General features: G+C 72.8%; 44 protein-coding genes (1 of these 44 only partly in view). 21 read left to right on the top strand and 23 right to left on the bottom strand.

Going from position 1 to position 57,671, the window contains the following annotated elements; all coding sequences use genetic code 11:
• Positions 1-131 precede the first annotated feature (131 nt).
• Positions 132-995, top strand: coding sequence for an oxidoreductase (locus ABD331_RS37230; protein ID WP_344485821.1), 864 nt, complete (start codon positions 132-134; stop codon positions 993-995).
• A 27-nt stretch (positions 996-1,022) separates the two neighbouring features.
• Here the strand turns inward: ABD331_RS37230 and ABD331_RS37235 are convergent, their stop codons facing one another.
• The 4 genes from ABD331_RS37235 to ABD331_RS37250 form a co-directional block, all read right to left on the bottom strand.
• Positions 1,023-1,853 carry a carbohydrate deacetylase gene (locus tag ABD331_RS37235; RefSeq protein WP_344485824.1) on the bottom strand — a complete coding sequence of 277 codons (831 nt, stop codon included), beginning with the start codon at positions 1,851-1,853 and terminating at the stop codon, positions 1,023-1,025.
• The gene (locus ABD331_RS37240; RefSeq protein WP_344485827.1) at positions 1,850-3,214 is read right to left on the bottom strand and encodes an MFS transporter; all 1,365 of its coding nucleotides are present in this window, start codon (positions 3,212-3,214) and stop codon (positions 1,850-1,852) included. The genes ABD331_RS37235 and ABD331_RS37240 overlap by 4 nt, the downstream gene beginning before the upstream one ends.
• 146 nt (positions 3,215-3,360) lie before the next feature.
• The gene (locus tag ABD331_RS37245; protein WP_344485830.1) at positions 3,361-4,209 is read right to left on the bottom strand and encodes a lytic polysaccharide monooxygenase auxiliary activity family 9 protein; all 849 of its coding nucleotides are present in this window, start codon (positions 4,207-4,209) and stop codon (positions 3,361-3,363) included.
• 36 nt (positions 4,210-4,245) lie between these two features.
• Positions 4,246-5,310, bottom strand: coding sequence for a glycoside hydrolase family 19 protein (locus ABD331_RS37250; RefSeq protein WP_344485833.1), 1,065 nt, complete (start codon positions 5,308-5,310; stop codon positions 4,246-4,248).
• Positions 5,311-5,529: 219 nt separating this feature from the next.
• On the opposite strand from ABD331_RS37250, the gene ABD331_RS37255 reads away from it, so the two are divergent.
• On the top strand, positions 5,530-7,035 hold the full coding sequence (locus tag ABD331_RS37255; protein ID WP_344485836.1) for a C40 family peptidase: 1,506 nt from the start codon (positions 5,530-5,532) through the stop codon (positions 7,033-7,035).
• A gap of 9 nt (positions 7,036-7,044) precedes the next feature.
• Here ABD331_RS37255 and ABD331_RS37260 read toward each other — a convergent pair whose 3' ends face one another.
• The 3 genes from ABD331_RS37260 to ABD331_RS37270 all read right to left on the bottom strand — a co-directional run bounded on the left by ABD331_RS37260 (position 7,045) and on the right by ABD331_RS37270 (position 10,205).
• Complete coding sequence (locus tag ABD331_RS37260; RefSeq protein ID WP_344485839.1) at positions 7,045-8,241, bottom strand: cytochrome P450 family protein; 1,197 nt, start codon at positions 8,239-8,241, stop codon at positions 7,045-7,047.
• Between the two features lie 82 nt (positions 8,242-8,323).
• The gene (locus ABD331_RS37265) at positions 8,324-9,445 is read right to left on the bottom strand and encodes a hypothetical protein (protein ID WP_344485841.1); all 1,122 of its coding nucleotides are present in this window, start codon (positions 9,443-9,445) and stop codon (positions 8,324-8,326) included.
• A complete protein-coding gene (locus ABD331_RS37270; protein ID WP_344485844.1) occupies positions 9,438-10,205 on the bottom strand; it encodes an RNA polymerase sigma factor in 768 nt (255 codons plus the stop codon). Before ABD331_RS37270 ends, ABD331_RS37265 begins: the two co-directional genes overlap by 8 nt.
• Before the next feature lie 191 nt (positions 10,206-10,396).
• Between ABD331_RS37270 and ABD331_RS37275 the strand changes: the two genes are divergently transcribed.
• From ABD331_RS37275 to ABD331_RS37320, 10 genes are all read left to right on the top strand, one after another.
• Positions 10,397-11,719 carry a TetR/AcrR family transcriptional regulator gene (locus ABD331_RS37275; protein ID WP_344485847.1) on the top strand — a complete coding sequence of 441 codons (1,323 nt, stop codon included), beginning with the start codon at positions 10,397-10,399 and terminating at the stop codon, positions 11,717-11,719.
• Between the two features lie 175 nt (positions 11,720-11,894).
• Positions 11,895-13,715: a flavin-containing monooxygenase gene (locus ABD331_RS37280; RefSeq protein ID WP_344485850.1), complete on the top strand. Its 1,821-nt coding sequence runs from the start codon at positions 11,895-11,897 to the stop codon at positions 13,713-13,715.
• A 236-nt stretch (positions 13,716-13,951) separates the two neighbouring features.
• A complete protein-coding gene (locus ABD331_RS37285; protein ID WP_344485853.1) occupies positions 13,952-15,436 on the top strand; it encodes a hypothetical protein in 1,485 nt (494 codons plus the stop codon).
• A gap of 158 nt (positions 15,437-15,594) precedes the next feature.
• On the top strand, positions 15,595-17,052 hold the full coding sequence (locus tag ABD331_RS37290; RefSeq protein WP_344485855.1) for an MDR family MFS transporter: 1,458 nt from the start codon (positions 15,595-15,597) through the stop codon (positions 17,050-17,052).
• 101 nt (positions 17,053-17,153) lie between these two features.
• The gene (locus ABD331_RS37295) at positions 17,154-17,876 is read left to right on the top strand and encodes a hypothetical protein (protein ID WP_344485857.1); all 723 of its coding nucleotides are present in this window, start codon (positions 17,154-17,156) and stop codon (positions 17,874-17,876) included.
• 198 nt (positions 17,877-18,074) lie between these two features.
• A complete protein-coding gene (gene trpB, locus ABD331_RS37300; protein WP_344485859.1) occupies positions 18,075-19,274 on the top strand; it encodes a tryptophan synthase subunit beta in 1,200 nt (399 codons plus the stop codon).
• Positions 19,271-20,071, top strand: a complete 801-nt coding sequence (gene trpA / locus ABD331_RS37305) for a tryptophan synthase subunit alpha (protein WP_344485862.1) — start codon at positions 19,271-19,273, stop codon at positions 20,069-20,071. The genes trpB and trpA overlap by 4 nt, the downstream gene beginning before the upstream one ends.
• A gap of 9 nt (positions 20,072-20,080) precedes the next feature.
• Positions 20,081-20,836 (top strand): GntR family transcriptional regulator, encoded by a 756-nt coding sequence (locus ABD331_RS37310; protein WP_344485865.1) that lies wholly within the window; start codon positions 20,081-20,083, stop codon positions 20,834-20,836.
• Positions 20,837-20,848: 12 nt separating this feature from the next.
• Positions 20,849-20,977 carry a hypothetical protein gene (locus tag ABD331_RS37315; protein ID WP_344485868.1) on the top strand — a complete coding sequence of 43 codons (129 nt, stop codon included), beginning with the start codon at positions 20,849-20,851 and terminating at the stop codon, positions 20,975-20,977.
• The gene (locus ABD331_RS37320; RefSeq protein WP_344485871.1) at positions 20,974-21,738 is read left to right on the top strand and encodes a DUF899 family protein; all 765 of its coding nucleotides are present in this window, start codon (positions 20,974-20,976) and stop codon (positions 21,736-21,738) included. The genes ABD331_RS37315 and ABD331_RS37320 overlap by 4 nt, the downstream gene beginning before the upstream one ends.
• 70 nt (positions 21,739-21,808) lie before the next feature.
• Here ABD331_RS37320 and ABD331_RS37325 read toward each other — a convergent pair whose 3' ends face one another.
• Positions 21,809-23,416, bottom strand: coding sequence for an amidase (locus ABD331_RS37325; protein ID WP_344485874.1), 1,608 nt, complete (start codon positions 23,414-23,416; stop codon positions 21,809-21,811).
• 204 nt (positions 23,417-23,620) lie between these two features.
• Positions 23,621-24,658, bottom strand: a complete 1,038-nt coding sequence (locus ABD331_RS37330; protein ID WP_344485877.1) for an ArsR family transcriptional regulator — start codon at positions 24,656-24,658, stop codon at positions 23,621-23,623.
• A 93-nt stretch (positions 24,659-24,751) separates the two neighbouring features.
• On the opposite strand from ABD331_RS37330, the gene ABD331_RS37335 reads away from it, so the two are divergent.
• Complete coding sequence (locus ABD331_RS37335; protein ID WP_344485880.1) at positions 24,752-26,614, top strand: ABC transporter ATP-binding protein; 1,863 nt, start codon at positions 24,752-24,754, stop codon at positions 26,612-26,614.
• Here ABD331_RS37335 and ABD331_RS37340 read toward each other — a convergent pair.
• The 5 genes from ABD331_RS37340 to speB all read right to left on the bottom strand — a co-directional run bounded on the left by ABD331_RS37340 (position 26,605) and on the right by speB (position 31,290).
• Complete coding sequence (locus tag ABD331_RS37340; protein ID WP_344485883.1) at positions 26,605-28,383, bottom strand: ABC-F family ATP-binding cassette domain-containing protein; 1,779 nt, start codon at positions 28,381-28,383, stop codon at positions 26,605-26,607. The genes ABD331_RS37335 and ABD331_RS37340 overlap by 10 nt on opposite strands.
• 154 nt (positions 28,384-28,537) lie before the next feature.
• Positions 28,538-28,795, bottom strand: a complete 258-nt coding sequence (locus ABD331_RS37345) for a hypothetical protein (protein WP_344485886.1) — start codon at positions 28,793-28,795, stop codon at positions 28,538-28,540.
• A complete protein-coding gene (locus ABD331_RS37350) occupies positions 28,777-29,400 on the bottom strand; it encodes a cytochrome b/b6 domain-containing protein (protein WP_344485889.1) in 624 nt (207 codons plus the stop codon). Before ABD331_RS37350 ends, ABD331_RS37345 begins: the two co-directional genes overlap by 19 nt.
• The gene (locus ABD331_RS37355) at positions 29,366-30,016 is read right to left on the bottom strand and encodes a molybdopterin-dependent oxidoreductase (protein ID WP_344486135.1); all 651 of its coding nucleotides are present in this window, start codon (positions 30,014-30,016) and stop codon (positions 29,366-29,368) included. The genes ABD331_RS37350 and ABD331_RS37355 overlap by 35 nt, the downstream gene beginning before the upstream one ends.
• A gap of 137 nt (positions 30,017-30,153) precedes the next feature.
• Positions 30,154-31,290 carry an agmatinase gene (gene speB, locus ABD331_RS37360; RefSeq protein ID WP_344485892.1) on the bottom strand — a complete coding sequence of 379 codons (1,137 nt, stop codon included), beginning with the start codon at positions 31,288-31,290 and terminating at the stop codon, positions 30,154-30,156.
• A 39-nt stretch (positions 31,291-31,329) separates the two neighbouring features.
• Here speB and ABD331_RS37365 point away from each other — a divergent pair, with 39 nt between their 5' ends.
• A complete protein-coding gene (locus ABD331_RS37365; protein ID WP_344485895.1) occupies positions 31,330-32,784 on the top strand; it encodes a high affinity choline transporter 1 in 1,455 nt (484 codons plus the stop codon).
• Here the strand turns inward: ABD331_RS37365 and ABD331_RS37370 are convergent.
• The 3 genes from ABD331_RS37370 to ABD331_RS37380 all read right to left on the bottom strand — a co-directional run bounded on the left by ABD331_RS37370 (position 32,771) and on the right by ABD331_RS37380 (position 36,465).
• Entirely contained in the window at positions 32,771-33,556 is a 786-nt protein-coding gene (locus ABD331_RS37370) for a class I SAM-dependent methyltransferase (protein WP_344485898.1), read from the bottom strand. The genes ABD331_RS37365 and ABD331_RS37370 overlap by 14 nt on opposite strands.
• Before the next feature lie 131 nt (positions 33,557-33,687).
• Positions 33,688-36,060 (bottom strand): caspase, EACC1-associated type, encoded by a 2,373-nt coding sequence (locus ABD331_RS37375; protein ID WP_344485901.1) that lies wholly within the window; start codon positions 36,058-36,060, stop codon positions 33,688-33,690.
• A 3-nt stretch (positions 36,061-36,063) separates the two neighbouring features.
• Positions 36,064-36,465 carry an effector-associated constant component EACC1 gene (locus tag ABD331_RS37380; protein WP_344485904.1) on the bottom strand — a complete coding sequence of 134 codons (402 nt, stop codon included), beginning with the start codon at positions 36,463-36,465 and terminating at the stop codon, positions 36,064-36,066.
• 146 nt (positions 36,466-36,611) lie between these two features.
• Here ABD331_RS37380 and ABD331_RS37385 point away from each other — a divergent pair, with 146 nt between their 5' ends.
• Positions 36,612-37,157: a hypothetical protein gene (locus ABD331_RS37385; RefSeq protein ID WP_344485907.1), complete on the top strand. Its 546-nt coding sequence runs from the start codon at positions 36,612-36,614 to the stop codon at positions 37,155-37,157.
• On the opposite strand, the gene ABD331_RS37390 is transcribed toward ABD331_RS37385, so the two are convergent.
• On the bottom strand, positions 37,084-38,421 hold the full coding sequence (locus tag ABD331_RS37390; protein WP_344485910.1) for an FAD-dependent monooxygenase: 1,338 nt from the start codon (positions 38,419-38,421) through the stop codon (positions 37,084-37,086). The genes ABD331_RS37385 and ABD331_RS37390 overlap by 74 nt on opposite strands.
• On the bottom strand, positions 38,418-39,593 hold the full coding sequence (locus tag ABD331_RS37395) for an NAD(P)/FAD-dependent oxidoreductase (RefSeq protein ID WP_344485913.1): 1,176 nt from the start codon (positions 39,591-39,593) through the stop codon (positions 38,418-38,420). Before ABD331_RS37395 ends, ABD331_RS37390 begins: the two co-directional genes overlap by 4 nt.
• Before the next feature lie 190 nt (positions 39,594-39,783).
• On the opposite strand from ABD331_RS37395, the gene ABD331_RS37400 reads away from it, so the two are divergent.
• Both ABD331_RS37400 and hpnE read left to right on the top strand, forming a co-directional pair.
• Positions 39,784-39,918, top strand: a complete 135-nt coding sequence (locus tag ABD331_RS37400) for a hypothetical protein (RefSeq protein ID WP_344485916.1) — start codon at positions 39,784-39,786, stop codon at positions 39,916-39,918.
• Complete coding sequence (gene hpnE, locus ABD331_RS37405; protein WP_344485919.1) at positions 39,915-41,231, top strand: hydroxysqualene dehydroxylase HpnE; 1,317 nt, start codon at positions 39,915-39,917, stop codon at positions 41,229-41,231. Before ABD331_RS37400 ends, hpnE begins: the two co-directional genes overlap by 4 nt.
• A 90-nt stretch (positions 41,232-41,321) precedes the next feature.
• Here hpnE and ABD331_RS37410 read toward each other — a convergent pair whose 3' ends face one another.
• From ABD331_RS37410 to ABD331_RS37420, 3 genes are all read right to left on the bottom strand, one after another.
• Entirely contained in the window at positions 41,322-43,334 is a 2,013-nt protein-coding gene (locus ABD331_RS37410; protein WP_344485922.1) for a prenyltransferase/squalene oxidase repeat-containing protein, read from the bottom strand.
• Positions 43,331-43,510: a hypothetical protein gene (locus tag ABD331_RS37415; protein WP_344485925.1), complete on the bottom strand. Its 180-nt coding sequence runs from the start codon at positions 43,508-43,510 to the stop codon at positions 43,331-43,333. The genes ABD331_RS37410 and ABD331_RS37415 overlap by 4 nt, the downstream gene beginning before the upstream one ends.
• 110 nt (positions 43,511-43,620) lie before the next feature.
• On the bottom strand, positions 43,621-44,025 hold the full coding sequence (locus tag ABD331_RS37420) for a DUF7144 family membrane protein (RefSeq protein ID WP_344485928.1): 405 nt from the start codon (positions 44,023-44,025) through the stop codon (positions 43,621-43,623).
• 152 nt (positions 44,026-44,177) lie between these two features.
• On the opposite strand from ABD331_RS37420, the gene ABD331_RS37425 reads away from it, so the two are divergent.
• The 3 genes from ABD331_RS37425 to ABD331_RS37435 all read left to right on the top strand — a co-directional run bounded on the left by ABD331_RS37425 (position 44,178) and on the right by ABD331_RS37435 (position 47,225).
• Positions 44,178-45,983 carry an alkyl/aryl-sulfatase gene (locus ABD331_RS37425; protein WP_344485931.1) on the top strand — a complete coding sequence of 602 codons (1,806 nt, stop codon included), beginning with the start codon at positions 44,178-44,180 and terminating at the stop codon, positions 45,981-45,983.
• Between the two features lie 137 nt (positions 45,984-46,120).
• Positions 46,121-46,717: a DUF6230 family protein gene (locus ABD331_RS37430; RefSeq protein ID WP_344485934.1), complete on the top strand. Its 597-nt coding sequence runs from the start codon at positions 46,121-46,123 to the stop codon at positions 46,715-46,717.
• Positions 46,695-47,225, top strand: a complete 531-nt coding sequence (locus tag ABD331_RS37435) for a DUF6114 domain-containing protein (RefSeq protein ID WP_344485937.1) — start codon at positions 46,695-46,697, stop codon at positions 47,223-47,225. Before ABD331_RS37430 ends, ABD331_RS37435 begins: the two co-directional genes overlap by 23 nt.
• Here ABD331_RS37435 and ABD331_RS37440 read toward each other — a convergent pair.
• Entirely contained in the window at positions 47,209-49,539 is a 2,331-nt protein-coding gene (locus ABD331_RS37440; protein WP_344485940.1) for a hypothetical protein, read from the bottom strand. The two genes, ABD331_RS37435 and ABD331_RS37440, sit on opposite strands and share 17 nt — an antisense overlap.
• Before the next feature lie 206 nt (positions 49,540-49,745).
• On the opposite strand from ABD331_RS37440, the gene ABD331_RS37445 reads away from it, so the two are divergent.
• Positions 49,746-57,671: the 5' portion of a hemopexin repeat-containing protein gene (locus ABD331_RS37445; RefSeq protein ID WP_344485943.1), read on the top strand. The gene runs 5,262 nt beyond the window's last position; the window shows 7,926 of its 13,188 coding nt (coding positions 1-7,926); it begins with the start codon at positions 49,746-49,748; the stop codon falls past the right edge of the window.

The raw sequence follows: 57,671 nt of genomic DNA on the forward strand, positions 1-57,671 counted from the left end.
GGTCTGTCCTCCGATCGGTGACGCCGGGGGTGCTCGTGGTCGGCCGCTTCACCGACCCGGACGGGAACTTGGTCGGCGTGGCCGCGTAAGGCGCGGTGTTTTGGCCGGAACGCCCCCGCCCTCTACCGTGGATGATCGTGACAACGCAACGATGGGCGCTGGGCGGCGACCTGAGCGTCGCGCGGATCGGCTACGGCGCCATGAAGCTCACCGGCTGGCCGAGGGGCGACCGTCCCGACAGGGAGACGGCGCTCGCCGTCCTGCGCAGGGCCGTGGAACTCGGGGTGAACCACCTCGACACCTCGAACTACTACGCCCGTGACGGCGTGGCGGCCAACGACCTGATCAGGGAGGCGCTGCACCCGTACCCGGACGACCTGGTGATCGTCACCAAGGTGGGCGCGCTGATCGAAGGCCCCGACCTCGCCCTGCCCGCGCCGCGCAAGACCGGCCTGACCCCGGACGGCCTGCGCCGCGGCGTCGAGGCGAACCTGCGCTCGCTCGGCGTGGACCGCCTGGACGTGGTGAACCTGCGGATGGGCGACCTCGACCGCGGCGGGACACCCCTGACCGAGCCGCTGGAGACGCTGCTCGCGCTGCGCGAGGAGGGCCTGATCCGCCACCTGGGCGTCTCCAACGTCACGGCCGCCGAGGTGGCGGAGGCCCGCAAGATCGCGCCGATCGCCTGCGTGCAGAACCTCTACAACCTGACGCGCCGCGAGGACGACCCGATCGTGGACGCCTGCGCGGAGGCGGGGATCGCCTACGTCCCGTTCTTCCCCGTCGGCGGCTTCCAGCCGCTCACGGCCGAGCGCCTGGACGCGGTCGCCGCCCGCAACGGCGCGACGGTGCCGCAGGTGGCGCTGGCCTGGCTGCTGGCCCGCTCGCCGAACATCCTGCTCATTCCGGGTACGGGGTCGCTGTCGCACCTGGAGGAGAACGTCGCCGCCGGCGAGCTGAGCCTGAGCGCGGAGGACCTGGCCGAGCTGGGATGACGCCGTCGTGGCAGGCGGGCACGCCTCTCAGGCCCACCAGCCCTCGACCACCTCGACGCCCTCGCTCTCCAGGGCCTTGTGCCACACGGGGTCGCGCAGCAGCCGCGCCTCCCACGTCCGCACGACGCCGTCCGGGCCGATGACGGCGTCCTCGCGGGACGGGTGCAGGAACAGCTCGCTGGTGCCCTCGGGCAGGGCGGCGAGGCGGCGCAGGTAGTCGTCCCTGAGCCGTTCGTAACCGCCGAGGTCGCGGGCCGTGCTGCGGTTGGTCGCGATCGTCTGCGGGATCCGCACGCCGAGCGCGTCGGCGTGGGCGACGGCCTGCGCGTGGGCGGCGGCGAGCGGCGCCGCTAGCGGCCCGCCGAAGTACGGCTCGGGGTCGCGGGGCAGCCGGAAGGCCAGGCCGTGGCGGGCGCACCAGGCGAGCGTCCCGGCCAGCCAGGATCGGCCGTGCAGGCCGTACAGGGTGCCGGAATGCGAGTCGGCGGCCACGGGCGGCAGGCCCCGCGCGCGCATCCAGCGGAGTTGCGCGTCCGCCTCGCGCAGGACGTCCGCCGTCTCGCCGCGCGCGCCGAGGACGAACGGGTCGTCGCTGAGCGTTCCGTCGGCGTCGGCGAGGCTCGCCGGACCGTCGAGCGGGCGCCAGCGCGGCAGGCCGCGTTCGCTGGTGAGCGTCACGTGCAGGCGGGGCACGACGCCGGCTTGCCGCATGCGTGCGGCGGCCTGCTCCGCCTCCGGTGAGACGCAGATGAGCGTCGTCGCGGAGACGTGCCCCTCGGCCAGCAGCGCGGCGATGACCTCGGTGGTTCCCGGCTCGCGGCCGAGGTCGTCGGCGGTGATCACGACGCGGCGGTTCATCGGGGCCGCCGCGCGGAGGTCTCGACCGGCTCGCCCGCCTCGGGCGGCGTCTCCACCGGCACCGAGATGAGCCACGCCGCCACCGCGCCGATCGCGGTCAGCACGAACGGGTACGCGCACAGGTACACCCGGAACGCCAGCCCGGGATCGCCCCCGGGGTCGTCGCCCGAGTTGTATCCGAAGAACACCCCGAGCGACGTCAGCGCCAGCCCGGTCACGATCCCGTTGAGCCGCGAGAAGAAGCCGAACGCCGACAGGAAGAGCCCCTCCCTATGCTCCCCGTTGCGGGTCGCGTCGGCGTCCAGGACCCGCGCCACGATGAGGTCGTTGGTGGCCAGCATCCCCGACCACCCGGCCCCGACGAGCACCCCTGCGGCGATCGCGGTGACCAGGTCGGTGGCGAAGAACAGGGCGGCGAAGCTGACCGCGAGGGCGGCGAAGGCGATCCGCCAGGCCCACATGGCGCCGCGGCGGGCCACGACGCGCGTCCACACGGCGAGTCCGGCCGCCGAGACGAGGATGACGACGCCCTGGAGGTAGAGCGCGTTCACGACCGGGAGGCCCAGCGAGTAGCGGACGTAGAGCTGGATGCCCGAGAGCACGAGCGCCATGGCGATGCCGTAGCAGGCGCCGGTGAGCCCGACCGTCCAGAACAGGGGGTTGCGCACGATGGACCACACGCTGGGCAGCAGCCGGGGCCGCTCGCGCGTCGAGTAGCGGGGCCGTTCGCGCGCGCTGAGCGCCATGAACGCGATCACGACCACGGCCACCACCCCGTAGATGACGGCGGTGGTCTGGAAGCCCTCGGTGGACTCCTCGGTGCCGAACACGCTCGTCGTGAGCAGCGGGGTGACGGCGAGCGAGATCACCAGCGCCACGAGCTGGAAGCCCTGCCGCAGGCTGTTGGCGACGGCGCGGTCGCGCTCGCGCGGGTACAGCTCGGGCAGCAGCGCGCCGTAGTTCGCGTTGAGCATCGAGTCGAAAGCCTCGCACAGGATCGCGAACACCGCGAACCACACCACCAGGCCCATGCCCTCCAGCGAGGACGGCGCAGAGAAGAACGCGATCATGCAGGCGGCCAGCATCGGCGCGCCGGCGAGCAGCCACGGCCGCCGCCGGCCGAACCGGGTGCGGGTGCGGTCGGACAGGTGGCCGAGCAGCGGGTTGTCGAGGGCGTCGATGACCGCGTAGATCACCATCACGGCGCCGTAGGCGCGGACGTCGAGGCCGAGGATGTCGACGTAGTAGAGGATCATCGATCCCTTGATCATGTTGATCGGGATCGAGGTGCCGAACATGCCGATGGCGTAGCGCCACGCGGGGGTCCGCCCCGGGTCGGAGACCGTAGCAGGCTGGGACACGCGATCACCTTCCTTGCGGGGGGCGGCGACGCCTTACGGGGGCGGGCGTCGCCGCGAGCCCTCACGGTACGGGTTTACCCCCTTTGAGGTGATCGTCCGGCGGCGCCATCTCGTTCCACTGGGCGCCGCCGTACGGGATCAGCTTGTCAGACGCGCTTCCACAGGGCGGCCACGTTCGGCGGCTCCCAGCCGGTGAGCGCCGTGTGCGCCTGGACGCACTGGTAGGTCAGCCCGCCGTACGTCACCCTGTCCCCCACGCGGTAGGCCGTGCCCGCGCTCCAGGTGCCGCCCGGCTGGGTGGCGGTCGGCGTGGGTGTGGGCGTCGGCTTCGGGGTGGTGGTGGTGGTCGGGGACGGGGTCGGGGTCGAGGGGGTGCCGCCGCCGAAGTCCACGTCGGAGCAGGTGTAGAAGGCCTCGTTGCTGCCGACCACCCGCTGCCAGATCGAGTAGAGGACGTGCCGGCCGGTGCGCTGCGGCAGGTTGATGGTCCAGTTGGTGAACGTCGTCGGGTTCTGGCCGTTGAACGTCTTGATGTGCACCAGGTCGGACCACTTGAGGGGCATGGTGGGGTTCCAGCCCGCGCGGGTGATGTAGAACTCGAAGTTGCTGTTCGCGTGCGGGGCGGTGGCGTGGTAGGTGAGCGTGAAGTCGCCGGGGCTCACCTTGGTCGCGGGCCAGTCGGCGCGCTGCAGGTCGAGGCCGCGGTACTTCTCGCGGCCCGCGCTGCAGAGCTTGCCGTCGGGGATGAGCTGGCGGTGCCGGCCGCCCGCCTCCAGCAGGGAGACCTCGTTCCAGTCGTAGTACGCCTGCGTGCCGCCGGCGGCGACGGCGGCCTTGCACGCGGCGGACTTCGGCGCCTCAGGGCCCTCGTTCTTGCAGACGTAGACCCGGCTGGGCGGGTTGGACATGGTGCCGTGGGCGTTGGCCGCGGACGCCGGCAGCAGGGCCAGCGCTCCGGACGCGGCCATCGCGGCGGCGATCGTGCTCTTGCGCATTCTCGTACTCCTGGGGGTGGGCTCGTACGGGAGGGTTCAGCAGGAGAGGTTGCCGCCGGGGCTCACGCCGAGGATCTGGGTGAACCGCTGGTAGGCGGACACCCGGCTCTGCACCTGGGCGGGGTTCCTGCCGCCGCATTCGAGGCTGCCGTTGATGCTGCGGATCGTCTCGCCGAAGCCGCGGCCGTTGACCATGGCGTCGTGCGCGGTCATGGTGCCCGGCCCGTTCTGGGTCATCCAGTACCAGAGCGCGGTCTTCCACGCGACCGCGGACTCCCGCTCCACCCGCCACGGGTCGGCCAGCAGGTTGATGCCGAGCGCGTCACCGGCCGCCTTGTAGTTGAAGTTCCAGCTCAGCTGGATCGGGCCGCGGCCGTAGTAGGCGGCCTGCCCGGCCGGGCAGCCGTAGGGCTGGCTCGCGTCGCAGTAGTGCGGGTAGTTGGCGGTGTTCTGCTCGACGATGTGGACGAGGCCGCCCGTCTCGTGGTTGACGTTGGCCAGGAAGGCGGCGGCCTCCTGCTTCCTGACGGTGTCGCTGCCGGCGCCGGCGAACGCCGGGTAGGCGGACATGGCGGCGGTCAGGCCGCTGTAGCTGTAGAACGCGTTGCGTCCAGGGAACATCTGGTTGAACTGCGCCTCGCTCACCACGAACCCGCCCTGGCCGGGCGGATCGGTCGGGGTGGTGCCGCCGCAGGTGTGCGGGTCCCAGTACCAGTGGGAGATCACCGGGTCGTAGCCGGGGTTCTCGTGGACGGCGATGTAGTGGTTGCCGTCGGTGTAGCGGACGATGCTGCCCGCCGCGTACCACTGCCCGGCCACCCAGTTCGGGTGGTCGCAGGACGGGGCGGGCGTGCCGCCGCCGCTTCCGCAGCCGCCCTGGTCGGCCCAGACGCCGGCGGTGCCGGGGGTCTCGTTCTGCGTCCACCATCTGGCCGACCAGTTATGGCCGTTGTAAGAGATCACGGTGCCGCCCTGGTAGGCGGTGGAGGCGTTCCATGCCGTCGCGCAGGCTGCCGCTGAGGCCGACGACACGGGGAGGATGACTGAGATCATGCCCGCCGCGAGCAGCGCGGCGGCCAGCGACGTCAGGCTTCGTCGCACCCGACACTCCCTTCGCTGTCCAACCCTTAGGAAACTTTCCTATGAGTAGAGGCGATGGTGGCATGATCCGGTCCGGCGCGACAAGGTTTTCTGTCAAGTCCCATGTCAGCCGGGGTGCGCCGGGTCCCGGGCCCGGTCTCGCGCACAAATTCCGCTCCTCCATGCGTCCACGTCCCGCTCCGCGACGAACAGTCCAGAGCACCGACCAAGGGGGACCGCATGATCGAGCACCACATACCGGAGGGCCGCGCGGCCCGGAGGGCCATCGCCGCAGGGGGCGGGCTGGTCTCAGGCCTGGCCCTGATCGCCGCCGTCTCGACCGGCCCCGGGTACGCCGCCGCCTCGGCGAACCCGGACCAGTCGAACAGCACCATGTGCGACTACGCGGGAGGCGACACCGCCGGGCTCGGCCTGACCACCGAGCAGACCGGCAACGCCGAGGTCATCGTCGAGGCCGCCGCCGACCTCGACCTGCCGCGCCGGGCGGCGGAGATCGCGCTGGCCACCGCGTTCCAGGAAAGCCGCCTCGACAACGGCGCCGTCTCGGCTGGCGGCAGATCCTTCGGCCTGTTCCAGCAGACGCCCGCCGCCGGCTGGGGGACGCGCGAGCAGGTCACCACTCCTGGCCGCGCCGCCCGCTCGTTCTACCAGCGGCTCGTACGCGTGCCCCGGTGGCAGAGCCTGCCGCTGACAAAGGCCGCCGCGCTCGTGCAGCGGCCCCGGGCGGATCTTCGGGGGAAGTACGCCGAGCACGAGACGCTCGCCAAGCAGCTCGTCGCCGCGTTATGGGACGAGCGTGACCTGGATGATCTCGACCTGACGGACAGGGAGAAGGCCCGGATCCAGGAGCGGCTCAAGACCGCTGCTGGTCTGGGGCTCTCCCGGGAGAAGGTCGTCTCCGCGCTGGCCGACGACCTGCGTGAAGAGGACGACGCCGACTCCGACTCCGTGGGCGAGGACTCCGACTCCGTGGGCGAGGACTCCGACTCCGTGGGCGAGGACTCCGAGACGATCCTCGACCAGGACGAGGACTCCGACACGGCGCGCGACCAGGCCGAGGACATCGTCGGCGACCTCGCCGCAGACTTGTGCGACGAACGCGCCACGCGCGACGACGACGCCCGCGACGACAGGCAGGACGACGACGCACGTGGTGACAGGCGCGACGACGACGCACGCGGCGGCGACGCGCGTGGCGACGGCGCACGCGGCGACGGCGCACGCGGCGACGGCAGGCGCGACGACGGCATGCGCAGCGGCACCATGCGCGAGGGCACCATGCGCGACGGCAACGGAACCCCGCTCACCGCCACCGGCTCCGGCTCCGGCAAGACCGCCGTCAGCGCCGCCCTGACCCAGCGCGGCATCCCCTACTCCTGGGGCGGCGGCGGCCCCACCGGCCCCACCTACGGCATCGGCCGCGGCGCCGACATCAAGGGCTTCGACTGCAGCGGCCTCACCGAGTACGCCTGGAGCAAGGCCGGCGTCCGCATCGGCGGCACCACCTACGAGCAGGTCAACAAGGGCCGCAAGGTGGCGCGTTCCGAGGTGCGTCCCGGCGACCTGGTCTTCTACGACACCGACCCCACCCGGCCGGGCCCGGACCACGTCGGGCTGGCCATCAGCAAGACGCAGATGGTGAACGCCCCCAGCACCGGCGCGGTCGTCCGGGTGGACTCCATCGACCGGCGGAGCTACCTGACCGCGGTGCGCCCGTCCCGCTGACGCGGGTCGTCAGTGGACCCGTACAGGAAGGCTGTGCACCCCCCGGATGAGGGTGCTGGCGCGCCACCGCAGGCTGGACGAACCCAGCTCGATCGTGGCGAAGCGGCCGAGCAGCTTCCCGAGGGCGATCTGCGCTTCCAGCCTGGCCAGCGGCGCGCCCACGCAGTAGTGGATGCCGTGGCCGAAGGCCAGGTGACCGCCACCCGGCCGGTTGACGTCCAGCCGGTCGGGGTCGGGGAAGCGGTCCGGGTCGCGGTTCGCGGCCAGCAGCGAGATGAAGACGAACTCGTTCGCGGGGATCTCGACGTCGCCGACCCGGATCGGCTCGGTGGTGAACCGCAGGGTCGCGATGTTGATCGGCCCGTCGAAGCGCAGGAACTCCTCCACCGCGCCCGGCAGCAGGGCGGGGTCGGCCCGCAGCGCGGCCATCTGGGCGGGGTCGCCGATCAGGGCGAGCACGCTGTTGGCGATCAGGTTGACCGTGGTCTCGTGGCCCGCCACGAGCAGCAGGAACGCCATGGACACGACCTCGTCCCGCGACAGCCGGTCGCCCTCGTCGGAGATGTGCACCAGCTCCGACAGCAGGTCCTCGCCGGGTTCGGCGCGCTTGGCGGCAACGAGGCGGGTCAGGTAGGCCAGCATCCACGTGTGGGCCTCGCGCATCTCCTCGGGCGACGCGGCCGTCACGAAGGGGGCGGTCCAGGTCCTGAACTCGTCGTGGTCGGAGGCCGGGATGCCGAGCAGCTCGCAGATGACCGCGATCGGCAGGGGGAACGCGAACGACTCCATCAGGTCGGTCTCGCCCGCCTCGGCCATGGCGTCGAGCAGGCCGTCGGTGATCTGCTCGATGCGCGGGCGCAGCCGCGACACCGTCCTGGCTGTGAACGCCTGGTTGACGAGCTTGCGCAGGCGCGTGTGGTCGGGCGGGTCGGAGTTGAGCATGTGGGCCGACAGCGAGGACGCGTACGGGCCGGCGGTGCCCGGCGGGAACAGCTCGACCGCCCTGGCGCTGTCCTTGGCCAGCCTCGGGTCGTTGAGCAGTTCCCTGGCCTCGGCGTACCTGGTGACCAGCCACACCCGCAGCCGCCGGTGCGCGAGCGCGGGCCGCACCGGCCCCGCCTCGCGCACGCGCCGGTAGGCCGGGTGCGGGTCCTGGAAGAAGGCCCGGTCGAGGTTCACCGCCGGGTACGTCTCGCCGTTCTGCAACGTGCACCTCTCCGCCTCGCGCGTCCGCTGAGGCCAGGATGGCAGAGCTGCCTGTACGGGCCGCATACCCGGCGTCGCCCGCTCACCGTGGCAGCTCGTCCGTCCAGCCGGTCGTCACCTGGATGTAGGAGTTGCTCATCGCCGACCCGCCTTCGGACGTCAACAGGATGTTGGCGCGCACCACCCGGGCGGCGTCGGGATCGACGACCATCTTGACCTGCACCTTGCCGGACAGCGGAATCCGCAGCTCCTGCCCGCCCTCGACCGGCCCGGCGTTCTCGACCCCAGGCGTGCCGGCGAGCGCCTCGAACGCGGCCGACCGCACCCGCGAGGGCGCCGGCAGCTCCGTGATCAGGGTGATCAGCGGCGAGACGAGTGCGCCTTCCCGGTCGGCGGGCATCATGGCGTGGTCGTGTCGCGGCAGCTCGGCCAGGCGCTGCTTGAGCTCCTCCGGTTCGGACGGGAGCGCTTCCAGGTCCGTGAAGCCAATCTCTGCGCCCATCAGCCTGAACGGCGCCGGGTCCTCGACGACGGCCCCTGGGGTGGCGTTCGGCTCGTTCCTGGTCCAGCGGTGGCCGTCGCGGCTGGTCCAGCTCTCCTGCTTCTGCGGTCCGTCCGGGCTCTGCCAGGTGCGGGTGATGTGCCAGTATTCGCCCGTTCCTGCGGGGATGCGTTCGGCGCTGGCGGCGGCCATCAGCAGGACGTCCCGGCCCGAGGCCGGTGCGGCGCCGGGCGTCAGCGCGCTGGCGAGGATCACGGCGACGGCCGCCACGGCGGCGACGGCCATGCCCAACGCAGGCAGAAGCCAGCCACGGCCCCGACGTGCGCCACCCGGACCGGTGTTGCCCGGCCGGGTGCGGTCCGGGCGGGCGTCGTCCCCGCGCGCGGCACCCGGACGGAAGTTGCCCAAGCGGGCGCGGCCCCGGCGGGCGGCACCTGGGCGGACGTGGTCAGGGCGCACGGCATCCGGGCGAGCCGCATCCGGGCGGACGTGGTCGGGGCGCACGACATCCGGGCGGACGGCATCCGGGCGGACGGCATCCGGGCGGGCGGCATCCGGGCGGGCGACGTTCGGGTGGGCGACGTTCGGGTGGGTGTCGGCCTGGGTGATCCGGGCCTGGAGGCGTTCGCGGCTGCGGTCGATCGCCGCAGGCGACGGGTCGGGCTTGGCCAGCAGGGTCGCGACGGCCTTCAGGTCATCCACGGGCGTGCTCCTTCTCCACGAGGGCGATGATCTTGCTGCGGGCGCGGCTGAGCCGGGAGCCCACGGTGCCGGCGGCGATGCCGAGCGCCTGAGCCACTTCGTCGTAGCTGAGCTGACCCAGCGCCACGAGCAGCAGCACGTCACGCTCACCCCCGGACAACGCGGCCAGCGCCTTGGCCAGGTGCGGCTGCATGCGCTCGGCGGCGACGGAGGTGACGACCCGGTCCTCGTGGCCCTCCACGGCAGGCTCGGGTCCCAGCTTGGCGAGCGCCCTGTAGTGGCGGATCTCCTTACGCCGGTACCGGGCGATCAGGTTGGTGGCGATGCCGAACAGCCAGGGCCGCAGGTCGCCGCGTTCCGGGTCGTACCGGTTGCGGTGGTCGAAGGCCAGCAGGAACGTCTCGGCAGCGAGGTCCTCGGCGATCTGCGCGTCCAGGCGGCCGGCGACGTAGAGGTAGATGTCGCGGTAGTAGCGGTCGTGGACGGCGGTGAACAGGGCAGGGTCGCGCCGAAACCGAGCGACCAACTCCGCATCAGCCAACTCCGCACCGGCCAACTCGGCGCCACCCAACTCGGCGCCGGCCAACTCGAGGTCAGCCAACCCGCCATCGGCCCGCTCCCCCTCGGCCCGCTCCCCCTCGGCCCGCTCGCCGTCAGCCCGCTCGGCGCCGCCCCGCTCGGCGCCGGCCCGCTCGCCCTCGGCACGCTCGGCGTTGGCCCGCTCGGGGTCGGTCGCCTGTTCTCTCACTTCGGTACTCACGTTCTGGTCTCCGGCATGGAGGTCAAGCCTTCCGGTCGGGTTCGGCGGTCAAATCACCCATCCTTCGCCGCAACCCAGAATCGTCTTCCCTCGCATGCGTGCGGGCCGCTGTTCGCTTCTGCGCCCAACCGAGCAGTCGTTTGCACTGAGTGCAGGTGCGGCCCAACCTACTGAGGCCCTACTGTCTAAGGGTGACCTCCACGTCCCCGGACCTCCGCACCACTGTCGCCGCGGACAAAACCGAGCGCTGGCACCGCCTGCGCCAAGCCGCCCTGACCCTGTTCGAGGAGCGCGGATTCGCCGCCGTGTCGATCGACGACATCGCGGCGGCGGCCGGGGTGTCGCGGCGCACGTTCTTCAACCACTTCGAGACGAAGGCGGGCGCCCTGTTCGACCCGGCTCCCGGGGAGGCGGCCCAGGTCGCGGAGCTGCTCGCCCGCGAGGTCGGCGCCGACCCGTGGGCAGCCCTGACCAGGGCGCTCAAAGCGTACCTGGCGGAGGAGCTGCGCACGGTGTCCGCGCGGCGGCGCATCCTGGCGGGTCAGCCCGAGCTGAACCGTTTCCTCCTGCTGGCCAACATGTACTTCGAGGAGTCCGTTCTGGCCTGGCTCGGCGGTCGCGGCATCACCGGGCTGCACGCCAGGGCGATGAGCAGCATGGCGCTGGCGTGCGTACGGGAGGCCTTCACCGCGTGGGACGCCGAAAGCGGCCAGGCGCGCCTGTTCGAGCTGCTGGACCAGCTGTTCGCGCTGGCCGCGGCGGGTACGGCGGCCATCAGGGCGACGGGAGCCGCCGACCGGGTTACGGACAGGACCACGGGCAGAATCACGGACGGGGCCACGAACAGGGCCACGGGCAGGACCACGGAGAGGGACAGGGACAGGGCCACGCCGAAGGCGGGTCAGACCAGGAGCCGGATCTTGCTGACCGCCGAGCGGCTGTTCGCCGAGCATGGGGTGTTCGCGGTCTCCAACCGCCAGATCAGCGAGGCCGCGGGCCAGGGCAACAACGCCGCCGTCGGCTACCACTTCGGCACCAAGTCCGACCTGCTGCGCGCGATCGTCGACGACCACACCACGCGGCTGGAGCGGATCAGGGAACGGCTGCTGCGCGACAGGGGCGACAGCACGGAGCTGCGCGACTGGGTCGCCTGCGTCGTGCTGCCGTTCACCGACCATCTGAGCAGCCTGGGAACCCCGAGCTGGTACGCCAGGCTCGCCGCCCAGATCATGACGGAACCGCGGCTGCGCGAGCTGGTGGCGGGGGGTTTGCACGACGCGCCCGGCTTCCACACGGTCGTCGCCGGCCTGCACCGCTGCCTGCCCGGCCTCCCGCCGGAGCTGCGCCGCCGGCGCGACGACATGGCCCGCACGCTGCTCGTGCACACCTGCGCCCACCGCGAGCGCACGCTGCCGATGGACGCGGACGCAGCCAGGGCGGCGTGGGAGGCCACGGCCGCCGAGCTGATGGACGCCGTCGAGGGCCTGTACCTCGCCCCGGCATCCAGTCATTGAAACAATCATTTGACTTAATTTTCCGACTCCGGTTAGCTTTTCTCAGACAGGGCGATCATCATCCGCCGCTGCACCACGTGCCTGCCGCCCCGTCCGTTCGGCTGTGCGAGCTTCCGCGCCATGTCCCCCCGGGTGCGGCTGTGACGCAGCGGCGCCACAAACCGGAAGGGCATCCATGGACCAGTCTGCGAAGCCGCCCGCGCCTCTCACCGTCGCGGAGCTGGGCTTCGACCCGGACGCGCTGCGCGCCAGGTACCGCCACGAGCGCGACCGCCGTCTGCGGCCCGACGGCAACGCCCAGTACCGGGGCACCCGCGGCGAGTTCGGCTACTACGCGGCCGACCCGTACACGCCGCGCACCGAGCGGGAGCCGGTGCGCGACCGGGTCGAGGCGCTGGTGGTGGGCGGCGGCTTCGGCGGGCTGCTCACCGGCGCCAAGCTGCGCGAGGCGGGCGTGGACGGCATCAGGATGCTGGACGAGGCCGGCGACTTCGGCGGCACCTGGTACTGGAACCGCTACCCGGGCATCCACTGCGACATCGAGTCGTCGGTCTACCTGCCGCTGCTCGAAGAGGTCGGCTACCTGCCCACCATGCGGTACGCGCCCGGCGAGGAGATCCGCCAGCACGCCGTCGCGATCGCCAAGCTCTACGACCTGTACCGCGACACGATGTTCCACACCCGCGTCACGGAGCTGCGCTGGGACGACGACGCGGCCGAATGGCAGGTCCGCACCGACCGCGGCGACGACTTCCGGGCCCGCTACGTCGTGATGTCCGCCGGCACCCTGGCCCAGCCGAAGCTGCCCGGCATCCCGGGCATCGAGACGTTCAAGGGGCACACGTTCCACACCAGCCGCTGGGACTACGGCTACACCGGCGGCTCGGCGGAGGGCGGCCTGCACAAGCTCGCCGGCAAGCGGGTCGCGGTGGTGGGCACCGGCGCCACGGGCATCCAGGTCATCCCGCACCTGGCGCGCGACTCCCAGCACCTGTACGTCTTCCAGCGCACCCCTTCGACGGTGGACGTCCGCGACAACCGTCCCACCGACCCGGCCTGGGCCGCCTCCCTCAAGCCGGGCTGGCAGCGGGAACGGATGGACAACTTCCTCACCGTCGTCACCGGCGGGCACGCCGAGCGGGACCTGATCGACGACGGCTGGACCAGCACCGCCCGCCTCCAGCGCAACCTGCTGGCGGGCACCGTCGACACGGATCTGTCGCCCGAGGAACGCGCGTACCTCGACGAGATCGCCGACTTCCAGAAGATGAACGAGATCCGCGCCCGCGTGGACGAGGTCGTCACCGACCCGGCCACCGCGGAGCTGCTCAAGCCCTGGTACCGCTACATGTGCAAGCGGCCCACCTTCAGCGACCACTACCTGCAGACGTTCAACCGGCCCAACGTGACGCTGGTGGACACCGCCGACCACGGCGGCATCACCGCGATGACCGAGTCGGCGGTCGTGGTGGGCGACCAGGAGTACGAGGTCGACTGCGTCATCTTCGCCACCGGCTTCGAGGTGGGCCTGTCCGGCATCGTCACCGGCGCCCTGCCGGTCTTCGGCCGGGGCGGCGCGGCGCTGCTCGGCACCTGGCGGCAGGGGCCGCGCACGCTGCACGGCTTCTACAGCAACGGTTTCCCGAACCTGTTCCACCTGGGGACGCTGCAGAACGCCGCCGCGGTCAACTTCGTGCACATCCTGCTGGAGCAGGCCACCCACATCGGCGCGGTCGTCGCCGAGGCCCGCCGCCGTGGCGTCGCCACGGTCGAGCCCACCAAGGACGCCGAGGAGGCGTGGATCGCCACGATCCGGGAGCTGGCGCCGGACAACAGCCGTTTCCAGGCCGAGTGCACGCCCGGCTACTACAACAACGAGGGCAAGCCCCGCCCGGTCAGCTTCGCCTTCGGGCCCGGCCCCGTCGCCTTCCACGACCTGCTGCGCCGCTGGCGGGCGGAGGGCGGCATGGACGAGGTGCTGGCGGACGCCCGATGACCGACCAGCCAAGGCGCGAGCGACCGGTGGCCGACCACCCCGGAAGCGCGCGACCGGTAAGCGACCAGCCCGGCAGCACGCAACCGGCCACCGGCCAACCAGGAGGCGCACGGCCGGTGGCCGGGCGGCCGGTGACCGGCCAGCCGGAGAGCGGGCGGCCGGGGAGCGCGCGGTCGGGGAATCGCCGTGAGGTCGAGGCTCTTGTACGGGCGCGTCCGCTGTGGGGCTCGAACGGCATGGCCTTCGGTCCGGACGGCCGCCTGTACGTGGCCCAGTTCCTGGCCGGGCAGATCAGCGCCGTGGACGTGGCGACCGGCGACGTCGAGGTGGTCGTGCCACCGGACGGGCCGCTGCAGTCCCCCGACGACCTGGCCTTCGACACCGACGGCGCGATGTACGTGACCGACCTGGTCCCCGGCCGGGTGTGGCGGCGTGACCCGGCCGGTCACTTCACGCTCGTCACCGACGAGGTGACCGCGCCGAACGGCATCGCCTGCGTCGGCACCCGCGTGTTCGTCAACGAGATGATCCCGGGCGGACGCCTGCTGGAGCTGGGCGACGATCCCATGGTGCTCGCCAAGGGCCTGGCCATGGGCAACGCCATGCAGCTCGGCCCCGACGGGCGGCTCTACTACCCGCACATGCTGACCGGCGAGGTGTTCCGCGTCCCGCTCGACGGCGGCGAGCCCGAACTGGTGGCCGCCGACGTGCCCGACCCGGTGGCCGTGCGTTTCGACCGCGAGGGCGTCCTGCTGGTCCTGTCGCGGGGCGAGTCCGGGTTCGTCACGCGGCTCGACCTGACCGGCACCGGCGACAGGTCCGCGATCGTCAGCGAGCTGAACGCGCTGGACAACGCCGCCTTCGACGCCGACAACCGGATGTTCGTCTCCAGCTACGCCCATGGCGGGGTCGCCGAGCTCGCGGGCGACGGGCGTACCCGCCAGATCGTGCCCCGCGACCTCGGCGGCCCGTTCGGGGTGACCATCGATCTGGGCGGCGGCGTCCACCTGGCCGACCACTACCGCCTGGCCCAGCCCGCCGAACAGCCCTCCGACCGTCCTGATGAGAACGTCACCACCACCGAGCTGGTGAACTTCGTGCACGGCGTCGCCGCCGACGGCGACCTGCTCCACACCACCTCCCAGTACGGGCAGGTCCGCACGCACGACCGCGCCTCCGGCACGACGCGCACCAGAGCGAACGGCCTGGAGCGCCCGCTGGGCATCGCCGTGCGCGCCGACGGCACCCTGCTGGTCGCCGAGTCGGGCGCGGGCCGCATCGTCGCCATCGGCCACGACGACCAGGTCAGCGTGGTGGCCGACGGCCTTGGCAGCCCGGCAGGGGTGGCCGTGGACGGCGGGCGCTGCTACGTCACCGACGAGCGGCTGTCGGCGGTGTACCGGATCGAGGACGGCGTGCCCGAGCTGCTCGCCGACGGGCTCGGCGCCCCGCAGGGGATCACCGTCCACGACGGCGTCGTGTACGTCGTCGAGGCCGCCCGCCGCCGCCTGCTCGCCATCGACCCGGTCACGGGCGACGTCACGGTCGAAGCCGACTCGCTCCCAGTAGCGAGCCCGGCCGGTCCCCGGCCCGGCCTGTTCGTCGTGCCGGGCCTGCCCGGGATGCCGCGCCCGTTCGCCGGGCTCGCCGCCACCCCGGACGGCGCCCTGGTGCTGTCCGCGAACGGCGACGGCAGCGTCCTCCGCCTCAAGACGCCATGAGCGCCGCCCACCGACGGCGTCCTGCGCCTCAAGACAACGGAAGCACCACCGACCGGCAGAGCCCACACGACGGAAGCACCACCGACCGGCAGAGTCCGCACGACGGAAGCACCACCCACCGGCAGAGTCCAGACGGCGGGAGGGCCGCCCACCGGCAGGTGCTCAAGGCGCTCAGCGGGCTGCTTCTCGCCCTGTTCGTCTCGACGCTGGCCAGCACCGTCGTCTCCACCGCGCTGCCACGCATGCTGGGCGACCTGCACGGCTCCCCCACCCAGTACACCTGGGTGGTGACCGCCACCCTGCTGGCCGCCACCGTCGCCACCCCGATCTTCGGCAAGCTCGCCGACCTGTTCTCCAAGCGGGCCCTGATCCAGATCGCCGTGGTGATCTTCGTGGCGGGCTCGATCGCCGCCGGGTTCTCCCAGGACGCCGGGCAGCTCATCGCCGCCCGCGCCCTGCAAGGCGTCGGCGTCGGCGCGCTGCAGACCCTGGTCAACATCGCGATCGGCGCGCTGGTCTCGCCCCGCGAACGCGGCCGGTACGCCGGTTACCTGTCGAGCGTCACCTCGATCTCCACCATCGGCGGCCCGCTGCTGGGCGGCTTCATCGTGGACACCTCGTGGCTGGGCTGGCGGTGGTGCTTCTTCGTCGGCATCCCCGTCGCGATCGCGGCGCTGATCATTCTGCAGCTCACCCTGCGGCTGCCGGTCTACCGCCGCGCCAACGCGCAGATCGACTACTGGGGCGCCACGTTCATCACCGCGGGCGTCAGCCTGCTGCTGATCTGGGTCTCGTTCGTCGACGACGCCTTCGCCTGGGCCTCCTGGCAGACGGCCGCCATGGTCGGCGGCTCGGTCCTGCTGCTCGGCGTCGCGCTCTGGGTCGAGTCGCGGGTCGCGGAGCCGATCGTGCCGCTGCGCATCATCCGGCAGCGCGCCACCGCTCTGGCGATCCTCGGCAGCCTCGCCGCGGGCACCGCCATGTACGGGGCGACGGTCTTCCTCACCCAGTACTTCCAGGTCAGCCGCGGCCACACCCCCACCGAGGCCGGGCTGCTCACCATCCCGATGATGGCGGGCATCCTGGTCTCCTCGATCGTCGGCGGGCGGCTCGTGTCCCGTAGCGGGAGGCTCAAGCCGTTCCTCATCACCGGATCCGTGTCGCTGACCGCCGGGTTCGTGGTGCTCGGCCTGATCGACCAGCACACGTCCATGGTGCTCATCGCCGTCGCGATGATGCTCGTCGGCGCGGGCGTCGGGCTGACCCTGCAGAACTTCGTGCTCGTCGTGCAGAACGCCGTCGCGCTGACCGACATCGGCGCCGCCAGCGCCACCGTCGTGTTCTTCCGCTCGCTCGGCGGCACCGTCGGCGTCGCCGTGCTCGGCGCGGTCCTGGCCCGCCAGGTCGGCGCGGGCACGGCCGCCGGGGTTCCGGCGGCCACCGCCTACGGCGAGGCCACCGGACATGTCTTTCTCATCTCGGCCGCCGTCGCCGTGGTGGGTGTCGTCGCCGCGCTGCTGCTCAAGCCGATCACCCTGCGGACGAAGGCGGAGGAGGGCAGGCCACCGGCCGATGGGCAGAAATCCCGGCGCGGCTCCGAACCAACGGCCGTGTGACGGCATCCAAGAAGATCACAGGATCTCGAAGGGACTCATGTGATCACTGGGCCGCGCACGACACAGGACGCCCCCGCCGCCGCGTGCCTGTCCTCAGCATGGTGAGCCGCAAACGCCCGTCGCGCTTCCGCAAGCAGCGCGACGCGAACCGCAAACGCGCCGCACGCGCCGGGCAGCAGCCTGACGCAGACCGCAAGCGCGCCTCGCGCTCCGGGCAGGAGGTGGACGTGAGCCGCCTGCCCGAAGACGTCGTGGCCCTCATCGACGCCCTCGAACCCGGCGACAGCCTGGTCCTCACCCGTGACGGCGCGTCGATCGCGACGATCTCCAGCACCGTGGACGTGATCCAGGGCGCCATCGTCGATCGCGACGCGCCGGAGGAGGAGGATTCCGACGAGCAGCCGCCGATCGACCTCGACGGCGTGACGGTCGTGGCCACGGCGATGGAGCTGTCGGCCGCGGCCAGGGTCGCCCTGTCCGACCAGCTCGGCCCGGACTACGTGGTGCTCGACATGCACGCGGCCCCCAAGACGGCCGACGTGCTGCTGGTGCCGCCGGCGAGCCCGCAGCTCATCGGCAGGCTGCGACTGATGTTCCCGGAGGCCCGCGTCATCGTCGCCGAGATCGAGGACCACGAGCTCGGCGTCCGGTACGAGGGCCCGGTCGGGCGGCTGCTCAACGCCGGCGTCGACGGGTACATGCCGCCGGCGGCCCTCCCCCAGGTGGCCAGGCAGCTCGACTTCACGCTGCGGCAGGGACGCGAGCTCGCCGGCGGAACGGCGGTGCCCCTGCAGATCACGCCACCGGACCCCGGCGACGCGTAAAAGACGCGCAGACGATCGCACGGCCCGCTGTAAAGGCCCCGGCCCGCTGTAAAGGCGCGGACAACTAGCCCGGCCGGCCCGCTCCAGGGCAGCGGGCCGCTTTGTCGTGCCCACCCGAGGTGGCGCGCCACGCCCTTCCCATGCCACACTCACTGTTATAGAACTCTCCCAAGAGTTATAGAACGAGGTGAGCGCAACATGACCCAGGTACGGCAAGCCCCGGTCCCCGCGTCCAAAACCATGGGCGAACCCACCGCAAGGGGCCGTTTCGGCGAGTACGGCGGCCGGTACGCACCGGAATCCCTGGTGGAGGCGTGCCGCGAGGTGGACGAGGCGTTCCGCGAGGCGTGGGCGGATCCCGGCTTCCGCGGCGAGCTGGCCGAGCTGCTCGCCCTGCACGCCGGCCGGCCGACCCCCCTCACCCCCGCCCGCAGGCTGTCGGAAGAGCTGGGCGTGCGGCTGTACCTCAAGCGCGAGGACCTCACCCACACCGGCTCCCACAAGATCAACAACGTGCTGGGCCAGGCCCTGCTCGCCACCCGGATGGGCCGCCGCCGGCTGATCGCCGAGACGGGGGCGGGCCAGCACGGGGTGGCCACCGCGACCGCCGCCGCGCTGCTCGGCCTGGAGGCCACCGTCTTCATGGGCGAGCGCGACATCGAGCGGCAGGAGCTGAACGTCTTCCGCATGCGCATGCTGGGCGCCGAGGTGGTCCCGGTGACCACGGGCAGCCGCACGCTCAAGGACGCCACCAGCCAGGCCATGCGGCACTGGGTCGGCGCGACCGGCGACTCCCACTACTGCGTCGGCTCGGTCGTCGGGCCGGACCCGTACCCGTGGATGGTCAGGGAGTTCCAGCGGGTCATCGGCGAGGAGGCCCGCGCGCAGTGCGCCGCCGCGCTGGCGGCCGGCGTCCCCGAGTACGTGGTCGCGTGCGTCGGCGGCGGCTCCAACGCGGCCGGCACGTTCGCCGGTTTCGCCGACACCACGGCGCGCTTCGTCGGCGTCGAGGCGGACGGCGGCGCGGGCGCGGCCCGCGGCAGTCTCGGCGTCCTGCACGGCTGCCGCTCGCTGTTCCTGCAGGACGGCGACGGCCAGATCGTCGAGGCGCACTCCATCGCCGCCGGGCTCGACTACCCGGGCGTCGGCCCCGAGCACGCCCACCTGCGCGACCTGGGCCGGGCCCGGTACGACACGGTGAGCGACGGCGAGGCGGTCGGCGCGGCGGTGCGGCTGGCGCGCACCGAGGGCATCGTCCCTGCGCTCGAATCGGCGCACGCCCTCGCCTGGGTGATCCGCGCGGCGGGCGACGGCGGCCTGCCCGCCGGGGCGACGGTCCTGATGACGCTGTCCGGCCGGGGCGACAAGGACATCTCTACCCTGAAGGAGCTGCTGTGACGAACCAGACCCTGGCCGCCGGCCCGGTCGAACGCCACCTGCGTGCCCGCCGTGACGCGGGGCGCGGCCTGCTCATGCCGTACGTCACCGGCGGGATCACGCCCGGCTGGACCCGGTACCTGGAGGCGTTCGCCGCAGCGGGCGGCGACGCCATCGAGGTGGGCCTGCCGTTCTCCGACCCCACGCTCGACGGCGTCACCATCCAGCAGGCGAGCGAGGCGGCGCTGGCGCGCGGCGCGAGCACCCGCCGGATCCTCGCCGACCTGGCCGAGGTCCGCGACCTGGGCGTGCCGCTGGTCGCCAGCACCTACTACAACCTGGTGCTGCACGACGGGCCCGAGGCGTTCTGCGCCGCGCTGCGCGAGGCCGGCGTCACCGGCCTGATCGTGCCCGACCTGCCGGTGCACGAGGCGGACGAGCTGACGGACGTGGCCGCCGCGGCCGGAGTGGACCTGGCCCTGCTGGCGTCACCGGCGACGCCGGAGCCGAGGCTGGCGGAGATCGCGCGCCGCAGCCGCGGGTTCGTCTACGCGGTGTCGGTGATGGGCACCACCGGCGAGCGGGCCGCCCTGGCGTCCGGAGCGACGGAGCTGACCACGCGCCTCAGGCGCGCCACCGACCGGCCGGTCTTGCTAGGATTTGGCATCTCCACGCCTGACCAGGCGCGGGAGGCCCGCCGGCACGCCGACGGCGTGGTGGTCGGCGCCGCGGTCATGCGGCGGGTGCTCGACGGGGCGGGGCCGGACGACCTGCGAGCCTTCCTCGCGACCCTGCGCCGAGCCATCGACCAGGAGTGACGCACCACGATGACCCCCGACGCCGGGCACGAGGCGAGATACCGCGCCATCGCCGCCGACCTCGCCGCGAAGATCCGGTCGGGACACTACGCCCCTGGCGAGGCCCTGCCCCCGCAACGGGAGCTGAGCACCGCCTACGGGGTGACCCTCATGACGTTGCGCCAGGCGCTGCGGGAGCTGAGCGACGAGCGGCTGATCGTGCAGCAGCCCGGCAAGGGCACGTTCGTCGCCCCGCCGCACCTGGCGTACCAGCTCGACTCGCTCCGCAGCCTGGTCGACGACCTGCGTAAGCAGGGCCACGACGTGCGCACCTCGGTGGCCGGGCGGGCGATGCGGCGCGCCCCGGCCCGGATCGCCGCGGAGCTGCGGCTGCGTCCCGGCGACACCGCACTGCGGCTGGAGCGGGTGCGCGAGTTCGCGGGGCGTCCGGCCGTGCACCAGGTGTCGTGGGTGCGGCGGCCGGTGGCCGACCAGATCCGCGACCGCGACTTCACCGCCGTCTCCCTCTACACCGCGCTCGCCGACGCGGGGGTGGCGGTCGCCAGAGCGTCCGAGGTGGTGCGGCCCGGCCTGCTCGACGCCGCCGCCGCCCGCCACCTCGACGAGCCGCAGGGCAGCCCGGTGCTGGTCAGCAGCCGGATCACCTACACGCTCGACGCCACGCCGGTGGTGTCCGACCACGCCACGATCCTCGGCAGCATGATGGAGATCCGCACCGAACGCGCCGCCACCGGGCTGTCGCTCACCTGGGGGGCCACCAGCTGAAGGGTGTGGCTCGTGGAAGCCGTACTGGTGATCGTCGATCAGGGCGACCGGGTGCTGTGTGACGTGACCGGCGCGATGAGTTTCCGCGCGGTCGCGAGTCTGTTCCTGCGACCGTCGCCGACATCACGGAGGACACCATGACGACCGCTCCACTGCCCGGCCGCCCGCCCGTCACCGACCTGGCCACCTGGCAGGCCGCCAGGGACGAGCTGCTGGCCAGGGAGAAGGCCCACACCCGCGAGGGCGACGCCATCGCCGCGGCCCGCCGCCGGCTGCCGATGGTGGAGTTCGACGGGACGGCCGAGGTGGTCGGCCCCGACGGGCCGGTCCCGTTCCTGGAGCTGTTCCAGGGCCGCGACGAGCTCGTGGTCTACAAGCACATGTGGTACGACGGCGCGCCGCACCAGGGCCAGTGCGAGGGCTGCACCACCACGGCCTGGCACCTGAAGGACGCCGTCTACCTCAACGCCCGCGGCGTCTCCTTCGCCGTCGTGACCACGGGCCGCTGGGAGGAGGTGGCCGCCTTCGTCGCGTTCATGGGCTACACCCAGCCGTGGTACTCGGTGCGGGACGCGCCCGCGCCGATCGGCGACAGCATGGGTTTCCTCACCTGCTACCTGCGCGACGGCGACCGCACGTTCCTCACCTACTCCACGACGGGGCGGGGCAACGAGCGGGTCAACGCCTCCATGGGGCTGCTCGACCTGACGCCCTACGGCCGCGGCGAGGCGTGGGAGGACAACCCGGAGGGCCGGCCGAAGGGGCGCGACGCGTGCTGGACGTGGCGCTCGGATGCTGAGGGGGTGCCCACCTGGGGCCCGACCAGCCGTCCCGTGCCGCAGTGGACCCGTCCCGGCGCCACACCCGTGGACACCCTGGGCCGGAACGGTCACTGCCACTGACCCGCGCCCGCACGTGCGGGACCGGTGCCGGTACGCCCGGCACCGGTCAGGGCGTCAGAGGGTCAGTGCGTCAGGGCAGCGTCCGCAGGTACGTCGGCGGTTTGCGGGCCTTGGTGGCCTGCTCGAACGCGTACCCCAGGGCGATCAGGGTCGGCTCGGAGAAGCGGGTGCCGAAAAAGGTGACGCCCAGCGGCAGCACGTCACCGGCGTACCCGGCGGGCACCGTGATCGCCGGGTAACCGGAGACGGCGGGAGGCGCGGAGGAGGAGACGAAGCCGCTGAAGTCGTCGCCCTTGACCAGGTCGGTGAGCCAGGCGCGGGCGTTCGTGGGCGCGAGGACCGCGTCCAGCCGGTTGGCGGACACCACGGAGTCGATCGCCTGCCGGGCCAGCGAGGTGGCCTTCTCGCGCGCGGCCCGGTAGGCGGGATCGTTCAGGTCGCCGGTGGTCGCCTGCGCCTGCTGGAACAGCTCCTGCCCGAAGTAGCGCAGCTCGGTCGAGGCGTGCCGCTCGTTGAACGCGATCAGCCCGGCCAGGTCGCCGGGATGCCTGCCGGGGGTGGCGGCCAGGTAGGCGTTCAGGTCGTGCTTGAACTCGGTGAGCAGGGCGGTGAACTCCGGCTCGCCGACCTCGTCCATGCCCTCCAGCTCCAGGTCGTCGACGACGGTCGCGCCGCGCGCCCGGAGCGTGGCGACGGCGGCGTCCAGGGTGGCGAGCACCTCCTGGTCGCCGGCGGCGGCCGAGCGCCAGACGCCGATGCGCTTGCCTGCCAGCGCGCCGGGCTCCAGCGCGCCGAGGTAGTCGCGCTCGCCTCCCGGCTCGGTGGCCGGGTCGCGCGGGTCCACGCCCTGGATGGCCTCCAGGACGGCCGCGGCGTCGGTGACGTTCCTGGTGATCGGGCCGGCGGTGTCCTGCTGCGCGGAGATCGGGATCACGCCGGCCCGGCTGACCAGGCCGATCGTGGGTTTGATGCCGACGACGCCGTTGGCGCCCGCCGGGCAGACGATCGAGCCGTCGGTCTCGGTGCCGATGGTCACCGCGGCCAGGGTCGCGGCGGCGGCGACCGCCGAGCCGCTGCTCGAACCGCAGGGGTTGCGGTCCAGGACGTAGGGGTTGTTGGTCTGGCCGCCGACGGCGCTCCATCCGCTGGAGGAGGGCGAGGAGCGGAAGTTGGCCCACTCCGAGAGGTTCGCCTTGCCGAGGATCACCGCGCCGGCCGCGCGCAGCCGTTCGACCAGGAAGGCCTCGCGGGCCGGGCGGGAGCCGAGCAGCGCCAGCGAGCCGGCGGTGGTGCGCAGCCGTCCGGTGGTGTCGATGTTGTCCTTGAGCAGGACCGGGATGCCCTCCAGTGCGCCGCGCCCGCCGTGTCGGCGCCGCCTGTCGCTGCGTTCTGCCTCCTTGAGCGCCGCCGCGGGGTCGGTCTGGACGACGGAGTGCAGCAGCGGGTCCACGGCGCGGATCCGGTCGAGGTAGAAGCGGGTGAGCGTCACCGAGTCGAAACGTCCCCGGTCCATGGCGCGCTGGAGGTCGAGGACGGTCGCGCGGTCGAGGTCTAGGCCGCGCAGGACGGTGCCGGGGTGACGGGGGTCCTCGAGGCCGGCGTGGGCGGTGGGTGCCACGGATAAGCCGGCGATGAGCGCCACCACCGCCGGCCATCGTGCGGGATGCATGGGCTTCATGGGCCACGAGCGTAGCCCTGAAGCGAGCGCCGGTCAGGGGGTGCGGGCGGCACGTCGGCGCAGGGTCCGGGTGGCGCAGGCGGTGCGGACGGCACGTAGCCCAGGAGGTCCGGGTGGCCCAGGCGGCGCAGACGGCACGTCGGCCCAGGAGGTGCGGATGCCGGCATCGGCGCGCGGCGCCCGGCTGGTGCGGGTGGGGCGGGCTCAGCCGGGAGAGGCCGGTCGGTGGGACGGTGCGGCGGCGAGGAGCCCCGTGCCCAGCTCGGTGGGGTGGTGCAGGACGAGGTTGACCTGCCGGAAGCTGGCGATGAGGTTGGCCTGGCGCAGGACGCAGGCGTGCTCGCTGGCCGTCGGCACCGAAACCCCCACCTGCCGGGCCAGCTCGCTGGTGCTGCAGCCGGGCTCGCGGGCGATGCAGCTCAGGATCTCCGCCCGCGTCCGTCCGAGCAGCGCCACCAGGGCGTCTCCGGCGGTGGCGGCCGGTGCGGTGGCGCGGCGCGGGATGGGGCAGGCCAGGACGGGCGGCAGCGCCGGGTCCACCAGCGCCACCGGGTGCCCCCGGCAGAAGTAGGACGGGATCACGGTCAGCCCCCGTCCCCTGAGGTGGATCTCCCTGCTCAGGCCGGGCGGGTAGTCGATCTCCAGCACGGGCGGGCGCCAGCACGCCGTCGGCGCGAGGTGGGCGAGCAGTTGCTCGGCGCCGCCCGCGGCCAGGTGCCGCGACAGGATGGCGCGCTCCTGGGCCAGGGCGGGCTCCGCGTGCGGCCACTGCGGTGCGAGCGCCGCGTCGCAGTAGCGCGTGACGAGCCGCCCGAGCCGCCTGACGGCGCGCGCGTCCCCGCGCGCGAGGTCGGTCAGGTCGGCGGAGAACGGCGCTGAGCTGCGGCGCAGCCGGTCCAGCTCAGCTCGCAGCCGCCTCCGCGGCGTGTCGGTGAGCGCTTGCAGGGCCTGCTCGTCGCCCGACTGCGCCTCGATCGGGGTGAGGAAGTCGGGGAAGTACGGGCCGCGCGGGACGAGCGGGAGCAGCAGCGAGCGCACGGCCGTCAGCAGGCCGTCGCCGGTCAGCCGCGCGCGGGCCTGACGCCGCCAGCAGGCCATCGCGCCCCCGCCGTCGCGGGCCTGCAGCCGGTGCAGGCTGCCCACCATCTCCCACAGCAGGTCGGTCCGGGTCGCCGGGCGCGTGAGCGCCAGGTCCTCGGAGGTGAAGACGATCCTCAGGACACCGCGAGAACGAGGGGACATGTCCGTCTCTTCCCGTTGACGGGGAGGTGCTGGGCCTTCTCGGCCACGATAGGGGATCAGCGGTTTGTCAGCCCCGGTGGGCACACTTCCCTCATGCCCGATGAGCCCCTCGAACTCGGCGAGATCGCCCCCTCCGACTACCACTTCCACCACGACACCATGGCCGGGGTCGGCTTCCTGACCATCGCCAGGCGGCTGCCCTCCCTCATCGGCCAAGCTTTACGCCTGGCCTGGCAGGCGGGGCCGCGCGACACCATGACCACCGTGTCGCTCAACCTGCTCGGCGGGATCGTCACCGCGTTCGGCCTGCTGGCCACCACCGGCGTGCTCAACGCGTTGTTCAGCGAGGGGCCGACCCCCGAGCGGGTGCTGGCGGCGCTGCCCAGCCTGGTCCTGGTCGGCGCCGCCGCCGTGCTCCGCACGCTGCTGCAGGCGGGCGCGAGCTGGGCGGAGGCGCGGCTGAGCCCGCAGATCGAGCGCGCCTCCGAGGAGCGGCTGTACTCGCTGACCAGCCGGGTCGAGCTGGTCGCTTTCGACGACCCGGAGTTTCACGACGCCCTGGAACGCGCCAGGGGCCGGGGCGCGGGCACGGCCAGTTTCGTGGTGTCGTCGGCCGTGGACGTGGTCACGTCCCTGGTCGGGCTGGCGGCGGCGGCCGGTGTGCTCGGCCTGCTGCATCCGGTGCTGCTGCCGCTGCTCCTGCTGGCCGTGCTGCCCGACGCGTGGGCCGCGGTCCGCAGCGCGCGCCAGCGCTACTCCACGATGTACGGGCTCGGCCCGGCCCGCCGCCGCAAGTGGATCCTCGCCGAGCTGCTGGCCGATCGCGAGCCCGCGGCCGAGGTGCGGGCGTTCACCATGCGGCGCTTCCTGCTGCGCGTCTACGACGCGGTGGCCAGGGCCGAGCAGGAGGAGATGCTCAAGCTGGTCAGGCGGCAGACGCTCACCCGGCTGGCCGGCAACGCGCTCAGCGGACTCGGCAGCGCCGTGGTCTACCTCGCGCTGGGCGTGCTGCTGACGATCGGCGCCATCCCGCTGGCGGTGGCGGGCACCGCCGTGCTGGCCATCCGGTCGAGCCAGGGCTCGCTGTCGGGCCTGCTGTTCACCACCAACCACCTCTACGAGCAGGGGCTGTACTTCACCGACTTCCTGCGGTTCTGCGACGACGCCGAGCGCCGCCTGATCCCGCCGCGCCCGTTGCCCGCGCCGGAGGGCTTCGACCGCATCACCGCCACCGACCTGACGTTCACCTACCCGGGGATCGAGGAGCCGGCGCTGCGCGGCGTGTCCGTCGAGATCAAGCGGGGCGAGATCGTGGCGTTCGTCGGTGAGAACGGCTCCGGCAAGACCACTCTGGCGAAAATCCTGTCCGGCCTGTACGAGCCCGACTCCGGCACCGTCCACTGGGACGACGTCGACCTGCGCCAGGTCAGCCCGGAAACCCTCCGCACCCGTACCGCCGTCATCGCCCAGGACCACACCCGCTGGCCGCTCACCGCCCGCTACAACATCACCATGGGCACCGACAAGGGCGAGCCCGCCCTGCACGCCGCCGCCGCCGTCGCCGGAGCCGACGACGTCGTCGCGGACCTCCCGAACGGCTACCGCACCCTGCTGGATCGGCGCTTCAAGGACGGCCACGAGCTGTCCGGCGGCCAATGGCAGCGCATCGCCGTCGCCCGCGGCTTCCACCGCGACGCCGACCTGCTCATCTGCGACGAACCCACCGCCGCCCTCGACGCCCGCGCCGAACACGCCCTGTTCGAACGCATCCGCCACCACGCCGACGGCCGCACCGTCCTGCTCATCACCCACCGCCTGGCCAGCGTCCGCTACGCCGACCGCATCTACGTCCTCGACCACGGGCGGGTCGTCGAGCGGGGCGATCACGACGCGCTGCTCGCCGCGGGCGGGCTGTACGCCGACCTCTACACCCTTCAGGCCAGCGCCTATCGGTGAGCCAGCCTCAGGCGGGAGCCGTGCCAGCGGTCGCGCAGCCAGCGGTCGTGGCTGGCGATCACCACGGCTCCCGGGCCTGCCGTTCCCAGGGCCTCCTCCAGCTCGTCGGCCAGGCGGGGTGAGAGGTGGTTGGTGGGCTCGTCGAGCAGGAGCAGCTCGGGCGGGTCGGCCACCAGGAGGGCCAGGGCCAGGCGGCGGCGCTGGCCCACCGACAGCTCGCCGACCCGCAGGTTCGTGTCGCGCAGGGCGATCAGGCCGAGGGAGTGGAGGGGGACGGTCTCGGCTCGTTCGGGGCCCAGTGTTCGCTCGTAGGTCTCCCTGACCGTGCGGTCCGGCTCGGTGAAGACGGTGTCCTGGGTCAGGAGGCCGGTGGCCAGGCCGGGACGCCGGCGCACCTCGCCGTCAGGGTGCAGCCGTCCGGCCAGGACGGACAGGAGGGTGGACTTGCCTGCGCCGTTCGGGCCGGTGACCAGGAGGCGGGTTCCGGGGGTGAGGTCGAGCCGGTCGATCGAGAGCCGCCCCGGGACCCGCACGTTTCGCAGAGAGAGCAGGGAGAGCAGGGGCTGGCCGTCGTCCGAGGCGGTCGCGGTCAGCGAGCGGGAACCGGCGTCGTCTCCCCCGGCGGCCGTCAGCGGGCGGAAATCGGCGTCGTCTCCCCCAGCGGCGGTCAGCGAGCGGGCATCGCCGTCGTCTCCGGTGGGCGCGGTCGGGGAGCGCGGAACGCCGTCGTCTCCCCCGGCCGTGGTCAGCGGGCGGGGGTGGAAGCGGAGTGGGGGTGGCGGGGGCGGGACCTGCTCGCGTTCCAGCTCGGCGAGCCGCCGCGCCGCGTTCCGCACCCGCCGGGAGATCTGCTGCTGCACCCGCCCGGCGCGATGCCCGTACCCCATCTTCTCGTTGTCGCGCCGCAGCCCGTCCAGCGCCACGTTGCGCGCCGTCACGGCGACGGACCGGCGCAGTTCGTCCAGCTCCTCCTGCTCCTCGGCGTGGCGCCGCTCCCACCGCTCCCGCTCGGCGCGCTTCTCGGCGAGGTAGGCGCCGTACGCTCCCCCGTACCGGACGGGGCCGTCCAGCGACGGGTCGAGGTCGATCAGGTCCGTGCAGACCGCGTCCAGGAACGCCCGGTCGTGGCTGGCCACGACGACCACCCCTGTCATGCCGCGCAGTTGCTCCTCCACGAACGCGGCGGCGGCGTCGTCCAGGTGGTTGGTGGGCTCGTCGAGCAGCAGCGCGGCGGGCCGCCTGATGAGCAGCGCCGCCAGGGCGAGCCGCCCGCGCTGCCCGCCCGACAGCGACGCGACGGTGCGCGTGTGCGGCAGGCCGCCCAGGCCGAGCCGGTCGAGGACGATGCCCGCGCGCCGGTCGGCGTCCCAGGACTCGTGCAGTTGGGCCTGGTCGAGCCGGGCTCCGTACGCTTCGAGCAGCGCGGCGTCGGAGGGGTTCGCGGCCAGCTCGCCGCTGAGCCGGTCGAGCTCGGCCAGGTCCGTACGGGCCTCGCGCAGGGCGTCGCCGAGCACGGCGGCGATGGTGGCGTCGGCGGCGTACGGCAGCTCCTGGTGCAGGAAGCCCAGGTCGGCGGGCCGGACGACGGTGCCGGAGTCGGGTTCGTCCGTGCCGGCGAGCAGCCGCAGCAGGGTGGACTTGCCGGCGCCGTTCTCGCCGATCAGGCCGATCCGGTGGCCGGGGGCGGCGGTGAGGGAGACGCCGTCGAGCACGCGCCGCGTGCCCAGCGTCCGTACGAGCTCGCGCGCGAGCAGGGTGTCGTTGACCATGCGGGAAGACCTCGGGGAGAAACCCGGGCGCGCCGGGGCCGCCCGGTGAAGGGGACAGGTTTCGGGGACGACGACCAGGGCCCGCGTCGGCGGCGGCATCTGAGCGCACGCCGGGAGGCCGGTCAGGCTCCGGTCTCACCCGGAGATGTCGTCGTCACCTGCCATGCCTGGTCTCCTGTCTCATGATCTTCCTTACGGAGGATATCAGCGCGGCCCGGCCTCTCGTCTGCGCGCCCGGTACGCCGCCGCCTTGATCTTGTTGCCGCACGAGTCCATCCCGCGCCAGGGTGAGCGCGCGGTCGTCGTGACGCTCGCCGCCGAGCCGGGGGTAGACGGCCTCCCGCAGCGCCAGCGCAGGGTCGCCGCAGATGAACACGTGGGCGGGCCTGGCCGTCACTGCTCGTCGGCCCAACGCGGATGGTGCTTCCTGGCCCACGCCCGCGTGACCGTCCCCGTGCGCATGCCGAGCCGGGCCATCGGATCCCGGTGGGCGAGCCGGATGTGCCCTGCCACGATGACGGCGATCGCCAGCGCCGTCAGGTCGTGCACGAAGATGGCGCTCGTCCGGGAGATCCACGGCAGCAGCCCGCCGAACCACATCAACAGGCCGGTGAACATCATCACCGGCACGGCTCCGGCGATCCAGCCCGCCCAGATCTTCTGCCCGGCGTTGAACTTCCCGGCCGGTCGCGGGCCCGTGGCGCCCTGGCGTACCGCGCGCAGCCACTCCCGGTCGTACGGCGCGAACCGGTTGAGCCTGCGCAGGTCGGCGCGGAACGAGCGGGCGGCCAGCCCGAGCAGGAACGGCGCCGGCAGCAGCAGCCCCGACCATTCGTGGATCGTGACGACCAGGTGCCGCCGGCCGACGAGCTGGGCGAGCGGCCCGAAGTAGAGGAACGCCGCCGCGCCCGCGCACACCAGCATGAGCGTGGCGGTGGCGCGGTGGACGAGCCGCTCGGCGCGGGTGAAGCGCCGCAGCCGCTCAGGCGGCCTGGTCGAGCCAGCCGTCGACGTCATAGCCGTACTCCTCCCAATATCCGGGGACGACCTGGTCGGTGACGGAGATGCCGGACAGCCACTTGGCGGACTTGTAGAAGTACATGGGGGCGACGTAGAGCCGCACGGGGCCGCCGCGCTCGTGGGTGAGCGGCTTGTCCTGCAGGTCGAGGGCCACCACCACGTCGGAGCGGCGGGCCTGGTCGAGTGTGAGACTCTCGGTGTAGACGCCGTCGAAGCAGGTGAAGCGGACCGCCTTGCCCTCGGGCCGCACGCCCGCCAGGTCGAGCAGGTGCGCCAGGGACACCCCGCCGAAGGGGGTGCCGGGCACCCGCCAGCCGTCGGTGCACTCGACGTCGCCGACCACCCGGGTCTGCGGCAGGGCGCGCAACTCGTCCAGCGTGAACGTCATGGGCCGCTCGACGAGGCCGCCCAGCTCCAGCCGGTAGTCGGCCGGGGTCTTGCGCGGCACCGAGCCCGCCACGCTGAAGTAGCGGAAACCATCCGTGCTGGGCAGCAAGCCGGTCAGGCCGGTGGGGTCGTTCTCGCTCACGGCGCCGAGCGCCCGGTCCCAGCCGCTGCGCAGGAACGGCGCGGCGGCCAGGCCCAGGGCGCCCGCCGCGAGCGTCGAGAGCATCACGCGGCGCGCGATGGGCGCGCCTTCTCCCGCTGGACGTCGCTGGCCGACCATCACATCACTCCCGAGGCAGTCACCTGTTCAACTAGTGACGATCGTCGCAGGAACGCTCGTCACCTGTCAAACCGGTGACCGTCTCAGCCCATCGGCCCCCAGGCGGGACGCGCACCCGAAGCCGCCTTGCGGCCCAGCCGACCCGCCCTGACCTGCACGGCCAGGCTGTCGAGGATCACCCGCGAGCTGAGCAGGGCCGTCTGCTCAGCCCAGTCGTACGGCGGCGAGCACTCCACCACCTCGATCCCGGCCAGCCCCGGCTCCGACACCAGCCGCACCAGGTTGAGCGCCTCCCTCGGCAGCAGCCCGCCCGGCTCAGGCCAGCCGGTGCCCGGGACGAACCCGGCGTCGATCACGTCGATGTCGAACGACAGATACACGGCCTCGGCGTTCTGCCAGGCGATCTCCAGAGCGGTCTCCGCGACCCGCTCGACGCCGACCCGCTCCACGTCCCCCACCGTGATCACGGTGGTGCCGCGCTCGCGGCCGACCTTCACCCCGGCCCTGGGCGCCTGCCAGCCGCCGATGCCGACCTGCACGAGGTTGGTGGCCGGAGCGTTCCTGATGTTGGTGGCGTGGAACCAGGGCGTCGTGTGCATGCGCTCGTCGAGGTCGGTCTCCTGGGTGTCGACGTGCCGGTCGAAGTGGATGATCCCGACGTTCCCCTCGTGGTGCGCGGCCAGCCCGCGGATCGTCGGGAACCCGATCGAGTGGTCCCCGCCCAGCACCACCGGCACCACGCCCCGCTGGACGACGTGGCTCATCGCCTGGCTGATCTGGTCGAACGACTTCTCCAGGTTGCCGGGGATGGTGAACACGTCCCCGATGTCCACCAGGTTGAGCTGCTCGCGCAGGTCCACGCCCAGCTCGTAGCTGTAGGTGCCGAACAGGTTCGTGCTGCGCCGGATGCCCTGCGGCCCGAAACGGGTGCCGGGCCGGTACGTCGCCCCCGCGTCCAGCGGCACCCCGAAGACCGCCACCTCGGCGTCGCCGACGTCGTGCACGTCCTCCACGAAGGGGCACTTCAGGAACGTGCCGCGCTCACCCGCGAAGTGCGGCAGCTCTCCCCGCGAGAACGTGGGGATCGTGCGATCCGTCAGCGTCGGCGCGCCCGGCAGCCCGTGGGCCAACGCCCGCTCGATCTCCTCCTCGTGCCGGGCCGTCGGAATTTCCGCCTCCGCCCGCTGGGCCCAGGAGCCTTCTTGATTTACGTTGGCCATGATTCGGAGTGTTCGCTCGCGACGATCGGCTGTCCAGCAATGATCATTCTGGGTGTCACGCTCGCCATCATCTCCATGGTCGTCGTCGGGCTGCTGGTGGCTCGCCGCGTCGCCGGAGACAGCAGGAACTTCCTGGTCGCCGGCCGTACCCTGGCTTTGCCCGTGGTCGCCGCCACCCTCATGGGCCAGGCCGTCGACACCAACGCCACCCTCGGCGCCACCGACCTGGCCGCCGGGCTCGGCTTCTGGGCGGGCGCCGGGCTGCCCCTCGGCCTGGCCCTGTGCCTGCTGCTCACCGGCCTGTTCTTCGCCCGGCCGATGAACAGCATGGGGCTGACCACCCTGCCCGACTACTTCAGGCTCCGGTTCGGCCGGGCCGTCGAGTTCGCCGCCGCGCTGCTGATGATCACCGCGTTCATGATCCTGGTCGCGGGCAACCTGGTGGCGGGCGGCTTCCTGTTCGAACGCTTCCTCGGCACCTCCTACACCGGCGGGATCCTCATCATCGTCGCCGTCGTGCTGATCTACACGCTCGCCGGAGGGCTGCTCAGCGACGCCTACACCTCGATCGTGCAGATGCTCATCACCGGGATCGCCGCGCTCGGCCTGCTGCTCTGGGTGGCCGCCACCTTCGGGCTGAGCGCCCCGCCCGGCATGGGGCCGCTCGACCTGGGGCAACTGTCCGACCCCGCGCAGGGCGCGGTCGTCAACTGGGCCACGCTCGTCGCGCTCGGCATCGGCGACATCGTCGCCATCGACTTCATGCAGCGCATCTTCGCCGCCCGCTCCCCCGGCGTGGCCCGCCGCGCCTGCTTCATCGCCGCCGCCGGCACCACCGTGATCGGCGTGCCGTTCGCGCTGGTCGCCGTCTCCACCGGCCAGGGCCTGCTGGCGCTGCTGGACGAGGCCGCGCCCGCCGCGCTGAGCGTGCTCGTGCTGGCGGGCATCGTCAGCGCGTCGCTGTCCACGGCCGACGGCGCCATCCTCGGCACCGCCGCCGTCGCCGTCCGCAACGTGGGCTCCGCCCGCCGCGTCCACCAGCCCGGACGGGCCGACCCGCTGCTGCGCGCCACCCGCTGGGCGATGCTCCCGGTGGTCGGCGGCGCGGTGCTGCTGGCGCTGCGGGTGCCGCAGACGGGCGTGCTGCTCACGCTGGCCTTCGACCTCATGCTGGCCTGCCTCGCCGTGCCGTTCGTGCTCGGCTTCTACTGGCGGCGCGGCTCCTCCCCCGCCGCCATGGCCGCCCTGACGGTGGGTCTGGTCGTACGGCTCGTGCTGTTCGCGATCACGCCCACCATGTACGGCGCGCCCAACACCCTCCTCTACATCCCGAACACGCTGGCCGGCGCGAGCTTCGACGGCTGGCCCACGTTCATCGCGCTGGGCGCGTCCCTCGTCGTCTACGTGGTCGTGGCGCTCGTCACCGCGCCGGCCGCCGCCCCGGGCAGGGAGCTGCGCATGCCCGCCGAGGAGGGCGCGGTCAGGGCCGGATGACGATCTCCAGGTACTCGAGGGGCATGAGCAGGGTGTCGCCGTCGGCGTTCAACTCGTGGACCAGCGCGGTCAGGTCGGCGACGAGGGCCCGCCTGCCCGCCTCGTCCAGGGAGCCGAGCGCCACCATCGTGGGGCCGTAGGTCGCGCACCAGGCCCGCACGTGCTCGTCGGGGCTGGGGAAGCGCCACCACAGGTCCCGCGTCGCCGCCTCGATCGCGGCGCCCGCCCCGAACAGCTCGCGCAGCCCGCGCATCGTGCCCCAGCGGCTCTCCGGCTTCGCACGTGACGCGGGCGGGACGTGCGCGGTGTTCAGCGCCAGCATCCGGCCCATGTAACCGGACGGCGTCCAGCACGCCAGCGCGATCCGGCCGCCCGGCCGCGTCACCCGCACCAGCTCCGCCGCCGCCCGCTCCTGGTCGCGCGCGAACATCACCCCGAACGTCGAGGTGACCAGGTCGTAGGAGTGATCCGGCACCGGCAGCGCCTGCGCGTCACCCTGACGGAAGTCCACCTTCAGCCCCTCCGCCTCGGCGCGGCGCGCGGCGTGCGCCAGCAGCTCGGGCTCCAGGTCGATGGCGGTGACCCTCGCCGAACGGCGGGCGCCTGCCAGGGCCACGTTTCCTGTGCCTGTCGCGACGTCCAGGTGGGCCTCGCCTGCCCGTAACTGGGCCGTCTCGCACAGCAGCTCGGCGGCCAGGAGGAAGCGGGCGCCGATGGATCGGTAGTCGCCGGTGGCCCACGTGCGCGTCTGTGCGTCGTTCTGGTCCGGCATCTCGATCCCTTTCCGGTTGACGGGCTTTCGCTGCCAGTCTGCGGGAGTGAGTGGGCGGCTGGCTAGGTGTCCCGTGCTCGCCGGGTGCTCCGTGCTTTCAGGTGCTCCGTGCTTTCAGGTGCTCCGTGCTTTCAGGTGATGGGCCAGAGGCGGATCGTGCCGTCGGAGCCGGCCGCGGCGAGGATCCCGCCGTCCTGGCTGAACGCTAGGAGCAGCGGGCCGGTGTGTCCGGTGTAGACGGCCTCGATCGACCCGCTGACCACCTCGCGGACCAGGACGCCGCCGTTGCCCGTGCCCGGGCTCACACCGGCGGCGAGCACCCCGCCGTCCGGGGCGAACCCCAGCGCTGTGTACGTCTCCCCGGGCTTGGTCAGCATGCCGAGCTCCTTCCCGGTGGCCACGTCCCACACCTGCACGCGTGTGCCGGGGTCGTCGCCGCGGAGGGTGGCCAAGCGCGCGCCGTCAGAGCTGAAGGCCGAGTCGCGGACGATACTGCCGCTCTGCTGGGGAAGGGCGAGCTTGCCGCGGCCCTCGGCCACGTCCCACAACCGCGTGGTGTCGGTGGCGTAGCCGCTGCTGGCCAGGAGGGTGCCGTCGGGGCTGAACCTGAGGGCGCCCACCCCGTTGGTGTGACCCTTCATCGAGTCGGTGACCTTACGGGTGTTCACGTCCACCAGGTGCACGCGGTTGGTGTAGTCGTCGACGCCCGCCAGGCCGCTCGCCACCGCGAGCGTCTCGCCGCCGGGGTCCAGCGCTGTCGTGCAGCCTGCCTGGACGTCGGCGACGGTGAGCGTCACCGGGGAGCGGCTCTCGTCGGTGTCCCACAGGCGTACCGTGCACCTGCCCTTGTCGGACAGTCCCGCCGTGGCCAGCATCCCGCCGTCGGGGCTGAACGCGTACGTGTTGGTCGGGCCCTTGAGGGTGAAGGTGCTCACGTTCTTGCCGGTGGTGGCGTCCCAGCGGCGGACCTTCTTGTCGTGGCCGACCGTGATCAGGGTCTTGCCGCCCTGGGTGAAGGTCATCGCGTCGATGGGGCTGGTCAGGCCGGTGATGAGGGTGGTGGGCTGGAGGGGGCCGCCGCTGGCTTGGGAGGCGCTGTCGCTGCCGGAGGAGGATGTGGTGATCAGGTAAATCACGGTGGCGGTCAGCAGGGCCAGTGCGGTGGCGATGGCGGCGAAGGCCTTGGGGTCGCGGGTGGGGGGCCAGAAGCGCGACCCGCCCTTCGGCGGCGCGGCAGGGGGTGTCGCGGGGGGCTCGGGGTGCGGCGCCGGACGTGCCGGCCTCGTTCCCGCGACCAGCTTGTCGGCAGTGGGCCGCCGCGCGGCGGGAGGCGACGTGCGCGAAGGTGGCTGCGCCGCGGACGAAGGCGCGGGCGTTGGCGAAGGCGCAGCCGTGCGCGCGGGCGCGGGCGCGGACGGTGGCGCGGACGGTGGCGCGGACGCGGGCGCGGGCGCGGACGGTGGCGCGGACGGTGGCGTAGGTGTGCGCGCAGGCGTGGGCGGTGGCGTAGGCGCAGGCGTGGGCGTGGGCGCAGGTGGGGCGGGGGGTGGTGGTGTCGGTGGGTGGATGGAGCGTAACCACGCCTCCGCCGCCCCCGACACGACCTTGCTGTCATCCTCCACCAGCCGCCGAATCTCCTCCAGCACCTGCCCCCGCACCCACCCGTTCCCCACCCGGTGCAGATGCGCGAGCCCATCCAGGGCAGCCCGCCGATCGGTAGCGATGGGGCTCCCCAGCGCGTTGCGCAGGTAGGCGGGCAACGTCCAGTTGACGTTCCGCGCGATGACCGTGCGCCCCTCGACGTCGGACTGCTTCTTGGGCCGCTGCTGCGGCATCTCCTCCACGACCCGGTCATGGACGTACCCGTACAGCTCGTCCAGCGTGATGTCACCGTCGCCGTCGAGGTCGGCACTGCCGTCCCGCAGCCCTTCGACGAGGTACCGGGTGAACACCGACTGCGGCGCCCGCCCCTCCTGCCGGTCGCCCTCGAAGGAGTACTGCGTGGCGTCGGACGCGGTCAGCACGGTCCGGCCGCGCCCCTGGAAGCGTTCGAGGGTGTGCACGGCGGTGTCGGCCTTGGCGATCGAGCCGGTCGGGTAGGCGCCGCTGTAGCAGCAGTCGAGCACCAGCACCTTCTGCCGGGACGCGCAGCCCTCCATCGCCTGGTCGATGTGGTCGGCCGACAGCGCGGTGAACAGCAGGCTGTCGCGCCGTGTGTTGGACATCGCCAGGTAGAGCCGGCCGTGGTCGTCCTTGAGGCCGTGGCCGGTGAAGTAGAGCAGGGTCAGGTCGTCGCGGCGGCGGTCGCGGTAGAAGTCGCCGATCGCCTCGCCCACCCGGTGGTGCGGCTCGTTGATGAGCGTGGTCACCTCGAACCCGGCGATCTCCGGGTCGCGCAGGACGGCGGCGAACGCCTCGGCGTCGTGCGCGGGGGCGGTCAGGCCGCTCAGCCCCGCGTCCGCGTACTCGTAGGTGGCGACCAGCAGCGCCAGCCGGCGGCTCATCGCTCAGCCGTCCGTGTGGCGGCGGATGTAGGCGTCGAGGAGGGCGCGTTGCTGCTCGGCGGTGGCCCGGTCGAGCTCGATGGTGTCGCCGTCGATGGTGACCGAGATGCGGTGCCGTCTCGACTGCCGGGTGAGCCAGTCGCTGAGCGTGCCGATGACGGTGGTGAGTACGCCGCCCGACGCGCTGAGCGCCACGATGACGGCGCCCACGGTGACGGGGTCGGCGCCCTTGGCCCCGGCGGGCCGCGGCGGGCCGTCGATGGCGAGGGTGGCGCGTTCGACGTCGAGTTCGTCCAGTTCGACGCGTAGCCGCCGGACCAGCCGGTCGGCGTGCTCCGGATCGAGCTCCTGGTGGGCGTGCAGTTCGAGCCGCATGCTCAGCACGCCGTCGCCGTCGTTCACCATTGGCTGCCCACCCCTGGCTTCCTGAACGCGAACCCCGTCCCCCGACGTTTCCCGCATCGTTCCATTGCCAGGTCTGGCGCGTAAGCCCTTCCTCCTTAGATTACTTATAGTAGTTCTTTGACTACAATAAGTCATAAGGATCGATCATGGGTGAGCTGCGACGACTGTCCTGGCGGGACCGGGTCTCGATCGCGATCCTCAGCTTCTTCATGCTCATGGCCTGGACCATCGAGCTCTACTTCATCCTCCACCACCACGACATCAGGCAGCGGAGCGACGTGTTCGCCCTGGCGTACCGGCTGTACGGCAGGGGCGACGCGGCCTACTACGGCAGCGGCTTCACCGCCCTGCCCCTCGCGCTGGAGACCTTCGACGTCTTCGTCACCCAGGTCTTCAACGCGCTGCTCGTCTGGGCCATCGTCCGGCGGCGCTTCTACCGTTACCCGCTCCAGCTCGGGCTCTCCGCCTACTCCGCCGCGCTCGTGCTCCTCTACTTCTGGACGGCGCACGTGTCCGGTTATGCCGGGATGGCGGACAAGGGCTTCTGGAACTTCGTCATCCTCGTCGTGCCGAACCTGCCGTGGCTGCTCGGCGACCTGTTCCTGCTGCATCAGGCGGTCATCCCGGTCCTGCGGAGGTTCGCCGGCCCCGTCCAGCCCCTGATGGAGGACACGCGGCTGCCGGCCGCCTGAACGCGAGCCCGGCCAGCCGGCGGAGCCAGGCGAGGAGGCCGCGGAGCACGCTCAGTGTGTGGCGCGGCCGAGGGCCGGTGAGCACGTCGCGGGCGAGCCGGCCCGCCGCCACGCGGGCGACGCGCAGGAAGGCGGCGGCGAACGGGCCGGGGCGCGTCTCGTCCGTGGACAGCAGCCGCATGGTGCGCCCCCGTTCTGCGCGGTCGCGGCGCCACAGCGCGTAGGCGGCCCTGCGCAGCGCCGCCTCGGCCGGGGCGTCGGAGGTGAACACCGTGTAGAGCGCGTCGGCCAGCATCTCCGGCACGCGGCTGCGGGCCGCCCGCTCGCGCGCGTAGTCCGCGATCGTGCCGGACGCCGCCACGCGCTCGCCGTCCAGGATGGCCAGGGTGAGCCCCGCCGCCGTCAGCGGATGGAAGTGCCCGACCGCGTCGCCCACCAGGGCGTGCGGCTCCCGCCCGTACAGCCGCCGGGGCTGGAAGCGGTTGACCGACCACTGCGTCTCGCCCCGGCACAGCGCCGCGACCATGGCCGCGTGCAGGGGCGCGCGCAGCACCTGCTCGTACCGCTGGATGAGGTAGCGGGTCAGGTCGGCGGGACGGACGGTGAGGGGGACGTCGATGCACAGCCGCACGGTGGAGGCGTTCAGCCGGTAGGCGAGGATGGGGCCGGGGCCGCCGAGGAAGACGTGAGCGTAGCCTTCCGCGGGCAGCGAGACGTCCCGCAGCAGGACTCCGGCCAGGCGCGACAGCCGCTTCGCGCCCGCGGCGGCCGGTCGCAGGAGTGAGGTGCGGCCGTCCGCGCCGATGATCCGGCCCGCGGTGACGTGCCGGTCCGTGCCGTCGTGGCAGGAGGTGTAGGTGACGTGGCCGCCGCTGATGCCGGTGACGCGGCTGCCGATGCCGAGAACGATCCGGGGGTGTGCGGCGACGGCCGAGCGCATGCTGCGTACCAGGGCGGAGTGGGGGAAGCTGAGCCCGGTGCGGCCCCGCGTGTACGGCAGGGCGATGGCGGGGCCGCCGTCGTCGGGGAACACCACGAAGCCCGCGCCGGTGACGAAGCGGGAGGCGGGGAGTTCGACGCCCAGCCTGCGCAGGGCGGCCACGCCTGGCGGGTGCAGCCACTCGCCCGCGAAGCGCCGTACCGGGCGGGCCTCCGCCTCCAGGAGCAGCACCCGCGCCCCTTGCCCGGCGAACGCCAGCGCGGCGGCGCACCCGGACGGGCCCGCGCCGACGACCACGACGTCCGCCCTCGCGGCTGCCGTCACGTGCTCTCCGGCGGCGGGAGGTGGGTGCCGGTGAGCCCGGAACCGACCACCCGGGTGGCGAGCCTGCGCAGCCGGGGGTCGCCGAAGATGACGGCCGCCGCGTCCAGGAGCCCGCCGCGCACCGCCGCCCGCACCGCGAGCCCGCCCACCAGCCCGCCCACGAGCCCGGACGTGAACCGCTTGCGGCAGGCGGCACGGTAACGCTGCCACGCCTCCTCCTCCCCGCGCACGCCCTGCACGACGTCGGCGGCGGCGTGACCCGCGTAGATCCCGCTCTGCACGGCCTGGAAGATGCCCTCACCCGTGGCGCTGCTGGTCAGCCGGGCGGCCTCGCCGACGCGGAGCGCGCCCGGCGTGGTGAGGTCGCGGACGATCGACGTGTACGCGATGGGATGCCCCTGCAGCCTGCCCACCTGCCTGGCGTTCCTGAGCCGGTCGCGGAAGCGGGCGTGCAGGAACCCCGCGAACAGGTCGCGGACGTTGCCGCCGCAGCGGCGCAGCCGTTCGCGGTCGACGCAGATGCCGATGTTCACCCGGTCGGCGGTCTCGGGGAACATCCAGCCGTAGAGGGGCGAGAGCCGCCGGTCGAAGATCATCTCCAGGGTGTGCGGCTCGAACGGGAACTCCTCCCACCAGCCCATCACGGTGACGATCGCCGGTTCGGGCCGCGGGTCCGCCGGGAAGATCGAGTGGCCGCCGTCCGCGCAGAGCACCACGTCCGCCGCGACCTCCACCGGCCGCCCCTGGTGCACGCCGCGCACGCCGCGCACGCGCGGGCCGTGACGGATCAGCTCGGTGGCGCGGAACGACCCGGTGAAGCCGACGCCACGGGAGGTGGCCCGGCGGACGAGCAGTTCGTCGAAGTGCCGGCGCGGCAGGATGATCGCGCCCTGGCGGGTGTGCAGGTGCAGCGAGCGGCCGGCGGGCGTGGTGAGGAGCAGGGAACGGGCCGGATATCCCAGCCGCTCGACCTCGTCGCGCAGCCCGAGCCCGCGCAGGACGCCGAGCGTCGCGGGCGACAGCGCGCTGCCGCAGGTCTTGTCGCGGGGCGGCTCGCCGCGGTCCAGGAGGAGGACGTCGCCGACGCCGCGCTGCGCGAGGGCCGCCGCCGCGGCGCCGCCCGCCGGACCGGCTCCGACGATCGCGATCTTCGTGACCAGCTTTTGAGACACCGGAGCCCCTATCGTCAGACACTCTCCGTAGTCATATACTCGCCTACAGTAACAGTGTGTAGTCGCTTGACCTCGTCCACACGAAGGAGCTGAGTGCCATCGGGCTGCCGGACGCCGCGACCCTCAGGGACAAGGCCGGTCACGAGAACTTCCCCATCGCCCTGCGCCTGCTGCCGGCGTCTGCCGCGCGGTGCTGCGGCGCATCGCCCGCGACCCGCTCCAGGTGCTGGAGCGCCGGGTGACGGTGCCCGGCCGGGCCAAGACCGGCGTGGCGGCGCGGGCCCCGCTGCTGCCCGCCGGCACCGGAGTGAAGGAGATCTGGTGAGACGGGTGCTGGTGGTGGGCGGCGGCCTGGCGGGCACGGCGGCGGCGCTGGACCTGGCCGACGCGGGCGTCTCCGTCGAGCTGGTCGAGGCGCGGCCACGGCTGGGCGGGGCCGCCTGCTCCTACCGCCGGGGCGAGCTGACCGTGGACAACGGCCAGCATGTCTTCCTGCGCTGCTGCGAGGCGTACCGGTGGTTCCTGGAGCGGGTGCGGGCCGCCGACCTGGTCGAGATCCAGCCGCGCCTGTCGATCCCGGTGCTCGGCCCGCGCGGGATGCGGGGGCGGCTGTACCGGGATCGGCTGCCGGCGCCGCTGCACCTGGCGCGTGCCCTGTCGGTGTACCCGCACGTCCCGGCCGGGCAGCGGCTGGCCGCCGCGCGGGCGATGCTGGCCATGCGGCGGCTGGACCCGTCCGACCCGGAGGTGGACCGGCGCAGCTTCGGCGAGTGGCTCGAAGCGCGCGGCCAGTCCGCAGCGGCGCTCGAAGGGCTGTGGGAGCTGATCGGCAAGGCCACGCTGAACGCCTCCGCGGCGCAGGCGTCCCTCGCGCTGGCCGCCAAGGTGTTCCGCACCGGCCTGCTGTCGGCCGCCGGCGCGTCCGACCTCGGGTACGCCCGCGTCCCGCTCGGCGACATCCACGACCGGGCGGCGGGCGAGGCGCTGCGGGACGCCGGGGTGCGGGTGCTGCCACGCACCCGGGTGCGCGCCGTCGCACTGGGCGGCGAGGGGATCGAAGCGTTCTACGCGGGCGGCTCGCGGCGGGCCGACGCCGTGGTGCTGGCGGTCCCGCACGACGTGGCCGCCCGGCTGGTGCCCGCGGCGGCCGGCGCGGACGCGTCCCGCTTCGTGCGGCTCGGCGCCTCCCCGATCGTCAACGTCCACCTGCGCTACGACCGTCGCGTCACCGACCTGCCCTTCGCCGCCGGGGTCGGCACGCCCGTCGAGTGGGTCTTCGACCGGACGGCGGCGGCCGGGTGCGGCGGGCAGTATCTCGCCGTGTCGCTGCCGGCTGCCACCCGGGTGGTGGACTGGCCGGTGGAGGAGTTCCGGCGGGTGTTTCCGGGGGCCGTGGCGGAGTTGTTTCCGGCGGCGCGGCGGGCTTGGCTGGTGGAGTTCTTCGTGACGCGCGAGCGGTCCGCCACCTTTCTGGGCGCGCCCGGGACCGCCGCGCTGCGGCCCGGGCCTCGGACAGGGTCGCCGCGGGTGTTCCTGGCCGGGGCGTGGACGGCCACCGGGTGGCCCGCCACCATGGAGGGCGCGGTACGCAGCGGCCGAGCCGCCGCCGAGGCGCTGCTCAACGGGCCGCTCGTGTGAGCCACCTGCCGCAGCGCTCAGCGAGGCGCGCCACGCGAGCAGCCGCCTGAGCCTTAACGCCCGCGGCACGCGCGAGCAGCCGCCGCGTCGTCACTCAGTCGCGCGTGCACGCAGGTAGGCGCCGAGCGCCCAGGCCGGGAAGTAGGCGGCGTAGAGCCGGTAGTGCAGCATCGCGGTGCCGAAGAACACCCCGGTCACAGCCTCCTGGGTCCAGGAGCCGTCCGCGTTCTGGTGCCGCCGCAACCACTCCGCCCCGCCCGCGGTGACCTCATCGTCCACGGCCCCGCAGGACAGCAGCGCCAGCACGGCCCACGCGGTCATCACGGGCTGGCTGCGGGGATGGGCGACGTGCCGCCGTTCCAGGCAACCCGAGTAGTGCTCGCCCCAGCCGCCGTCGGGCCGCCGCGCGCCGCGCACCCAGGCCGCGGCCCGGCGGAGTTCGGGGGCGTCGGGCCGGAGCCCGGCGGCGCGGAGGCCGCGTACCGCCATGAAGGTGCCGTAGGTGTGGTGCACGCCCCAGACGGCGGGAAAGGCGCCGGTGGGGAGTTGCTGGCGCAGGAGGAAGCGGGTGCCGCGCCGGATCGCGTCGCGGGCGCGGGCGCGCACCCCTCCTCCCAGGTACGGCAGGGCGCGGGCCAGCCCTGTCAGTGCCGAGCCCGTGCATTCGACGTACGACCCTTCGACCATGCAGCGGGCGTACATCTCGGACGGGTTGAGCGCCTCCAGGAGCCGCGGTCCGCGGCGGGCCTCGTAGGTGCCGAAACCGCCGTCGCGGTTCTGGCGGTCGAGGATGAACGTGGCGGCGGCGGTCATTCTGGCGGGCGGGAGTGGCACGCCGGGGGCGGTGGCGAGGGCGGCGAGGGCTTCGGCCGTGCAGTCGCTGACGGGCCAGCGGTGGCCGCCCTCGGAGAAGCACCATCCGCCCGTGACCGGGGCGCGGCCCTCGGGGGCGGGGGCGGGCAGCGGTTCGGTGAGCTGCGCGGCGCTGAGGAACGCGGCGCCGGCGCGCACGGCATGAACGACGCGGGCCGTTCCCCCACCCGCCGCAGGCCGCGCCACGGGCGTCGCGGCGGGTCCCGCCGTGGGGCGTGTTACGGGCGTTGCCGTGGGTCCTGCTGTGAGTGCTTCCAGGGCGAACGCGGTGTCCCAGGAGTGCGACCGGGCCCCGCAGTACCGGATGCCCTGCTGCGGGTCGCGCCACCGCCAGTACTCGAGCCCCGCCAAGCTCGGCCCCAGCTCGGGGTGACGGGGATCGGCGGCGTACAGCACCAGGCAGTTGAGCAGCCCGTTGACCGGCGACAACGCCCGGTGTCCGGTGGCGCGCTGCTCCTCGACGACCCGCCGCAGGCACCGGCTCAGCGCCCGCTGCCGCACCCCGTCCGGGATCGCCCGCTCGCAGCCGAGCAGCAGACGGTGCAGCAGGCGCAACGGGGCGGAAGGCGCGACGTGGGTGTCGGCCGGGCTGAGCGCGTCGCGGCAGGCGGCGAAGGCGTCCGGGGTCTTGGCGCGTTCCCCGTGCAGCTCGGTGCGGAGCTGGGCGGTGAGGGTGCCCAGGTCGGCGTGGTAGCGGCGGCCGTAGAGGTAGGCGAGGGCCTGGTAGACGGCGCGCGTGTGGCAGTAGAGCCGGTCGGGGTGCGCGGGCAGGGCGCGGGGCAGCAGGAACAGCTCGGGCGGGAACGGGTTGACGCCGTCGTAGTGGTAGAGGCCGAGCAGCGACAGCCACAGCTTGCCCCACGTCGGGATCGCCTGGACGCCGCCGGGCTGCCGGTGCAGCCAGGCGCGGGCCTGGGCGGTGAGCGGGTCGCCGGGTGGCACGCCGAGCAGGCGCAGCGCGACGTAGGCGAGGGTGGTGAAGAAGACGTAGGGGCCGGATTCCGGATGCATGCCCCAGCCGCCCTCGCCGGTGCGGGCCAGGCGGTAGTGGAGCAGGATGTCCGCGCGTTCCGCCTGGTCGGTCACGGGGCGGCCGACGACGTGGCGGACGATCACGTACTGGGAGAGGATCATGGTGTTCCACACCATCTCGCCCTCCCAGGAGCCGTCGTCGCGCTGGAGTCCGGTGAGGTGGCGCAGGGCGAGCCGGTGTGCCTGCTCGGCGGTCATGCGCGCCCCCGGCCGGCCCGGTCGAGGTGGTCCTGCCACTTGCGGACGGTCAGGTGCGGCGGCAGGTGCTCGGGATGTTCGAGCAGCGGGACGCCGGGCCGCGGCCAGGAGGTTGCTGGTGCTGTCTCGGTGAGCGCCTCCGGCTGGGGGTGCTCACCCAGGCACCCTGACTCCATGGCCAATGCCGCTCCCCGACCTCGTGTAATCACTCTCAGTAGTAATACAACTACAAAGAGCGATCAACAAGGGGGTCGGGCACCGGATCGCCGTGGTCGCGGTGCCGCGGTCAGTCGACCTTGGCCTCCCGGCCGTGGACGATGAGCGCGTACAGCACCAGGACGTCCACCGCGATGACGGCGAGCGACCACCAAGGGTTCACGGCGATCCAGGTGAGCTGGGTCAGCGCGTTCAGCATGACCAGGACGACGCCGACCATCCTGGCCCAGGCCTGGCCGACGCTGACGGCGATGCCGGTGGCCAGGAGCAGGACGCCGAGGGCGAGATGCAGCCAGCCCCAGGTGCTGACGTCGAAGAGCAGCAGCCGGTTGGGCGCCTGTACGTAGACGCGGTCGGCGAAGACGGCGGCGAGACCGGTGATGATGTTGAACAGCCCGGCCAGGACCATCATCATGCCGCCGAACCAGATCCAGCCGACCCAGCCGGTCACCTGGCGTGCATGGTGGTAGGTCATCAGAACCCTCCCCCGTTAGATCTCTGGCTTCCGTGTGGTGCTTCCCCACCCGGTCGGACAAATACGACAAACGGGTTTAAATAGGGCCAGGCATGCCCACTCTTGGGGCCGTGCTTGCCTTCTCCGGAGACGGCCGGGGGAACCACCGTCCCATGGCAGACCTTCCCTTTCACGACCGCGCGGACTTCGACGACGCCGAGCGCGGCTTCATCGCCGCGCTCAGCCCCGCGGTGATCGAGGCCGCCGACGGCAAGGTCGTCTGGGACAACGACGTCTACGGCTTCCTCGACGGCGAGTGCCCGCAGACGGCGCACCCCAGCCTCTGGCGGCAGGCGCAGCTCTGCGCCAAGCAGGGCCTGTTCGAGGTGACCGACGGCATCTACCAGGTGCGCGGCCTCGACCTGTCCAACATGACCCTCGTCGAGGGCGAGCGCGGCGTCATCGTCATCGACCCGCTCGTCTCCACCGAGTGCGCCGCGGCGGCCCTGCGCCTCTACCGCGACCACCGCGGCGACCGGCCCGTCACCGGCCTGATCTACACCCACTCCCACGCCGATCACTTCGGCGGCGCCCGCGGCGTCACCGACGGCGAGAACATCCCCGTCATCGCGCCCGCCGGCTTCATGGAGCACGCCGTCTCCGAGAACGTCTACGCCGGCACCGCCATGAACCGCCGCGCCATGTACATGTACGGCCAGCGCCTGCCCCGCTCCCCCGAGGGCCAGCTCGGCTGCGGCCTCGGCATGGGCACCTCGTCCGGCACCGTCTCGCTCCTGCCGCCCACCCTGGACGTCACCCGCACCGGGCAGGAGGAGAACGTGGACGGCGTCCGCATCGTCTTCCAGCTCACCCCCGGCACCGAGGCCCCGGCGGAGATGAACTTCTTCTTCCCCGACCGGCGGGCCCTGTGCATGGCCGAGAACGCCACCCACAACCTGCACAACGTGCTGACGCTGCGCGGCGCGCTGGTCCGCGACGCCCGCGTCTGGTCCCGCTACCTGACCGAGGCCATCGCCCTGTTCGCGGGCCGCGCCGACGTGGCCTTCGCCTCCCACCACTGGCCCACGTGGGGCAGGCAGGCGATCGTCACCTTCCTGGCCCAGCAGCGCGACCTGTACGCGTACCTGCACGACCAGACCCTGCGCATGCTGAACCGCGGCATGACCGGCGCCGAGATCGCCGAGGCCATGCAGCTTCCGCCCGCCCTGGAGCAGGCCTGGCACACCCACGGCTACTACGGCTCGGTCAGCCACAACGTCAAGGCGATCTACCAGCGTTACCTGGGCTGGTTCGACGGCAACCCGGCCCACCTGTGGGAGCATCCGCCCGTCGAGCAGGCGCGCCGCTACGTCGAATGCCTGGGCGGCACCTCCGCCGTGGTCGCGCTGGCCGACCGCTACATCGGGGAGGGCGACCTGCGCTTCGCCGCCACCCTGCTCAACCACGCGATCTTCGCCGACGAGCAGGATTCCAGGGCCCGCCGCCTCCTGGCCGAGGTCTACACCCGGATGGGCCACGGCGCGGAGAACGCCACCTGGCGCAACTTCTTCCTGACCGGCGCGAGCGAGCTGAACGGCGGCGCGTCGGCGGGCGCCACCGACACCTCCTCGCCGGACCTGCTCGCCGCGCTCAGCGCCGAGCAGCTCTTCGACTCCCTCGCCATCCGCGTGAACGGCCCCGGCGCGTGGAACGAGCGTTTCGTCATCGACTGGCGCCTCACCGATCCGGACGAGCACCACCGCACCACGCTGGGCAACGGGGTGCTGATCCACGAGACGTCACCCGCGGGCGACGGCGCGGACCTCACCCTCCGGCTCACCAGGGAACGCCTGCTGGGCCTGCTCACCGGTGGCGGCGACGCCGGCGGCCTGGACCATGACGGCGACCTGTCGGTCCTGGGGCGGCTGACCTCCGTCCTGGAGGAGCCCGTCCCGGACTTCGCCATCGTCACGCCCTGACAGACCAAGAATGTCCAGCCGTGGGCCATAGGTGCTGCAACAACCCGGCGCGTCCGGCGAAATGCCGCACCCGTCTCGCCCATGCTCGACACGAGGCGGGCTCGTCCGCCCGTACAGACTGATGGGAAAGCAGGGTCATGGCCGAGCAGGGACGCGTGCGGTGGAAGCGCTTCGCCTGGATCTTCGCTCCTGTCGCGGCGATGACCTCGCTGCTGGTCGGCGCCACGGCGCAGGGGGTCATCGGCGCCACGTTCGTCGTGTCGGGCAGGAGCTTCAAGCTCTTCGCGGGCGAGCTGCGCGGCCAGGGCTTCGCCCTGTCCAGTGACGTGGTGCGGACGCGGAAGGACCGGCGGATCCCCGTCATCACCACCGGCGTGCGGCGGGCCGTGGTCACCGGCCTGTGCCAGAGCGCCCTGGTGAGGACCCCGATCGGCACGGTGACGATCGTGCTCACCGGCGGCCGGGGCGGCAACGTGGTGACCATCGACGACCTGGTGATCGACGTGGCGGTGGGCCAGACCGCCGCCACCCTGCGCGAGCTGGAGCTGAACCGGGACGCCGCCACCCTCGACGAGGTGCCCGACGCCAGGGGCCCGGCCGGCACCTTCGGCGGCCAGGCCTCGTCGGTCACCCTCCGCAACGTCAGGCTGGACGCGTGGGCCGCCACGGCGGCCACGTTCAGCCTGCCCGACCTGGGAATGAAGGTGCTGCGTGGCGAGCACGAGTGCTTCTGAGACGACCGCTCCTGAGACGAGTGCTGCTGAGACGAGTGCTGCTGAGGCGCGCGCTTCTGAAACGACGAGCGGGCGGGCGTGGCGGCGATCGCGGCCGTTCTGGGGCGGGCTGCTCGTCGTGGCGGCGGGCCTGGAGCTGCTGTCCATCCCGCTCGCCGTCAACGCGCTGCCCGTGGCGATCATGTTCGGCCGGGTCGGGGCCGGGTTCCTGATCGCCGTGATCCTAGTGATCGCGGGCGTCCTGGTGTGGGTGCAGCCGGGGCAGCGGGCGTTCCTCGGCCTGGTGTCGGTGGTGCTGTCCCTGGCCTCGTTCGTCTACTCCAATCTGGGCGGCTTCCTGATCGGCATGGTGCTGGGGCTGCTGGGCGGCATGCTGACGCTGGCCTGGACCCCGGTCAGCCGGCCCGCCAACCGCTTCGACAGCGTCACCGTGCGCGGCGCGCTGGCCGGGGCCAGGGCCGCGGCCAGGAGGAGGCGCGAGGTGCGGGACCTCACTTGCCGGTCCTGAAGGCCTTCGCCTCGGTCCACACCTTCTTGTGCTCGGCCTGCCGCGTGTTGAGCACCAGGGCCTTGCCCTGGTCGCCGAGCTTGTTCCGGGCGGCGCTCTGCTGGTTCCCCAGGTTGTCGGCCAGGTCCGTCAGCCGGGTGCGCGCGGCCTCGACGGCCGCGGCGAGGACCGGGTTGAAGTCCCACTGCGCCGACTGCTGCCTGAGCAGGTCGTCCTCGTCCCGCAGCGAGGCGATGACGTCGGCGCCGGCCTTCTTCAGCTCCTCCTTGATGCGGTTGCCGGCCTGCTCGATGGCGGCCTTGTCGTAGGTCTCCTCCAGGGTGCCGTCCTTGCGCTCGCGCTTGCCGCTGCGGTCGCCCTCGTCGACGGTCGCGTACGGCAGGAGGTTGCGGAACGACAGGTACGCGGTGGCGGCCTGGGACGCGCTCTCGGCCTTCAGCACGGCGGCGGCCTGGTCGAACAGGGAGCTGAGCTGCCGCCCTCTGATCTGGTCGATCGGCAGCAGGTGCGCGAGCCCGATGGGCTTGCCGTTGAGGTCGCCGAGCACGGCGGACCGCAGGGCGGCGATGACCTCCTTGTCGGTGCGCGCCTCGCGGACCAGGTAGTTGACGTGCTGCGTCTCCATCACCCAGGCGGTGGTGTGGCAGCCCATGCCCGCGACGCCCGGCGGGGCCGGAGCGCGGCCGTTGACCTTGAGCTTCTCCTTCTCCTTCGCCTTGACCGTCACCACCAGGTCGGCCCGGTGCGCTTCGCTGGCCCACGTGGTGTTCGCGGGCTTCACGGCGATGGCGGGCATGGCCGCGAGCTGGGCCGCGACCTGCTTGAGCAGCGGCTGGAGCCGTGACGGTTCCGTGCCGTCCGTGAAGTAGTCGGGGTAGTGCTTGCGCAGTCCTTCCTCCACCATGCCGGCGAGCTGTTCCGCGGCCTTCGCGCCGAGCTTCCCGCCCGCTGGCGGGCCGAGGTTGAGCGCGGCGACAGAGTGCGGGTAGGTGGCGGCCATCGTGCGCACGTGCTTGTGCAGCAGGTTGGCGAGCAGGTCGGTGGCGAGCGAGGCCGCCTGGTTCCCGTCGCCGAGCTTCGTGACGTCGGCGGCCACCTGCTTGGCCTTGTCCAGGTGGCCCTGGGTGGCGGGAGAGTTCTGCAGCTTGCGCGCCTGCTGCGCGCGGTCGTGCTGGTACGGCTCCGACAGCCGCTCCCGGACGTCCGTCACCTTCGCCTTGAGGTGCCCGGCGGCCAGGAGGATGTCCCGGTAGACGCCGTCCGTCGCGATGATCGCGTCGAGCTCCGCGAGCGCCTCCTCCATGACGTCCTGCTGCGCGGGCTTGCCGGCGTTGGCCACCACGGCCTTCAGCGCCTGGTTGATCTTGGCGTTGATGGCCGTGAGCTGGCCGTACTGCTTGGCGGACTGCATGGCGGTGGCCGGGTTCAGCGCGTAGTCGATGTGCGCCTCGCGCAGCACCGCGTCGAAGGCGAACATGCCCCACACCGCCGCGCCGGCGCCCTCCGCCAGTATCGCGGGCGGCTTCTTCTTCGCCTTCATCGCCTCGGCGGCGGCGATCTCGTAGCCGAGGAGCGCAGCGTGATGCGTGCCCTCGCCCGAGCCGGTCGAGCCGCGGTCGGAGGCGGCGGGGACCGTGCTGAACGGCAGGTAGTTCAGGAAGGCGAGGTGGTGGGCGATGGCCTGCGACAGCGCGGCCGAGGCCTCGGACTCCGTCTTCGCCTTGCTCGCCCGCTCGCACGCCTCGGCGACCGTCTGGGCGGCGTCCTGCATGCGCGGCAGCCGGTCGGTCGCGCTCGCGGCGTCGATCTGCTCCATCCACTTGAACAGCAGCCTGTTGCTTCCGTCGGCCGCCTTCAGCGACGCCTCCGCCGCCATCTGCAGGTCCAGGATGGCGGCGGCCGCGTTTTTGATCGACTTCTCGTGCACCGCGGCCTTGACGGAGTCCACGACCGCCTGCCAGGCGGTGGTGTGGTCGCCCATCCTGTTGCGGAAGGGCGAAGGCGTGCGTTGCAGCCCGCTGACGAGCAGCGTCTTGATCCAGCGCGCGCCGATTGCGCCGTCCATCTCCGGCTCGGGGGACAGCGACACCTTGGCGCCGGCGGGGAGCTGCTGGTGGCCGGGGGTGAATACGATCTTGCTCCACTGGCCGGTCGCGGGCGCGACCTTGGTCATCTTGGGGTCGGCCTCGATCAGCGACTTGTTCGGCTTGGGCTTCGGCTTCTTGGTCGCGACGAGCGACGAGCCCGGCACGTACCGGATCGGCTCGGACTTGGCGCGCTTGCTCCTGCGCAACGGTGCCCCGGTCCCGCTCAAGCGTCGCTTCATGATCTCCCCGCCCTTGTCCTGGAGGCCCCCGCCGTCTGACGCCCGATCGTCCACCTTCGGACAGAGCGTGAACAGGTGTCTTTATCGCCATATTCATGACGCCGCTTCTCGGCTTGTATCTGGAAGGGCGCGGACCGCTCTGGGGGAATCGGTCCTGATTTCCGGGCTTTCCACGGGCTTCCTGAGGGGGACGCATGGCCGGTAACGAGATGCTCCCGAGTTACGAGGATCTGTTCGACGACACCGAGCTCGACCCCCGTCAGGAGGACGAGGCCAGGACGGTCTACTCGCCGGGGGCCTATCTCGCGGATCTGCTGGGGCTCCTGGAGACCGTGCTGGAGCAGCCGTCGCTGCTCGGCGACGACCGGCGCGCCGACCTGAAGCGCATCCTGCTGGACGCCGAGAACACCTTCGGCCAGACGCCCTACCTCGACATCGTCATCGAGCTGCTGGAGAGGCTCGCCGGGGACGCGCCGTACGCGGAGATGCTGCGGCTGGAGCACCCGTTCGGCATGCCGTTCTCGCTGGAGGAGGAGCGGTTCAAGAGCTACCTGCGCCACCTCAGGGTGGGGCCCGACGAGCTCTACCGGATCTTCGCCCCGGTGGCCGACGCCGACACGGTGGCCCGGCTGTTCCTGGGCCTGTCGGCCGAGGCCGCCGGGCATCTGACGTCGCCGGCGGACGAGGCGCGGATCAAGGCGTTCTACGGGCTCGAACCGGGCGACCCGATGGGCCCGCTGGCGCGGGTGGAGACGTTCACGCGGGTGACGGGCCTGTCCGTGCTGCAGGTACGGGAGCTGCTCGGCGACCCCGACGACCCCGCGCGCCCGGCCAAGGACTCCTACGCCAACCGGGGAGGCACCCCGGTCACCCTGTCAGCGGACGGGACGGAGCTGATCGGCGCCTCCACGGGCTGGTACGACCGGGTCAGCAGGATCGCCCGGCTGTCCAGGTGGACCGGGCTCGGCCTGGCCGACCTCGACCGGGTGCTGACCACGTGCTGCGGCGGCACGCTCGACGCGGCGGCGCTGCGGGCCATCGCCCTCGTCGTGCACCTCCAGCGCGGCTACGACCTCACCATCGACGCCGTGTGCGGGCTGGTGGCGGCGGTCGAGCCGGTGCCGGAGGACCTGCCCGCCATGTCGGGCGACCTGCTCGGCCCGCACAACAAGGACTACCGGCGCAAGCTGGCCATCGGCATCGAGACGCCGGAGAGCGGCATCGCCGAGACCGTGCGGCGCTACCGCGACCGCTACAGCGCGCTGGAGCCCAGCCCCTTCGACCGCGGCCCGATCGGGTCGGCGCAGATCGCGCTGCTGCGGCGGGTCGGCAGGCTGACCGCGGCGCTCGGCCTGTCCGCCGGCGAGCTGTTCGACCTGCTGGGGGTGCTGGAGAGCGACCCGTCGTTGTGGCGGTACTCCACGTTCTCGCTGCTGGGAGGCGTCGAGCCGGGGACGCGTGACTGCTACCGCGTCCTGGAGGGCGGCGACCCCGCCGCCGCGCTGTGGCTGGCTCAGACGCTGCTCGGGGTCGCCCGCTGGATGCAGGACGGCGGCTTCGGCGCAGGGGAGCTGGCCGAGATCCTCGGCGGCCGGCCCGGCGAGGACGACAGGCTCGCGGTGCTGGACGGCCTCAGGCAGCGCTTCGCCGAGGTGGCCATGGGGCCGGCCGCGTTCGAGAGCGAGCGCTTCGGCCCGCGTGCCGCCCAGGTGGTGCACGACCTGCTCACCACCACCGCCGGCGGGGTGGTGTCGAGCCGCGATCCCCGGCTGCTGCGCCCCGACCCTGACAAGGTGGCCGCCGCCGCGTACGAGGCGGTCACCACACTGGGCGTCGTCGTGGACGACGACCTGCTCGGGCTGGGGCTCGGCGAGCGCCTGGCCGGCAAGATCCACAACCAGCTCATGCTGTCAGGACGGCTGCGCGCCGACGGCACGCTCGTCACCGACGGGCTGCCCGTCACCGACTACGCGCTGATCCTGGAGCGCGACTTCGTGCCGTTCAAGGAGGCGCTGTTCAAGCTGATCAACAGCGTCGGCAACGGCACCTCCGCCTTCCACCCCTCCGACCTGGCCACCCTCGGCGACCTCTCGGAGGGGCAGCTCGACGAGCTGTACGACAACCTGATCTTCCACGGGTACGTGGACGAGGAGGGCGCCGTCCAGGACCCGGCGTTCTTCGCCGACGAGGAGAACCTCGGCGCGTTCCGCGTCAACGCGGGCCTGTCCGACGTCGCGCCCGAGGTGCTCGCCGTGCTGCGCGGGCGGGTGGAGGCCTTCCGCGCCGAGCCGCTCGTCCTCGACCGGGCGCTGCTGGCGGGGCTGCGGCTCGGCGAGGCGCGGCTGTCCAGGCTGGTGGACGGGCTGCGCTTCAACGGCTACCTCGACGAGCAGGACCGCTACCTGGACAAGCAGGCGCTGGCCGGGCTCGGGCCCGCCGGTCTCGCGCTGCCTGCCGAGTTCCACCCGCACCGGCAAGCCGTGCTCGACGCGATGCGCCGGCAGGTCGGCGAGCTGGAGGCCGAGCTGTTCACCTTCACCCCTGACGACTTCGCCGAGGTCGCGGACCTGGCGATGGCGCAGCGGGCGATGGCCGCGATGGAGGGCCCCTACCTGAGCGACGGCTGGCCGGTCGCCGAGGTGGAGTCGCTCGGCAACGGGTTCACCGAGGCCGAGAGCGGCCTCGTCGCCCAGCGGGTGGCCGAGTGCGCGCAGGACGAGCGGCCGTACCGGATCGACCTGGAGGCGCTGGAGGGGCTCGGCCTCGACAAGGACCAGCAGGGCCTGCTGATCGAGAAGCTGGTCGCGGAGGGCCACCTCACCGACGCGCTGTCCGTGCCGCGCGAGGCCGTGCCGTTCTTCGCCAACCCGGCCAGCGTCATCGGCTTCTCGCTGCAGGGCGTGGAGGACTTCGAGCGGGACGTGTTCTTCCTGCTGAGCCCCGTCGCCGTCGAGCTGGCGGCGGCGGTCGAGGAGGTGACGGCCGCCGTGGAGCGGCGCGCCGGGGAGCAGCGGCAGGCGCTCGTCTCCGTGCTGGCCGACGGGTTCGGCGTGCCGGAGGAGAGCGTCACGGCGATCTGCGCGGGCGTCACCGGCGGGCTGCCCGAGGCGATGGAGCTGCTCGTCCCGCCGGTCATCGCGGACCCGTGGCGGCCGGACGACCCGCATCTGCTGGCCGCCTACCAGCGCATCCGCCGCTTCGCGCTGCTGGCGGGCCGGCTCGGCATGGACGAGACCGAGGTCGCCGTCGTCTTCCACGACCAGGACCTGGCGGGCAAGTTCCCCGAGCCGCTGGCGCTGCCGCCGGGCGTCGGCGCCGTGGACGCGCTGCTGCGCGGCTCCGACGGCCGCATCCTGCTCTTCGCCGGCGACGTCTTCTGGGCCTACTCCGCCGACACGTACGCGCTGCTCGACCAGAAGCCGAAGGCGCTGACCGAGCTGTCGCCCTGGTTCACCGGCCTGAGCCGCGTGGACGCCGCCTTCGCGCACCCCGACGGCACGGAGTGGCTCGTCGGCCGCGCCTTCCAGCGCGCCGAGGGCGAGCAGCCCGGCCGTGAGGTGTCGCGGCTGTTCGTCAAGGAGCGGGGCAGCATCCGCTGGGCGCCCCGCGACCAGCTCTGGGGCCGGATCAGGAACAACTTCGCCGCGCCGCGCAGGATCGACAGCGCGTACGTGGACGAGAACGGCAGGACCTACCTGTTCTGCGGCGACCAGTACATCCGCTACTCCGGCCCCGGCTTCGCCACGGTGGACGAGGGCTACCCGCGCGCCGTCGCCGAGTGGTGGCAGGCGGAGGGGCACGACACGCCGCTGCCTGAGTCGTTCACGGGGGCGCTCGACGCGGCGTTCACCGACGTGGACGGGCACACCCACCTGTTCGCGGGCGGCCGTTACCTGGAGCTGGGCGGGCAGGAGCAGGCGATCTCCGCCCGCTGGGGCCGCATCCGCAACGCCTTCGACGACGGGCAGGGCCTCGACGGCGCCTTCACGGGCCCGGACGGTAGGGCGTACCTGTTCCGCGGCGACCAGGTGGCCCGCTACAGCGACAGCGTGGAGAACGGCGGCGTGCGGGTGGACGACGGCTACCCGCATCGCGTCGAGACGGAGTTCGCCCGGCTGCCCGGCGAGTTCGGGTCCGGCGTGGACGCGGCCTTCTCCGAGCCCGTCACCGGGCTGACGCACCTGTTCAAGGAGGGCAGGACGGTCGCGCTGTCGTCCTCGGGCGCGGGCGCGCCGCAGCCGACGGCCGAGCGGTGGGGCAGGCTCGCCGGCGTGCTGACCCGCGACCGGGTGGACGCCGCGCTGGTCGGCCTGGACGGCAGGACGTACCTGTTCAGCGGCGAGCGGTACCTGCGGTACTCGGGCGCCGACTACGCCGTCGTCGATCTCGGCTACCCGCGCCGCATCGCGGGCGACTGGGGCGGGCTGCGCGAGGTCGGCGCGGCCTTCGTGATGGACGGCCGCACGTACCTGTTCGGGCGCGGCGGCCACCTGTTCGACGTGCCGCTCGCCCAGGAGCCCGAATTGGACGAGGGCCGCCTGTCGCCCGCGCTGCGCCGCCGCTTCCTGGAGCACGGCCTGACCCTGGCCCAGGACGCCACCGTCGCCGCGGGCGAGACCACCGGAGACGGGCCGGTGTGGCACGTCACCACGGAGCAGGGCATCGCGCTGACCCTGCGCGGCACCCCGCTGCACGTGCAGGTGCACGCCGACGCCGGTCACTTCCACGTGCGCTACTCCACCAGGGACTACTCCGTGCCCGACGCCGGCTACCCCAAGCCGGTCTCCGACAACTGGTGGAACCTGCCCGCCTCGCTGGCCGCCGACCCGCGCTTCGCGGTGATCGACGCGGTGTTCACCGACGGCGCGGGCCGCACGTACCTGTTCGCCGGCGAGCGCTTCGTGATGTCCGACGCCCGGCACCGCTGGTGGTCGGAGCCGCGCACGATCGCCGAGCACTGGGACAGCCTGCTGCCCTTCACCCAGGTGGACGCGGCCTTCGTCGGCAAGGACGGCAGAACGTACGTCTTCTCCGGCGACCGGTACACCCGCTTCTCGACCGGCGACCACACCAGGGCGGACGACCGCTACCCCGCCTCGGTGCCGGCGTACTGGGGCAACGTGGTCAACCGGATCGCCAGGACGGGCCGGGTGGACGCCGCGCTGGTCAGGACCGTGGCGGAGGTGGTGGACGGCAGGACGGTGGAGCGCCGCTACACCTACCTGTTCTCGGGCGACCAGTACGTGCGTTACCTGGGCGCGGACCTCGACCACGTACAGGACGGCTATCCGGCCGCGCTGTCGGAGCTGGCGCGCGAGCCGGGGATGGCGGCGCTGGACGTCACGCTCGACGGCGTGGACGCGGCCTTCGCCGACCGCCGCACCGTCTACCTGTTCCGCGGCGACCGCTGCCACGCCGTGTCCGACGGCCTCTACCGCCGCTACGACGACGCCTGGATCGCCGGGGCGGGCTGCGTGTTCCTGGAGGACGGCAGGATGCTGGCCGAGGAGGGCGGCGTCTGGCGGCACCGTCCGGCCGTGGAGTCGGCGCAGGTCCCCGGGATGGAGCCGGAGACGGTGACGCCGCGGTCGCTGCGGGGCGTGCCGGAGGAGTTCCGGCGGGGGCTCGACGCCGTGCTGTGCGGCGCCGACGGGACCACGTACCTGTTCAAGGGGCCGCGGTGCGTCAACACGCGGCTGAACAAGGCGTACGCGCTGGCCGAGGAGTGGGGCCGCCCGCGTAACACGATTTATCAGGACAACGCGGTGGATGCGGCGTTCGTTGGCCGGGACGGCAGGACGTACCTGTTCAGCGGCGACCAGTTCGTCGTCCACGCCGCCACCGGCTCCGACCCCGGCCTCGTCATCGACGGTGAGCCGCGGATCATCGCCGAGCACTGGGGCGGCCTGACCGACGTCGCGCTGGCGTACGTGCGCGGCGACAGGACGTACCTGTTCGAGTCGCCCGACGAGGAGGGCGGCTTCCGCTACGTCGTCTACTCCGGCGCCGACTACACCAGCCCCGACGGCGAGCCGCAGGCCGCCGACGAGAGCTTCTGGGAGGTGCCCGAGCAGTACCGCGTGCCGGGGCGCCCCGTCCCCGACGCGGTGCTGTTCGCCGGCGGCACCATGCTGCTGCTGCACGGCGAGCACTGCGTGCAGTACGACGAGGGCAGCGGCGCGTGGTCCTACCCGCGCCCGATCGAGCGGTTCTGGCCCGGCTTCGAGCGGCTGCTCGAATCCAGCAGGGAGGACGGCGACGCGCTGCGCACGGCGTTCACCACGCCGGACGGCGTGACGTACTTCTTCCTGTCGGAGCAGTACTCGCGGCACGACGGGCGCGAGTTCGCCCCGCTCGCCGTCATCCGCGACCGGTGGGGCAGGTCGCCCAACCCGTTCGTGCCCGACGACGAAACCGCCCGCATCGACGCCGCGTGCGTCTTCGGCGACGACACGACGTTCCTGTTCTCCGGCGACCGGTACGTGCGCTACACCGGCCCCGAGTACCGCTACATCGACCCCGGCTACCCGAAGAAGATCGTCGGCAACCTGCGGCGCGAGGCGGCGTTCGCGAACCTGCCCGAGTCGTTCGACGACGCGGTGACCGGCCGCACGATCGACGCCGCCGTCGCGGGCGAGCGCACCGCCTGCCTGTTCGCGGGCGGCGCCTGCCACACCGTCTCGCGCGCCGCGACCGCCACGTTCGGCGCCGGCGTCCTCGGCCGCGTCAGGAACACGATCGCGGAGCGGGAGAAGGTGGACGCGACGATCGTCAACGGCGCGCACACGTACCTGTTCTCCGGCGACCAGTACGTCCGCTACACCGGCACCGAGTACGCCCACGCCGACGACGGCTATCCCCGCACGATCGTCCCGAACCTGGCCTACGACCTGCGCATGACGGATCAGCCGCCGGCGGAGTTCGCCGACGGGCTCGACGCGGCCTTCCGCGCGCCGGGCGGCGCCGTGCACCTGTTCAAGGGCGCGCTGCACCTGCGCGTCGGCGACCAGCAGGCGCAGCCGGTGAGCGCCGTGTTCGGCAAGGTGCGCAACGCCTTCGCCGACGCCGGGCACGAGCTGATCGACGCCGCCTTCGCCGCGCCCACCGGCGAGCTGTACGCGTTCAGGGGCGACCAGTACGTGCGCTACCCGAGCGGCACGTTCGAGCTGGCCGAGGAGGGCCACCCGCGCACCGTGCGGGACGACTGGGGCGACCTGCCCGGCCGCTTCGAGGCGGGCATCGACGGCGCGTTCGTCTTCGAAGGGCGCACGTACCTGTGCAAGGGCGAGGAGTACGTCCGCTACTCGCGCGGCTACCACGAGGTGGACCGCACCTACCCGCAGCGGTTCGCGCACCGCTGGGGCGGCACGGCCGACTACCGGCTGAGCGACGTGCACACGATCACCAGGTTCGTGGACCTGGCCCGGCGGCACCCGGACGGGCTGCCCGCGTTCCTGCTGAACCCGCCGGCGGCCGTCCCGGACCCGTACGCCTACCTCAGCGACCTGTTCGGCTGGGACGCCGACGAGATCAAGTGGGCCAGGCGCAACGCGGCGCTGCTGACCGCGGAGCCCGGGGCGATCGCCGCCGCGAGGTGGAGCGCGCCGCCCGTACGGCACGAGGAGGACCGCTTCGAGATCGAGTTCCTGCTGCGGCTGGCCGAGCTGTTCGCGCTCACCGGCCGGATCGGCGACGCGCCGTCCACGCTGCACTCCGAGGTGTGGCGGCACGCCTTCGGCGAGACGCCCGCCCTGGCGGCGGCGAACACCGGCCTGCTCGGCATCATGGAGCGGCTGTCCGGCGGGGAGTGGGCGGCGCTGTCGGCCGCCGTGCACGACGAGATCAACGTGCTCAGGCGCGACGCCCTCGTCTCCATCCTGCCGGCCACCTCGGCGGAGCTGTACGACCGGCTGCTGGCCGACGTCGAGATGGGCGGGCAGGGCCGCACCTCGCGGGTGCGCGAGGCCATCGCCGCCGTCCAGCTCTACGTGCACCGCTACCTGCTCGACCTGGAGCAGGCGCGCCCGGCAGGCGGGCGGGACCCGGAGGAGACCCGGCAGCGGATCAGAACCTGGTGGGGGTGGCTGAAGAACTACCGCCTGTGGGAGGCCAACAGGAAG

Source organism: Nonomuraea monospora (assembly GCF_039531895.1).
GTDB classification, from domain to species: Bacteria; Actinomycetota; Actinomycetes; order Streptosporangiales; family Streptosporangiaceae; genus Nonomuraea; species Nonomuraea monospora.

Excerpts from the sequence above, each read along its gene's own strand:
- ABD331_RS37280 (WP_344485850.1), top strand. The coding sequence starts at position 11,895 with ATGGACCAGTCTGCGAAGCCGCCCGCGCCTCTCACCGTCGCGGAGCTG.
- ABD331_RS37355 (WP_344486135.1), bottom strand. The coding sequence starts at position 30,016 with ATGCTCTCGACGCTCGCGGCGGGCGCCCTGGGCCTGGCCGCCGCGCCG.
- ABD331_RS37255 (WP_344485836.1), top strand. The coding sequence starts at position 5,530 with ATGATCGAGCACCACATACCGGAGGGCCGCGCGGCCCGGAGGGCCATC.
- ABD331_RS37370 (WP_344485898.1), bottom strand. The coding sequence starts at position 33,556 with ATGCCGGACCAGAACGACGCACAGACGCGCACGTGGGCCACCGGCGAC.
- speB (WP_344485892.1), bottom strand. The coding sequence starts at position 31,290 with ATGGCCAACGTAAATCAAGAAGGCTCCTGGGCCCAGCGGGCGGAGGCG.
- ABD331_RS37335 (WP_344485880.1), top strand. The coding sequence starts at position 24,752 with ATGCCCGATGAGCCCCTCGAACTCGGCGAGATCGCCCCCTCCGACTAC.
- ABD331_RS37415 (WP_344485925.1), bottom strand. The coding sequence starts at position 43,510 with ATGGAGTCAGGGTGCCTGGGTGAGCACCCCCAGCCGGAGGCGCTCACC.
- ABD331_RS37375 (WP_344485901.1), bottom strand. The coding sequence starts at position 36,060 with ATGAGCCGCCGGCTGGCGCTGCTGGTCGCCACCTACGAGTACGCGGAC.
- ABD331_RS37430 (WP_344485934.1), top strand. The coding sequence starts at position 46,121 with ATGGCCGAGCAGGGACGCGTGCGGTGGAAGCGCTTCGCCTGGATCTTC.
- ABD331_RS37310 (WP_344485865.1), top strand. The coding sequence starts at position 20,081 with ATGACCCCCGACGCCGGGCACGAGGCGAGATACCGCGCCATCGCCGCC.
- ABD331_RS37325 (WP_344485874.1), bottom strand. The coding sequence starts at position 23,416 with ATGAAGCCCATGCATCCCGCACGATGGCCGGCGGTGGTGGCGCTCATC.
- ABD331_RS37365 (WP_344485895.1), top strand. The coding sequence starts at position 31,330 with ATGATCATTCTGGGTGTCACGCTCGCCATCATCTCCATGGTCGTCGTC.
- ABD331_RS37285 (WP_344485853.1), top strand. The coding sequence starts at position 13,952 with ATGGCCTTCGGTCCGGACGGCCGCCTGTACGTGGCCCAGTTCCTGGCC.
- ABD331_RS37420 (WP_344485928.1), bottom strand. The coding sequence starts at position 44,025 with ATGACCTACCACCATGCACGCCAGGTGACCGGCTGGGTCGGCTGGATC.
- ABD331_RS37245 (WP_344485830.1), bottom strand. The coding sequence starts at position 4,209 with ATGCGCAAGAGCACGATCGCCGCCGCGATGGCCGCGTCCGGAGCGCTG.
- ABD331_RS37230 (WP_344485821.1), top strand. The coding sequence starts at position 132 with ATGATCGTGACAACGCAACGATGGGCGCTGGGCGGCGACCTGAGCGTC.
- trpB (WP_344485859.1), top strand. The coding sequence starts at position 18,075 with ATGACCCAGGTACGGCAAGCCCCGGTCCCCGCGTCCAAAACCATGGGC.
- ABD331_RS37410 (WP_344485922.1), bottom strand. The coding sequence starts at position 43,334 with ATGACCGCCGAGCAGGCACACCGGCTCGCCCTGCGCCACCTCACCGGA.
- ABD331_RS37235 (WP_344485824.1), bottom strand. The coding sequence starts at position 1,853 with ATGAACCGCCGCGTCGTGATCACCGCCGACGACCTCGGCCGCGAGCCG.
- ABD331_RS37320 (WP_344485871.1), top strand. The coding sequence starts at position 20,974 with ATGACGACCGCTCCACTGCCCGGCCGCCCGCCCGTCACCGACCTGGCC.
- ABD331_RS37425 (WP_344485931.1), top strand. The coding sequence starts at position 44,178 with ATGGCAGACCTTCCCTTTCACGACCGCGCGGACTTCGACGACGCCGAG.
- ABD331_RS37330 (WP_344485877.1), bottom strand. The coding sequence starts at position 24,658 with ATGTCCCCTCGTTCTCGCGGTGTCCTGAGGATCGTCTTCACCTCCGAG.
- ABD331_RS37340 (WP_344485883.1), bottom strand. The coding sequence starts at position 28,383 with ATGGTCAACGACACCCTGCTCGCGCGCGAGCTCGTACGGACGCTGGGC.
- ABD331_RS37350 (WP_344485889.1), bottom strand. The coding sequence starts at position 29,400 with ATGACGTCGACGGCTGGCTCGACCAGGCCGCCTGAGCGGCTGCGGCGC.
- ABD331_RS37380 (WP_344485904.1), bottom strand. The coding sequence starts at position 36,465 with ATGGTGAACGACGGCGACGGCGTGCTGAGCATGCGGCTCGAACTGCAC.
- ABD331_RS37385 (WP_344485907.1), top strand. The coding sequence starts at position 36,612 with ATGGGTGAGCTGCGACGACTGTCCTGGCGGGACCGGGTCTCGATCGCG.